52 protein-coding genes and 5 pseudogenes (1 of these 57 only partly in view) are annotated in these 56,310 nt (G+C 68.7%); 31 read left to right on the forward strand and 26 right to left on the reverse strand.

Going from position 1 to position 56,310, the window contains the following annotated elements; translation table 11 throughout:
- Window positions 1-32: 32 nt before the first annotated feature.
- Both ACFYSH_RS28210 and ACFYSH_RS28215 read right to left on the reverse strand, forming a co-directional pair.
- Window positions 33-1,451: an MFS transporter gene (locus ACFYSH_RS28210; protein WP_388756201.1), complete on the reverse strand. Its 1,419-nt coding sequence runs from the start codon at window positions 1,449-1,451 to the stop codon at window positions 33-35.
- A 42-nt stretch (window positions 1,452-1,493) separates the two neighbouring features.
- Complete coding sequence (locus ACFYSH_RS28215; RefSeq protein WP_359469011.1) at window positions 1,494-2,270, reverse strand: IclR family transcriptional regulator; 777 nt, start codon at window positions 2,268-2,270, stop codon at window positions 1,494-1,496.
- Between the two features lie 123 nt (window positions 2,271-2,393).
- Between ACFYSH_RS28215 and ACFYSH_RS28220 the strand changes: the two genes are divergently transcribed.
- The 6 genes and pseudogenes from ACFYSH_RS28220 to ACFYSH_RS28245 all read left to right on the forward strand — a co-directional run bounded on the left by ACFYSH_RS28220 (window position 2,394) and on the right by ACFYSH_RS28245 (window position 7,749).
- Window positions 2,394-3,563: a cupin domain-containing protein gene (locus ACFYSH_RS28220; protein ID WP_359469008.1), complete on the forward strand. Its 1,170-nt coding sequence runs from the start codon at window positions 2,394-2,396 to the stop codon at window positions 3,561-3,563.
- Entirely contained in the window at window positions 3,560-4,399 is an 840-nt protein-coding gene (locus ACFYSH_RS28225; protein WP_388756204.1) for a fumarylacetoacetate hydrolase family protein, read from the forward strand. Before ACFYSH_RS28220 ends, ACFYSH_RS28225 begins: the two co-directional genes overlap by 4 nt.
- Window positions 4,399-5,106, forward strand: a complete 708-nt coding sequence (locus tag ACFYSH_RS28230; RefSeq protein WP_359469002.1) for a maleylpyruvate isomerase family mycothiol-dependent enzyme — start codon at window positions 4,399-4,401, stop codon at window positions 5,104-5,106. Before ACFYSH_RS28225 ends, ACFYSH_RS28230 begins: the two co-directional genes overlap by 1 nt.
- A 143-nt stretch (window positions 5,107-5,249) precedes the next feature.
- Window positions 5,250-6,596 (forward strand): FAD-dependent oxidoreductase, encoded by a 1,347-nt coding sequence (locus ACFYSH_RS28235; protein WP_359468999.1) that lies wholly within the window; start codon window positions 5,250-5,252, stop codon window positions 6,594-6,596.
- Window positions 6,593-6,861 (forward strand): annotated as a pseudogene (locus tag ACFYSH_RS28240) (3-oxoadipyl-CoA thiolase); the annotation flags it as partial. The gene ACFYSH_RS28235 and the pseudogene ACFYSH_RS28240, both read left to right, overlap by 4 nt.
- Before the next feature lie 279 nt (window positions 6,862-7,140).
- Window positions 7,141-7,749: a TetR/AcrR family transcriptional regulator gene (locus ACFYSH_RS28245; protein ID WP_359468996.1), complete on the forward strand. Its 609-nt coding sequence runs from the start codon at window positions 7,141-7,143 to the stop codon at window positions 7,747-7,749.
- A gap of 24 nt (window positions 7,750-7,773) precedes the next feature.
- Here the strand turns inward: ACFYSH_RS28245 and ACFYSH_RS28250 are convergent, their stop codons facing one another.
- From ACFYSH_RS28250 to ACFYSH_RS28265, 4 genes are read right to left on the reverse strand one after another with little or no spacing between them, the layout of a single operon-like run.
- Window positions 7,774-8,697 carry a LysR family transcriptional regulator gene (locus tag ACFYSH_RS28250; RefSeq protein ID WP_359468994.1) on the reverse strand — a complete coding sequence of 308 codons (924 nt, stop codon included), beginning with the start codon at window positions 8,695-8,697 and terminating at the stop codon, window positions 7,774-7,776.
- Window positions 8,698-8,707: 10 nt separating this feature from the next.
- A complete protein-coding gene (locus ACFYSH_RS28255; protein WP_388756208.1) occupies window positions 8,708-9,850 on the reverse strand; it encodes an NAD(P)/FAD-dependent oxidoreductase in 1,143 nt (380 codons plus the stop codon).
- Window positions 9,847-10,035 (reverse strand): ferredoxin, encoded by a 189-nt coding sequence (locus ACFYSH_RS28260; RefSeq protein ID WP_359468987.1) that lies wholly within the window; start codon window positions 10,033-10,035, stop codon window positions 9,847-9,849. Before ACFYSH_RS28260 ends, ACFYSH_RS28255 begins: the two co-directional genes overlap by 4 nt.
- Complete coding sequence (locus ACFYSH_RS28265) at window positions 10,032-11,204, reverse strand: cytochrome P450 (protein WP_388756211.1); 1,173 nt, start codon at window positions 11,202-11,204, stop codon at window positions 10,032-10,034. Before ACFYSH_RS28265 ends, ACFYSH_RS28260 begins: the two co-directional genes overlap by 4 nt.
- 261 nt (window positions 11,205-11,465) lie before the next feature.
- Here ACFYSH_RS28265 and ACFYSH_RS28270 point away from each other — a divergent pair, with 261 nt between their 5' ends.
- From ACFYSH_RS28270 to ACFYSH_RS28295, 6 genes are read left to right on the forward strand one after another with little or no spacing between them, the layout of a single operon-like run.
- Window positions 11,466-12,440, forward strand: a complete 975-nt coding sequence (locus ACFYSH_RS28270) for a phosphotriesterase (protein ID WP_359468982.1) — start codon at window positions 11,466-11,468, stop codon at window positions 12,438-12,440.
- A gap of 50 nt (window positions 12,441-12,490) precedes the next feature.
- Complete coding sequence (locus ACFYSH_RS28275) at window positions 12,491-13,447, forward strand: phosphotriesterase (protein WP_359468979.1); 957 nt, start codon at window positions 12,491-12,493, stop codon at window positions 13,445-13,447.
- Window positions 13,448-13,458: 11 nt separating this feature from the next.
- On the forward strand, window positions 13,459-14,574 hold the full coding sequence (locus tag ACFYSH_RS28280; RefSeq protein ID WP_359468976.1) for an NAD(P)/FAD-dependent oxidoreductase: 1,116 nt from the start codon (window positions 13,459-13,461) through the stop codon (window positions 14,572-14,574).
- 5 nt (window positions 14,575-14,579) lie between these two features.
- The gene (locus ACFYSH_RS28285) at window positions 14,580-15,506 is read left to right on the forward strand and encodes an alpha/beta hydrolase (RefSeq protein ID WP_388756214.1); all 927 of its coding nucleotides are present in this window, start codon (window positions 14,580-14,582) and stop codon (window positions 15,504-15,506) included.
- A 3-nt stretch (window positions 15,507-15,509) separates the two neighbouring features.
- Window positions 15,510-16,451, forward strand: a complete 942-nt coding sequence (locus tag ACFYSH_RS28290; RefSeq protein ID WP_388756217.1) for an MBL fold metallo-hydrolase — start codon at window positions 15,510-15,512, stop codon at window positions 16,449-16,451.
- Between the two features lie 18 nt (window positions 16,452-16,469).
- Window positions 16,470-18,206: a CocE/NonD family hydrolase gene (locus ACFYSH_RS28295; RefSeq protein WP_359468967.1), complete on the forward strand. Its 1,737-nt coding sequence runs from the start codon at window positions 16,470-16,472 to the stop codon at window positions 18,204-18,206.
- A gap of 323 nt (window positions 18,207-18,529) precedes the next feature.
- Here ACFYSH_RS28295 and ACFYSH_RS28300 read toward each other — a convergent pair whose 3' ends face one another.
- The 4 genes from ACFYSH_RS28300 to ACFYSH_RS28315 all read right to left on the reverse strand — a co-directional run bounded on the left by ACFYSH_RS28300 (window position 18,530) and on the right by ACFYSH_RS28315 (window position 21,082).
- Window positions 18,530-19,279 carry a transposase family protein gene (locus ACFYSH_RS28300; RefSeq protein ID WP_388756220.1) on the reverse strand — a complete coding sequence of 250 codons (750 nt, stop codon included), beginning with the start codon at window positions 19,277-19,279 and terminating at the stop codon, window positions 18,530-18,532.
- 334 nt (window positions 19,280-19,613) lie between these two features.
- A complete protein-coding gene (locus ACFYSH_RS28305) occupies window positions 19,614-20,051 on the reverse strand; it encodes a nitroreductase family deazaflavin-dependent oxidoreductase (protein ID WP_359468955.1) in 438 nt (145 codons plus the stop codon).
- A 34-nt stretch (window positions 20,052-20,085) separates the two neighbouring features.
- Window positions 20,086-20,394, reverse strand: a complete 309-nt coding sequence (locus tag ACFYSH_RS28310; RefSeq protein WP_359468952.1) for a hypothetical protein — start codon at window positions 20,392-20,394, stop codon at window positions 20,086-20,088.
- A 112-nt stretch (window positions 20,395-20,506) separates the two neighbouring features.
- Window positions 20,507-21,082: a hypothetical protein gene (locus ACFYSH_RS28315; RefSeq protein WP_388756223.1), complete on the reverse strand. Its 576-nt coding sequence runs from the start codon at window positions 21,080-21,082 to the stop codon at window positions 20,507-20,509.
- 110 nt (window positions 21,083-21,192) lie between these two features.
- On the opposite strand from ACFYSH_RS28315, the gene ACFYSH_RS28320 reads away from it, so the two are divergent.
- Both ACFYSH_RS28320 and ACFYSH_RS28325 read left to right on the forward strand, forming a co-directional pair.
- Window positions 21,193-21,573, forward strand: coding sequence for a MerR family transcriptional regulator (locus tag ACFYSH_RS28320; RefSeq protein ID WP_359468947.1), 381 nt, complete (start codon window positions 21,193-21,195; stop codon window positions 21,571-21,573).
- A gap of 219 nt (window positions 21,574-21,792) precedes the next feature.
- Entirely contained in the window at window positions 21,793-22,044 is a 252-nt protein-coding gene (locus tag ACFYSH_RS28325) for a hypothetical protein (protein ID WP_388756226.1), read from the forward strand.
- 12 nt (window positions 22,045-22,056) lie between these two features.
- Here the strand turns inward: ACFYSH_RS28325 and ACFYSH_RS28330 are convergent, their stop codons facing one another.
- From ACFYSH_RS28330 to ACFYSH_RS28340, 3 genes and pseudogenes are all read right to left on the reverse strand, one after another.
- Window positions 22,057-23,067, reverse strand: a complete 1,011-nt coding sequence (locus ACFYSH_RS28330; RefSeq protein ID WP_359468945.1) for a ferric reductase-like transmembrane domain-containing protein — start codon at window positions 23,065-23,067, stop codon at window positions 22,057-22,059.
- Window positions 23,068-23,306: 239 nt separating this feature from the next.
- Window positions 23,307-23,456, reverse strand: coding sequence for a hypothetical protein (locus tag ACFYSH_RS28335; protein ID WP_359468943.1), 150 nt, complete (start codon window positions 23,454-23,456; stop codon window positions 23,307-23,309).
- A 232-nt stretch (window positions 23,457-23,688) separates the two neighbouring features.
- Window positions 23,689-26,084, reverse strand: a pseudogene (locus ACFYSH_RS28340) (DUF4118 domain-containing protein); the annotation flags it as partial.
- 290 nt (window positions 26,085-26,374) lie between these two features.
- On the opposite strand from ACFYSH_RS28340, the gene ACFYSH_RS28345 reads away from it, so the two are divergent.
- Window positions 26,375-26,887, forward strand: coding sequence for a universal stress protein (locus ACFYSH_RS28345; protein ID WP_359468940.1), 513 nt, complete (start codon window positions 26,375-26,377; stop codon window positions 26,885-26,887).
- A gap of 139 nt (window positions 26,888-27,026) precedes the next feature.
- A pseudogene (locus tag ACFYSH_RS28350) lies at window positions 27,027-27,782 on the forward strand (transposase); the annotation flags it as partial.
- A 451-nt stretch (window positions 27,783-28,233) separates the two neighbouring features.
- Here ACFYSH_RS28350 and ACFYSH_RS28355 read toward each other — a convergent pair.
- Window positions 28,234-29,508: a tyrosine-type recombinase/integrase gene (locus tag ACFYSH_RS28355; RefSeq protein ID WP_388756230.1), complete on the reverse strand. Its 1,275-nt coding sequence runs from the start codon at window positions 29,506-29,508 to the stop codon at window positions 28,234-28,236.
- Between the two features lie 481 nt (window positions 29,509-29,989).
- Between ACFYSH_RS28355 and ACFYSH_RS28360 the strand changes: the two genes are divergently transcribed.
- Window positions 29,990-30,160: a helix-turn-helix domain-containing protein gene (locus tag ACFYSH_RS28360; protein WP_329325169.1), complete on the forward strand. Its 171-nt coding sequence runs from the start codon at window positions 29,990-29,992 to the stop codon at window positions 30,158-30,160.
- 870 nt (window positions 30,161-31,030) lie between these two features.
- Here ACFYSH_RS28360 and ACFYSH_RS28365 read toward each other — a convergent pair.
- From ACFYSH_RS28365 to ACFYSH_RS28395, 7 genes and pseudogenes are all read right to left on the reverse strand, one after another.
- Window positions 31,031-32,092, reverse strand: a complete 1,062-nt coding sequence (locus ACFYSH_RS28365; RefSeq protein ID WP_359468932.1) for a serine/threonine-protein kinase — start codon at window positions 32,090-32,092, stop codon at window positions 31,031-31,033.
- Between the two features lie 35 nt (window positions 32,093-32,127).
- Window positions 32,128-32,616 (reverse strand): hypothetical protein, encoded by a 489-nt coding sequence (locus ACFYSH_RS28370; protein ID WP_359468930.1) that lies wholly within the window; start codon window positions 32,614-32,616, stop codon window positions 32,128-32,130.
- Between the two features lie 209 nt (window positions 32,617-32,825).
- Window positions 32,826-33,953 carry a PD-(D/E)XK nuclease family protein gene (locus ACFYSH_RS28375; protein WP_359468927.1) on the reverse strand — a complete coding sequence of 376 codons (1,128 nt, stop codon included), beginning with the start codon at window positions 33,951-33,953 and terminating at the stop codon, window positions 32,826-32,828.
- Window positions 33,950-34,723: a hypothetical protein gene (locus ACFYSH_RS28380; protein WP_359468924.1), complete on the reverse strand. Its 774-nt coding sequence runs from the start codon at window positions 34,721-34,723 to the stop codon at window positions 33,950-33,952. Before ACFYSH_RS28380 ends, ACFYSH_RS28375 begins: the two co-directional genes overlap by 4 nt.
- A 310-nt stretch (window positions 34,724-35,033) precedes the next feature.
- Window positions 35,034-36,220 (reverse strand): annotated as a pseudogene (locus tag ACFYSH_RS28385) (dihydrofolate reductase family protein).
- 29 nt (window positions 36,221-36,249) lie between these two features.
- Window positions 36,250-37,323 carry a DNA-binding protein gene (locus ACFYSH_RS28390; RefSeq protein WP_388756322.1) on the reverse strand — a complete coding sequence of 358 codons (1,074 nt, stop codon included), beginning with the start codon at window positions 37,321-37,323 and terminating at the stop codon, window positions 36,250-36,252.
- Window positions 37,324-37,458: 135 nt separating this feature from the next.
- Window positions 37,459-37,677 (reverse strand): annotated as a pseudogene (locus ACFYSH_RS28395) (helix-turn-helix domain-containing protein); the annotation flags it as partial.
- A 290-nt stretch (window positions 37,678-37,967) separates the two neighbouring features.
- Between ACFYSH_RS28395 and ACFYSH_RS28400 the strand changes: the two are divergent.
- The 10 genes from ACFYSH_RS28400 (at window position 37,968) to ACFYSH_RS28445 (ending at window position 48,790) form a co-directional block, all read left to right on the forward strand.
- Entirely contained in the window at window positions 37,968-38,576 is a 609-nt protein-coding gene (locus ACFYSH_RS28400; RefSeq protein WP_388756235.1) for a hypothetical protein, read from the forward strand.
- A 301-nt stretch (window positions 38,577-38,877) separates the two neighbouring features.
- On the forward strand, window positions 38,878-39,039 hold the full coding sequence (locus tag ACFYSH_RS28405) for a DUF6302 family protein (protein WP_388756238.1): 162 nt from the start codon (window positions 38,878-38,880) through the stop codon (window positions 39,037-39,039).
- A gap of 44 nt (window positions 39,040-39,083) precedes the next feature.
- A complete protein-coding gene (locus tag ACFYSH_RS28410; protein WP_037830893.1) occupies window positions 39,084-39,287 on the forward strand; it encodes a DUF5999 family protein in 204 nt (67 codons plus the stop codon).
- Entirely contained in the window at window positions 39,284-39,937 is a 654-nt protein-coding gene (locus tag ACFYSH_RS28415; protein ID WP_388756240.1) for a hypothetical protein, read from the forward strand. Before ACFYSH_RS28410 ends, ACFYSH_RS28415 begins: the two co-directional genes overlap by 4 nt.
- A gap of 188 nt (window positions 39,938-40,125) precedes the next feature.
- Window positions 40,126-40,305, forward strand: a complete 180-nt coding sequence (locus ACFYSH_RS28420; RefSeq protein ID WP_028444064.1) for an FxLD family lanthipeptide — start codon at window positions 40,126-40,128, stop codon at window positions 40,303-40,305.
- A 110-nt stretch (window positions 40,306-40,415) separates the two neighbouring features.
- Entirely contained in the window at window positions 40,416-43,511 is a 3,096-nt protein-coding gene (locus ACFYSH_RS28425; protein ID WP_388756243.1) for a lantibiotic dehydratase, read from the forward strand.
- Entirely contained in the window at window positions 43,508-44,773 is a 1,266-nt protein-coding gene (locus ACFYSH_RS28430; protein ID WP_388756246.1) for a lanthionine synthetase C family protein, read from the forward strand. Before ACFYSH_RS28425 ends, ACFYSH_RS28430 begins: the two co-directional genes overlap by 4 nt.
- A gap of 21 nt (window positions 44,774-44,794) precedes the next feature.
- Entirely contained in the window at window positions 44,795-46,864 is a 2,070-nt protein-coding gene (fxlM, locus tag ACFYSH_RS28435) for a methyltransferase, FxLD system (RefSeq protein WP_359468904.1), read from the forward strand.
- 90 nt (window positions 46,865-46,954) lie between these two features.
- Complete coding sequence (locus tag ACFYSH_RS28440) at window positions 46,955-48,085, forward strand: hypothetical protein (RefSeq protein WP_359468902.1); 1,131 nt, start codon at window positions 46,955-46,957, stop codon at window positions 48,083-48,085.
- Between the two features lie 195 nt (window positions 48,086-48,280).
- The gene (locus ACFYSH_RS28445; RefSeq protein ID WP_359468900.1) at window positions 48,281-48,790 is read left to right on the forward strand and encodes a topology modulation protein; all 510 of its coding nucleotides are present in this window, start codon (window positions 48,281-48,283) and stop codon (window positions 48,788-48,790) included.
- A gap of 84 nt (window positions 48,791-48,874) precedes the next feature.
- Here ACFYSH_RS28445 and ACFYSH_RS28450 read toward each other — a convergent pair whose 3' ends face one another.
- From ACFYSH_RS28450 to ACFYSH_RS28465, 4 genes are all read right to left on the reverse strand, one after another.
- Window positions 48,875-49,378, reverse strand: a complete 504-nt coding sequence (locus tag ACFYSH_RS28450; RefSeq protein ID WP_359468897.1) for a DUF6924 domain-containing protein — start codon at window positions 49,376-49,378, stop codon at window positions 48,875-48,877.
- A 67-nt stretch (window positions 49,379-49,445) separates the two neighbouring features.
- The gene (locus ACFYSH_RS28455; protein WP_359468895.1) at window positions 49,446-50,624 is read right to left on the reverse strand and encodes a cytochrome P450; all 1,179 of its coding nucleotides are present in this window, start codon (window positions 50,622-50,624) and stop codon (window positions 49,446-49,448) included.
- A gap of 19 nt (window positions 50,625-50,643) precedes the next feature.
- Complete coding sequence (locus tag ACFYSH_RS28460; protein WP_359469018.1) at window positions 50,644-51,780, reverse strand: MAB_1171c family putative transporter; 1,137 nt, start codon at window positions 51,778-51,780, stop codon at window positions 50,644-50,646.
- Between the two features lie 20 nt (window positions 51,781-51,800).
- Window positions 51,801-52,343, reverse strand: coding sequence for a regulator component (locus ACFYSH_RS28465; RefSeq protein ID WP_359468892.1), 543 nt, complete (start codon window positions 52,341-52,343; stop codon window positions 51,801-51,803).
- A 343-nt stretch (window positions 52,344-52,686) separates the two neighbouring features.
- Between ACFYSH_RS28465 and ACFYSH_RS28470 the strand changes: the two genes are divergently transcribed.
- A complete protein-coding gene (locus tag ACFYSH_RS28470) occupies window positions 52,687-53,529 on the forward strand; it encodes a helix-turn-helix domain-containing protein (RefSeq protein WP_352261346.1) in 843 nt (280 codons plus the stop codon).
- A 42-nt stretch (window positions 53,530-53,571) separates the two neighbouring features.
- Here the strand turns inward: ACFYSH_RS28470 and ACFYSH_RS28475 are convergent, their stop codons facing one another.
- Window positions 53,572-54,018: a Secondary metabolite protein gene (locus tag ACFYSH_RS28475; RefSeq protein ID WP_093798523.1), complete on the reverse strand. Its 447-nt coding sequence runs from the start codon at window positions 54,016-54,018 to the stop codon at window positions 53,572-53,574.
- A gap of 440 nt (window positions 54,019-54,458) precedes the next feature.
- Between ACFYSH_RS28475 and ACFYSH_RS28480 the strand changes: the two genes are divergently transcribed.
- The 3 genes in view from ACFYSH_RS28480 to ACFYSH_RS28490 are tightly spaced (at most 1 nt apart) and all read left to right on the forward strand, a layout consistent with a single transcriptional unit that may run on beyond the window.
- Window positions 54,459-54,785: a transcriptional regulator gene (locus ACFYSH_RS28480; protein WP_359468888.1), complete on the forward strand. Its 327-nt coding sequence runs from the start codon at window positions 54,459-54,461 to the stop codon at window positions 54,783-54,785.
- A 1-nt stretch (window position 54,786) separates the two neighbouring features.
- The gene (locus ACFYSH_RS28485) at window positions 54,787-55,806 is read left to right on the forward strand and encodes a hypothetical protein (protein ID WP_359468885.1); all 1,020 of its coding nucleotides are present in this window, start codon (window positions 54,787-54,789) and stop codon (window positions 55,804-55,806) included.
- Window positions 55,806-56,310, forward strand: the 5' portion of a protein-coding gene (locus tag ACFYSH_RS28490; protein WP_359468883.1) for an ATP-binding protein. Its footprint extends 200 nt past the window's final position; the window shows 505 of its 705 coding nt (coding positions 1-505); it begins with the start codon at window positions 55,806-55,808; the stop codon falls past the right edge of the window. Before ACFYSH_RS28485 ends, ACFYSH_RS28490 begins: the two co-directional genes overlap by 1 nt.

The raw sequence follows: 56,310 nt of genomic DNA on the forward strand, positions 1-56,310 counted from the left end.
ACCGCAGCCAACTCCTCACTCAGCACACCCGGTCAACGACACGACTGATCAAGAAGACACGCCATCACAGACCGCACATGACCAAGCCCTACTAGGTGCTCCGCGGGCAGGTCCGCGCCCGCCAGCTTGGCCGAGAAGGCGGCTCCCGCCTTGCTGAGGGCGACCGCGCCGACGACGACGGGGCCGAGCGCAAAACCGAGATCGCGGAGCATGTTGGTTGTCGCGCTCGCCATGCCCGCCTGCTGCGGGGGCACGCTGTTCAGCGCTACGGCCGTCACCGAGCTGACAGTCAGTGCGAAACCGATGCCGATCAGCAGGGCGGGTGCGACGAACGGGCCGAGGCTCGGGTCGGTGACGTCCAGCCGGGTGCACAGCAGGCAGCCGACGGCCATCAGGGCGAAGCCGGAGGTCAGCAGCCAGGCTGCGGCGACCCGGTGGAGGAGCCGCGAGACGACGGGGATGAGCAGGAAGGCGGGCCCCTGGAGGAGCAGGAAGGGAATCGCCACGTGGATCGGGTCCTGGTGCTGCAGGGGGCCCAGCCACATGCTCGTCGCGAAGCAGGCGCCGAGGAAGGCGATCATGCCGATGACCGCGACGACGGACGACACGGTGAAGGCCCGGTTGCGGAACAGCGCCAGGTCGAAGATCGGGGACGGTGCCCCCAGCTCCACCACGACGAATCCGGCGAGGAAGCACGCGCCGAGCATGAAGGCGAGCATGACCGGGAGGGTGGTCCAGCCCGACTCGGGCCCCTCGACGGCACCGTAGAGCACCAGGATGAGACCGGCGGCGAAGGTGATCTGGCCGGGGATATCGAGCTTACGGCCCGCCGGCGCCTTGGATTCGGTGGCCAGAAGCTGCGTCAGTACCGCGCTTATCAAAGCAAGTCCGACGAGCACCCAGAACGAGCCACGCCACGACCCGATCTTGGCGAACATGCCGCCGAGCAGTGGCGAGACGGCGGCGCCGACGGACAGGAAGCCGCTCCAGACGGCCACCGCGTGCGCCCGTTGCCGTGAGGTGCGGGTGACGGCGGTGATCGCGGTGAGCGAGCCGGGGAACATGGCGCCGGCGCCCAGTCCGTTGAGGGCGGCGCCGATCCACAGCACCTGCACGGTGGGCGCGAGCGCGGCCACGGTGCTGCCTGCGGCGACCAGGAGCGTGCCGCCCACCACCAGCTTCCGCCGGCCGAAGAGGTCGCCGAGGACACCGAAGGTGAACTCGAAGCAGACGACGGCGATCATGAACGCGGCTGTGATCCACGTGAGTTGGGATCCGTGGGTGCTCAGGTCCTGCTGGAGGAGCCCGTTCAGTGAGGCCGGGAGCGCGTTCGCGACCTGTGCCACGAAGACCGCGCCGCAGGCGGCGGTCAGCGTTCCCGCGTAGCCCGGTGTCCGGGTGGCCCCCACAGTTGAACCCGGGGACGTCGCCGGCCCATTGTCGTGCGTCATGGCTTGTCTCTAGGGGGTCGGTGTCGCACGATAGTGCCGGGTTCACCGCTGCTCGGCCAGGTCCTTCTCGAGGGCGTGCGCAGCGGCCGTCAGAGTGGCCACCAGCGGCTGGAGACGGTGCGGGTTGTAGCGCACGCTGGGCATGGACACGGACAGACCGGCCAGCGCGGTGCCGTCCTGGTCGCGCACCGGTACCCCGACGGCGACGAGGCCGCGCTCGGACCGCTCCCGGTTGACGGCGAACCCGTTGCGGCGCAGACGCCGCAACTCGGTCCGCAACCTGGAGAGGTCGGGGCGGTCGCCGGGGCGGTCGCGGTGCCGCTCGGGAGCGTAGACCTCGTCCAGTTCCTCGTCGGGGAGGTCGGCGAGCAGTAGCAGTCCCGCCGTCGTGCGATGGGCCGGGAAGACCATGCCCTCCCGGGAGCCGACCCGCAGCGTCTGCCGGCACTCGACACTGGCGATGAAGCGCGCCGTGTCCCCTGTGCGCACGGTGAGGTTCGCGGTCTCGTCCAGAAGATCGACGACTCGGTGCAGATGGGGCAGGGCCGCCGCACGCAGCCGCGACACGAGGGACTGGGAGTGCGCGGCGAGTTCCAGCACGGGCCCCGCGCGGTAGACGCGGTCCTCACCCTGTACGGCGAAGTCCCGGTAGACGAGCATCGCCAGAAGCCGGTGGGCGGTGGACCGGGCGACCCCCAGGCGTTCGGCGATCTGCGACACGGTGGCCTCGCCCTCCATCTGCAGCATCGCCGCCGCCCGGAGCGCGTGGTCCACGCTGGCGACGGGGTACGGCGGTGGCGTCTTGAGCGGCTTGTCCACGAGAGTCTCCCGGTACGGCCCGCGGTCCGGAGCCCGGTCCGTCACCGTCCCGGACCGACCGGCGGTTATTCTGCTGTGCAGAATCTACATGTTCTGCACAGGGACGCGGCGCACGCTGAGTCCGTGACTCAGACGTCCTCCACCCAAGCCATAGCCACAGGCTCGCCCGTCCGGCTGCAGGCCGTTGCCGGAGCAGGCCGGCCCGAGGTCACCCCGGCGCTCGAAGAGCTGTACCGGGGCTTCGAGCAGGCACTTCTCGTCCCGCTGTGGACTGAGATCGGTGATCTGATGCCCACGCACCCGCGCTCTCGTGCGGTCTCGCACGTGTGGCGCTGGGAACAGCTGCGAGCGCTCGCCGCGCAGGCCGGCGAACTCGTCCCCGTCGGCCGCGGCGGTGAACGCCGCGCCATCGCGCTGGCCAATCCCTCGCTCGGCGGCCGGCCGTTCGCCACGCCCACCCTGTGGGCCGCCATCCAGTACCTCATGCCGGGGGAGGACGCCCCTGAGCACCGGCACACCCAGCACGCGTTCCGGTTCGTCGTCGAGGGCGAGGGCGTGTGGACGATCGTCGGCAAAGACCCGGTCGCCATGCGCCGCGGAGACTTCCTCCCGCAGGCGGGCTGGAACCTGCACGCGCACCACAACGCCACCGCCGAGCCGATGGCCTGGATCGACGGTCTCGACATTCCGTTCCAGTACGCGGGCGAGACGCAGTTCTTCGAGTTCGGCCGCGACGAGATCAGCGACGCCGAGCGCATCACGCCCAGCCGCTCGCGCGCCGAGCGGCTGTGGGGACATCCCGGCCTGCGCCCGGTGTCGGCAGGCGTGACCGCCCCCGGCTCGCCCCTGCTGGCGTACCGCTGGGAGCACACCGAACGTGCCCTGGCCGACCAGCTCGCCCTCGAGGCGGAGGGGTACAGCGGCACCGTCGAGCCCGGCCACGCAGCCGTCCGGTTCAGCGACCCGTCGACCGGCGCCGACGTCCTGCCGACCATCCGGGCCGAGATGCACCGTGTCGCACGCGGTGCCGAGACGGCGCCGGTCCGCGAGACCGGCTCGTCGGTCTACCAGGTCTTCGACGGTTCCGGCACCGTCACCGTGGGGGAGAAGTCCTGGTCCGTGACGCGCGGCGACCTGTTCGTCGTCCCGTCCTGGCAGCCGCTGTCCATGCGGTCCGAGGCCGGCACCACCGACTCCGACTCCGGCGCCCTGGACCTGTTCCGCTTCAGCGACTCCCCGATCTTCGAGGCCCTCCGGCTCGACCGCACCCACGTGGAAGGAACCACCCCATGAAGCTCGCCACCCTCCGCACCGGCGGCACCACCCGGGCCGTCCGGCTCGACGGTGACGTCCTGGTCGATCTCGGGGCACCGGACGTCGGCGCCCTGCTCGGCCGGGACGACTGGGCCGAGCGCGCCGCCGCGGCCGGCGGACAGACGTACGCCGTGGACGGCGCCGACTTCGCGCCGGTGGTCCCGCAGCCCTCGAAGGTGGTGTGCGTCGGGCTCAACTACCGTAACCACATCCAGGAGATGGGCCGGGACCTGCCCAAGCACCCGACCCTGTTCGCGAAGTTCGCCGACGCCCTGATCGGCGCCGGCGACGACATCGTCCGGCCGGAGGAGACCGAGCAGTTCGACTGGGAGGTCGAGCTCGCGGTGGTCGTCGGCAAGCGGGTGCGCCGCGCCCGGGGCGAGGAGGCCGAGCAGGCGATCGCCGGCTTCACCGTGCTGAACGACGTCACCTGCCGCGACTGGCAGTTCCGCACCCGTGAATGGCTCCAGGGCAAGATATGGGATTCCAGCACCCCGGTCGGCCCCTACCTGGTCACCCCGGACGAGCTGCCCGGCGGCGTACGCCCCGCCCTCGACGTCCGGCTCACCGTCGACGGCGAGGTCATGCAGTCCGACACCACCGCCGACCTGCTCTTTGACCCGGTCGCCCTCGTCGAGTACGTCTCGACGATCGTGCGTCTGAACCCCGGCGACATCATCGCCACCGGCACCCCTGGAGGCGTCGGGCACGCCCGCAAGCCAGGGCGCTACCTGCTGGGCGGCGAAACGGTCGTCGCCGAGATCGACCGCATCGGCTGCCTGGAGAACCGGGTCGCGAAGGAGAGGTCGCTCTGATGTCCCGCACGTTCGACGACGCGTGCCGCTGGGCGCAGCTCGCCACCGACCATTTCGTCCGGGCGGCGGACCTCGACGACGCCGGACTCGACGCGCCGAGCACGCTGCCCGGCTGGACCCGTAAGCACCTGGTCGCCCACGTCGCCGCCAACGCCGACGCGCTGGGCAACCTCGTCCACTGGGCCGCCACCGGCGAGCGCACACCGATGTACTCCTCGCCCGAGGAGCGTGCCGCCGGTATCGAACGGGGCGCCGGGATGCCGGCCGCCGAGCTGACCGGGTGGCTGCGCCGCTCCGCCGAAAAGCTCGCCGCGTCGACGGCCGCCCTCGGCGAAGCGCAGTGGCAGTCCCCGGTCGTGACGGCGCAGGGCCGTACCGTGCCCGCCACCGAACTGCCCTGGATGCGCTCCCGCGAGGTGGGCGTCCACGCCGTCGACCTGGGCACCGGTCCGACCTTCGCCGACCTGCCGGGCGACTTCCTCACCGCCCTCTGCGACGACGTGGTCGGCAAGCGCGCCAAGGAGACCGGCTCCGCGCTGCTCCTGGAGGCCACCGACACGGGTGCGTCCTGGCAGCTGCCCGGGGAGGACGAGCCGAACCTGGTCGTCGGCCCGCTTCGAGAGATCACCGCGTACCTCACCGGGCGTGAACACGCCCTCACGGCTCCCGGCGGCCGGTCCGTGCCCGCCCTGGCTCGCTGGCTCTGACCGCTGGGACCGAACCGGGACCGGCTGCTTGGGCTCCGTCGGCCGGTCCAGGTGTTGCGAGGCGGACCAGAGGGCTGTCCGGCCCCGAACCGGCGCGCAGGCCCCACCACTCGACGACCTTTCCGGCTTATGAGGAAGAGAAGATGAACGCTGTGACCCCGCCCACCGGCGACAAGCCTGACGTGATCATCGTCGGAGGAGGCATCGGCGGTCTCAGTACCGCGTTCGCCCTCGCCCGGGAGGGGCTGCGCGTGCGCGTCCTCGAACGGGCCCCGGAGTTCGGCGAGGTCGGCGCCGGTATCCAGATCGCGCCCAACTGCACCCGCATCCTCGACGAATACGGCCTGCTCGACGAGGCCAAGGAACTGGGTGTGCTCCCGGAGAACATGGTGATGCGCGACGCCCTCGACTCCCGTGAGCTGACCCGGCTCGATCTGCGGGACCTCGAGCGGCGCTACGGCTTCCCGTACATGGTGATCCACCGCAGCGACCTGCACGGCCTCTTCCTGCGGGCGTGCGAGCGGGCCGGTGTGGAACTGGTGACCGACCGGGCGGTCGTCGACTACGAGCACACCGACGGCGGCGCCCGCATCCGCCTGGCGGACGGCCGGACCGAGGAGGCGCCGGTGATCATCGCCGCCGACGGCCTGCACTCGGTGGCCCGCCGCAAGCTGGTGGGCGACGACGTGGTCTCCTCCGACTACGTCGCCTACCGCGCGGCCGTCCCGATGGAGACGGTCCAGGGCAACGACGTCGCGGAGAAGGACGTCACCGTCCACGTCGGCCCCCGCTGCCACTTCGTGCAGTACGCGCTGCGCGGCGGCGACATGTTCAACCAGGTTGCCGTCTTCGAGTCGCCGAAGGCTCTGGCAGGGAAGGGTAACTGGGGCACGCCGGACGAGCTGGACGCGGCCTTCGCCGCCACCTGCGACACCGTCCGCAAGGGCATTCCGCTGATGTGGCGGGACCGCTGGTGGCAGATGCTCGACCGGGACCCGATCGAGACGTGGGTACACGGCCGGATCGCCCTGCTGGGCGACGCCGCCCACCCCCCGCTGCAGTACATGGCGCAGGGAGCGATCATGGCGATCGAGGACGGCTGGGTCCTCGCCCGGCACGCCGCCCGCCAGTTCGACCGGAGCACAGGGACACCGGACTGGGACGCCGTACTCGCCTCCTACGAGGCCGTCCGCGTCGAGCACTGCCGCCGGGTGCAGTCCACCGCCCGTGCGTGGGGCAAGCTGTGGCACCTGGACGGAGAGCAGCGGCTGCGGCGCAACGCGATCATGCGCGCACTGGACCCTTCCGGCTATGCCTTCACCGACTGGGTGTACGGCCCCACGGCGCTGACCCCGGACGAGGAATCGGCGATGTTCACGCCGATCCCGCTGGCCTCGGCACGGCTGGAGGACACAGCCGCCGAAGCCGTGCTCGCACCGGCCCCAGAAGGCGCGGACGCCACCGCGCTCGAGGAAGGCGTGGCCCGGTGAGTGAGGCCTTCCTGTACGCGGCGGCCAGGACACCGTTCGGCCGTTTCAACGGTGCGCTGGCCGGCGCCCGCCCGACGACCTGGCGGCCGCCGCGCTGACGGGCGTCCTGGCCAAGGCTCCGGGGCTCGACCCGTCCGCGATCCGTGACGTGGTGTGGGGCAACGCCAACGGCGCCGGCGAGGACAACCGGAACGTCGGCCGGATGGCGGTGCTGCTGGCCGGACTCCCGGTGAGCGTGCCCGCCACCACCGTGAACCGGCTTTGCCCGGGACGGAGCCCCCAAGCTCGTCCCCGCGTGCACGTACCCGCTCACCGGCCCGGCCTGCGTCAGCCTCGTCTGCAGCGACCACGGCGTCTTCGCCCCCGGCCCGGAGGGGGTCCGCGTTCTGGAGACGTACGGCGTCACGGTCGCCGGTCTGCGGGAACGGCTCTCCATGGACCTGCTCCTCTAAGTCTTTACGCTCCGTTAGGGCTATATCTGATGCGTTAGCTGAAGAGTCGGCGTGTGCGTTCCGTATGCAGAGGCCGCGCTAGGATCTCGCGCATGGCGAATCTTCGTGAGGCGCAGAAGCAGATGACGCGCCGTCTGCTGCTCGAAAGCGGACTCGAGCTGTTCAAGACGAAGGGATACGCCGCCACCACGGTCGACGACATCGCGACCGCGGCGGGCACCACCCGCGTGACCTTCTACGCGTACTTCCCGTCCCGCAGCGAACTGATGAAGGCGCTCATCGACGAGCAGCTCAACGAAGCGCTGCAGCGCGTCCGCTCGCCCGAACACGGTTCCACGGCGCAGGACCTCGTGGCCACCGTCACCGAGGGGACGCCCGAGGCGATCACGGCGTGGCTGCGGCGGACCGCCGACATCTGGCCGGCCATCCGGCCGATCATCCGCATCGGCCGCGATGCCTCGGTCGTCGATCCGGAACTCCCCGACCTGGTCGAGCGATGGCTGGAGGAAGCCGTCGGCGATGTCGAGGACGGACTGACGGCGGCCGGACGCCTCGAGCCCCACCAGCGTCACTTCCGGGGCGTTCTCGCGATCGCCGAGCTCGACTACGTCGCCCAGCACTGGCACCGTGCCGACTGGAAGCTGGACCGTGACCAGATGCTCGACGAGCTCGCCGCCAGCTGGGTACGGCTCCTCAACTGACCGCGTCCGTGACCGGATTCGGTATCAGAGCGGTGTCGCGGCGTCGAAGAGCAGCGTCCGAAGCCATGCGACGAAGTCCTGATCACCCAGCCGGGGATTGAAGACCACGTCGATCCCGAGCCCCGGAAGCGAGAACGGGAACTCCTCGATCCGCAGGTCGGTCAGGGTCCGCATGGCGGCGGCGACCCGGTGGCGCAGGAGGGCGACGCCGCCCGCGCGCGCGACCAGGTAGGGCACCAGCAGGAAGTCGGAGCTCAACTGGCCGACGCGGTAGGGGATGCCCTTCTCCTCCAGTACCCCGTAGGGAAAGACCCGGCGGTCGGAGTCGACGACGACGTGAGGCTGCGTGGTCAGGAGGTCGAGCGCGCTCGCCTCCGGTGGCGTGTCCGGGGAGGCCGCCACCACACAGCGGTCGTCGTACAGCCGCTCGCGCGGATGCGGCGAGAAGTGTCCCTCGGAGACCAGCACGACGTCGACGCCCTGGTCGGTGTAGGTGGCCTCGGTCGGCACCGTGATCGTCCGCAGACGAAGCGTGGTGTGAGGGGCGCGCTCGGCCGTGAGCCGCGCCAGTCGGGGGCCGATGACGAACGCCGTGCTGGTCGTCATGGCGACCGTGACGACCCGCTGATCGGTGGCCGGGTCGAAGCCGGGCAGGTCCACGACGCGTGCCGTCTGCCGAAGGGCGCTGCGCAGCGGCGCGATCAGCTGCAGGGCCCGTGGGGTCAGCGTGACACCCGTCCCCTGCCGCACGACAAGTTCGTCACCGAGCAGACGCCGCATCCTCGTGAGGGCGTGGCTCATCGCCGGCTGCGACAGGCCGACCCGTTCCGCGGCCCTGGTCACCGAGCCCTCCTCGAGGAGCGCGAGGAGGGGCACCAGCAGGTTGAGGTTGACCGATGCCAGCCGGTCCAACCCCGAACCCGTGGTGCCCTCTTTCGCTGCCCTCATGCGGCGAACCCTACGCGGCCGCCCGGGTCATACGACGCAGCAGGGGGACCGGGATCCGGTAGTTGAGCGCCACGGCGTCGCCGGTGCCGTCCTCGCGCGACCAGCGCATCAACGCCGGCCCGCCGCCCGCCACTCCGTCGACGTACGCCGGTTCCCCTTCCAGGGGAAGGTTGCCCACGGCCTTGAGGCTCAGCCCGAACTGCTCTGTCCAGAAGTACGGCTGATACCGGAGCGGGGGCGCCTCGTCACCGCGGATCAGTGCCCACGCGGCGACCTTCGCCTGTTCGATGGCGCTGCTCCACAGGGGAACGCGCCGCAGGCCGTGCGGCGTCGGGAAGGCCGCGAGGTCACCGACGGCCGCCACGTCGGGACGCACCAGCCCGCGGGTGTCGACCGGGACGGCGCCTTTCGAGGCGAGGCCGGTGTCCGCGAGCCATTCGGTGTTGGGCACGTCGCCGGCGGCGGTCAGGATCACGTCCGCCTCCAGAACCGCGCCCTCGTCGAGAACGACCCGGGCATGTCCGTCGCGTCCTAGCAGCCGTGCCGCCGCAGTCTCGACGACGGTGAGGCCCCGGTCCAGCGCGGCCTTGACGAAGACGTCCGCGAGGTAGGGACCGAGCTGGACGATCAGCGGCACACCCTGGGAGACCACGGTGACCCGGCAGCCGGCGGCCAGGCACCCGGAGGCGATCTCCATGCCGAGCGGGCCACCGCCCACGATGACGACCGACGGCCTGGACGCCAGCCGGCTGCGCAGGGCGAGCGCGTCGTCGAGCCCGCGCAGGGTGAACTCCTCGGGCAGGTCCGACAACCGCCGGGCACGGGAGCCGGTCGCCAGCACGACGCGGTCGTACGGCAGAGCCGTACCGTCGTCGAGCGTGACGCGTCGGCGGTCCAGGTCGAGCCCGGTCGCATGCACACCGAGCAGTTCCCTCGCCGCGTGGCCGGCCGGCGGCAGCTCGTGCGACGACATGCCGTCGCCCTCGAGCAGCAGCGCCTTGGACAGGGCCGGGCGGCTGTAGGCCGGGTGCGTCTCGTTGCCGACGATGGTCAGTTCACCGTCGAAGCCTGCCTGGCGGAGCGTGTCGGCGGCGGTGAGCCCGGCGATGCCGTTGCCGACGACGACGACGCGGTCCAGGGCCCCGGTGCTCATTCGACCCTCAGCGCGGCGACCGGGCACACGCGGGCGGCGGCGTTCGCGAGGGCGGCGCCGGCCTCGTCGACCTCCTCGCGGTCCAGGATCAGCTCGCCTTCGGCGTCGAGGTGCATGAGCTGCGGGGCGGCCTCCTCGCACAGGCCGTGGCCCTCGCAGCGGGGACGGTCGAGAACGATCTTCATACGGGGGCCACCTCCAGGACGGGGAGCTCTTCGATGCTCCGGGTGATGTTGCTGGGGACGCGGACCTCCGGCCCGGCGACGAGGCGCTTGACGCGCCGGGCGAGCGCCTCGATCACGGCGTGCGCCTCCAGGCGGGCGAGCCCTTGGCCCGCGCAGCCGTGCGGGCCGTAGCCGAACGACAGGTGGTCGACCGGGTTGCGCTCGACGAGGAAGGCGTCGGGGTTGTCGTAGTGCCGGGGGTCGCGGTTGCCGGAGCCGAGCAGGACGGCGACCTGCGCGCCCGCCGGAATGAGGGTCCCGTCGACGGTGATGTCCTTGGTGGCGCGCCTGCCCCACGCGTTGATGGGCGGCCAGAAGCGCAGTACCTCGTTGAAGGCTGCCGGTACCAGTGACGGGTTCGCGCGGACCAGGTCGAGCTGGTCGGGGTGCCGGGCGAAGAGGGCGACGATGTTGCCCATCGCCGCGATGGTGGTGTCGAGCCCGGCGCCGAGGTACTGGTGGATGATGTGGCCGGCCGCGCCGGACGGAATGGCCCCGCGTGCCTCGGCGTCGAAGATTCCCCGGCCCACGGACCCTTCGGCCAGGTCGTCGGCCCCCACCTGGGAGCACCAGGCGTAGAGCTCTCCGGCCACGGGAAAGTTCTCGGCCGTGCGCTGGTTCATCGGGCCAATGACCTGCATGGCGGCCTGCCCCCAGCGGAGCATGTTGTCGCGCACATGGCCAGTGAAGCCGATCAGGTCGGCGACGACCTGCAGGGGGAAGGCGCGGGCGAGGGCGTCGATGGCCTCGAAGGAGCCCTTCTTGACGAGTTCGGCGACGAGGGCGTCCGCCTTGGTCTCGATGCCGTCCCTGAGGCCGCGCAGGGCGCGCGGTGAGAGGTTCTCGGTGAGCGCGGCGCGCAGCGCAGTGTGCGCCGGTGGGTCGGACGCGAGCGAGGTGCCGGTGAGTGCCTCGTTCGCCGCCGTATTGAAGGCGATCGAGGTCGAGGAGAACGACTCCCAGTCGGCGAGGGCGTCACGGATGACGTCGTACCGGGTCAGGGCGTACACGTCGTTCTTCCGGAGGTGGACTACGGGGCCCTGCTCCCGCAGATCCGCGTAGACGGGGCAGGGGTCGAGCACGACCTCGTCGGCGAAGAGGTCGACGTCGGAGATGGGCGGCGTGGTCATGCCCTCAGTCAAATGGGCGGCTTCATATCCAACAAGTGAATGATTTACATGAAGTGACATCAGCGTGATGCATGAAGTCGCCCTGGGTCTGACTGTGGCTGCCCTGGGTCTCCCGGCCGTGTCACGGCCGCGCCAGTTACGCAACTCTGCGTCGATAATCTTTTCGTAGCGTTCGTTTTCTTGACGTCATGTAAACCCAATGGTTAACGTGACGGCAGCCACAGGGTGTTTGCGCACCCACACCGGACACGTGAGGCAGCCATGAGCGTGAAGAACACCACCGTGAACACCGTCCTGGGCCCGGTGGCGGCCGATGAGCTGGGCGTCGTCTCGGTCCACGAGGCGCTGCTCTCGGTCGTTCCCGGTGCCGAACACGCCTTCGACATCCGCATCGACCGCGCCGAGATCTTCGAGATCCTCGCCGCGAAGCTGAAGGACTTCCGCGCCCACGGTGGCGGCACGATCGTCGACTGCACCGGCACATTCCACGGCCGGGACGTCCCGCTGTACGAGACCCTCTCCCGCGCGACCGGCGTGCACATCGTCGCCTCGACAGGGCAGGGCCCGGAGGAACTGCTCGGCGGCTACTTCCTCACGCCGCAGACCAACCCGCCGACGCCGTGGCCTGCCGACAAGTTCGCCGACCTCTTCGCCAAGGAGGTCACCGGGGGCATGGTCGTCCCACGTGTGGAGCGCCGCGGCGCCGCCGGACTGGTCGCCGTCACGGCCACCCCCGAGGGCATGACGGCGACCGACGAGAGCCTGTTCCGGGGCGCGGCCCGGGCCGCCGCGAGCACCGGCGTCGCGGTGTCGCTCCGCTACGGGAACGACGCCGCCGGTGACCTCGGCGTCGTCCTGGACGAGAAGCTGGCGGCCGACCGCGTCGCCGTCGGCGGACTCGACCGGCGCGAGGCCGTCGCCGTCGGCGCTCCCCTCGAGACCGTCCGCCGCGGGGCCTACGCCGCGCTCGACCACGTCGGCACGCAGGACGACGCCCACATCACGGACGCCGAGCGTGCCGCCCTGGTCGCCGACCTCGTCCGGGCCGGCTTCGGCGACCGGATCCTGCTCTCCAGCAGCGCCACCGGCGTGGCGAAGGGCCACCCCGCGGCCGACGTGCCGTACAGCTACGTGCTGACCACCTTCGTCCCCCTCCTGAAGGCCCAGGGGCTCAGCGACGAGGAGACGCGGCGGATTCTCGTGGAGAACCCGCGCGACCTACTGTCGGTGCGCTGAGCGCTCCGACGCGAACCCCCATCACGTCCCATACCTCGAAGGTGAGTGCAGTGTCGCGAGTCAACACCGTCCGGGGGCCCGTCCCCGCCGAGGAGCTGGGTCTCGTGGCCGTCCACGAGCACATCGGCTACGGCATGCCCGGCTCCGAGCTGGACACCAAGTGGTGGAAGACGCCCGAGCAGCGGTACGAGGAGACCGTCCCGAAGCTGCGCGCCTTCCACGAGTACGGCGGCGGCACCTTCGTCGACGCCACCGGCATCTGCAACGGCCGCGACGTCGACTACTACAAGTCGCTTTCCGCCAAGACCGGCGTCCACATCGTCGCCTGCACCGGCTTCGTCGGCGGCGACACCGCCCTGCCGCACTTCGCCCGCGCCGACGTGGACTACCTGATGCGGCAGTTCGTCCACGAGATCACCGTCGGCATCGGCGACACCGGCGCTCTCGCCGGAGTCATCAAGGTCGGCGTGAGCCGCGGCGGCCGGATGACGGACCTGGACAAGCGCATCTACCGCGCCGCCGCCCGGGCATCGCTCACCACCGGTGTGCCGATCCTGACCCACCTCGCGATCGACGCCGAGAACGCGCTCGCGATCTTCGACGAAGAGGGCCTTCCCCTGGGCCGCGTCCTGTTCGGGCACGTCGACGACGGTGTGAACGCCGACAGGACGCGCGACGTCTGGATCGCGGAACAAGGCGGCCGCATCGGCTTCGACACCTTCGGCTACGAGACCGAGCTGCCGGACCCGCCCTTCTGGGCCCGCCCCCGCCAGGAGCGCCTCGACCACTTCCTGAGGTTCATCGACGGGGGCCGCCGGCTGAAGCAGGTCCTCGCCTCCGCCGACGCGAACTGCAGCCCGCTGGGCTGGCCCGGTGTGAAGGGCCACACCGTCAACTACCTCTTCGAGGACCTCATCCCGGACCTCCGCGACGCCGGCCTCGACGAGGTCGCGATCAAGACGATTTTCGTCGACAACCCGGCCGACTTCCTCACCATCCAGAAGTAGAGAGAACCACCATGCAACTCTCAGACCTCAAGAACCTCAAAGTCGCCGTCGTCGGGGCGGGATACGGCGGCGCGGCCGCGGCCAAGGCCCTGAGCATGCTCGGCGCGGACGTCAACGTCTACGAGCAGGCCAACCAGATCCGGGAGGTCGGCGCCGGCATCGGTCTGCGTCCTGCCACCATGAACCGGTTCCGCGAGTGGGGGGTCTTCGACGCGATAGCGACGGTCAGCTCGCCGAGCGAGTACTTCGAGATCCTCGACGCCCACGGCGAACCGATCATGAAGGAGTCGTGGCCCGCCGCCGGTGAGCAGACCGCAACCCACCTGATCCACCGCGGAGACTTCATCGAAGCCCTCCTCGGCGTGCTCCCCGAAGGGATGGTGCACCTCGGACACAGGCTGGAGAGCATCCAGGACAAGGGCGACAGCGCCGCACTCGGCTTCGCGAACGGCAGGACCGTCGAGGCCGACCTCGTCGTCGGCGCCGACGGCATCAAGTCGGTGGTGCGCAACCAGCTGTTCGGCGAGCAGAGCCCGGTGTTCGCCGGTGAGCACGCCTACCGCGCGGTCATCTCCGTCGACGCCGCGCACGGCATGGTCACCGACGACAACCTGCGGATGTACATCGGCCGGGGCACGAAGGTCTACCTGCTGCCGCTGCGCCACCGGAACCAGGTGTCGTTCGACATCACCGCCCTGTGCCCGGACGGCGCCTGGACGCCGCAGGTCACCAAGGACGACATGCTGGCGACGGTCGCCGGCTTCGACGAGCGCCTCGTGAGCATCACACGCGACCTCGACATGGAGACCGTCAACATCCGCGCCGTCTACGACATCGACCCGGTCGACACCTGGCACTCGGACTCCGCCGTCCTCGTCGGCGACGCTGCCCACTCGATGCTGCACCACCAGGGCCAGGGCGCCAACTCGGCCATCGAGGACGGCGGCGCGCTCGCCGACGCCCTGCGCCGGGCGGACTCACTGAAAGAAGCGCTGGCCCTGTACCAGGCCACCCGCAAGCCGGTCACCGACGAGCTGCAGCGCATCTCCCGCCAGGGCTGGACCGAGGACGAGATCAACGACGTGTTCCCCGGCCAGAAGCCCGCCGCCACTGCCCCGCAGGAGTGAAGGTCATGCCACTGCATCCCGAGATCGCCCGGTTCCTCACCGGCCTGCCGACCCCGCCCGGGGGCCCACTCGACCCGGTCGCCATGCGCGCCGCGGACGAGGCGCACGTCGCTCCCCTCGACGAGCGCCTGCCGCTCCACGCGGTCCAGGACACGACGGCGAAGACGCCCGCCGGCGACGTACCGGTGCGGATCTACACCCCGGCCGAGGCCGACGGCTACGGCGTGCTGGTCTACTTCCACGGCGGCGCGTTCTTCCTCGGCAGCATGGAGACCCACGACCATGTCGCTCGCTCGCTCGCCAAGGAGACCGGGCTCAAGGTCGTCTCCGTCGGCTATCGACTCGCGCCCGAGGCCGCCTTTCCGGCCGGTCTCGACGACTGCCACGCGGTCGTGCGGTGGGTCGCCGAGCAGGGCGAGAGCCTGGCCTGGGACGGTACGACCCTCGCCGTCGCGGGCGACAGCTCCGGCGGCGCCTTCGCCGCCGCCGTCGCGGCCCGGGCACACGACGAGGGCTTCGACCGGATCACCCACCAGATCCTCTACTACCCCTCGCTGGACCTGGACTTCGACGCCGACCGCTACGCCTCGCTGCGGGAGAACGCCGAGGGTTACGGCCTGGAGACGGCGGGGCTGAAGCCCTTCAACGCCTTCTACCTCGACAGTGGCGCCGACCCGGCAGACCCGCTGGTCTCGCCGCTCAAGCGGGCCGACCTCACCGGGCTGCCGCCCGCCCTCGTCGTCACCGCCCAGTACGACCCGCTGCGTGACGAGGGCGAGTTCTACGGCCTGCGGCTGGCGGAAGCCGGTGTGGAGGCGAAGGTGAGCCGGTACGAGGGAGCCGGGCACGGATTCGTCCAGCACTTCTCCTGGCTCCCGGAGTACCGGCGGGTCTTCGCGGAGACGCGCGACTTCCTCACCCGAGGGAAGTAGTCCATGACGCACCCCATCGCCGTCCATCCCATGGTCTCGCCGTGGGGCCGGTTCGGCCTGTACAGCTTCTTCATCGACGCACCCGAGCCGGCGATCGTCGACACCGGGATCGCCTCCTCGCCCGCCGAGGGGATGGCTCCGGCGCTCGAGGCGATCGGGCGGCGCATCGAGGACGTGCGCTGGATCCTGCTGACCCACGGTCACATCGACCACGTCGGCGGGGCGCACGCCCTGTGGGAACTCACCGGTCGGCGTGCGCAGGTGGTCATCCACGAGGCCGACGCGCCGATGCTCCGCTCGCGGCGTGCCCACGTGGAGGACTACCTCGCGGGACGAGGGCGTTACCTGGGCGATGTCGAGGGCGAGGCGAAGGCGACGGCGGCCGCGAATGCCGTCATATCCAGCGAGATGGAGCCCACCCTGCTGGTCAGGGGAGGTGAGACCCTCTCCCTCGGCGGCGACGTCACCGTCTCGGTGCACGCGATACCTGGCCATACACCTGGATCGGTTGCCTACGTCGTCGAGGGACAGCGCTCGGTGTTCACCGGCGACGCCGTGCAGGTCCACGGGGCCGCCAACGGCTTCCCCGGCTACACGGACCCGGGCTCCTACCGAGACAGCCTGGCGTACCTGCGCGACGAGGTCCGCCCGCGCCACCTGTACCTCGGGCACCCGTACCGCCGCGCCGACGGCACACCGTACGGCGTCGAACTCGACGAGGCGCAGGCGCAGGAGGCCATCTCTCAGAGTCTCGCGGTCGAGGACCGCGTCGCCGCGGCGGCCTGCGGCTGCCTGGAGGCGGGCCTGAAGGAGTCTCACTCGCCGTACTCGCCGTTCGCCCGTGCCGCCGAGGAGCTCGGCTACACCGGCGATCCCACGCTCGAGCCGTCGCCGTTCTTCACCTCGATGCACGGCTACCACACGCAGCACGACCAGACTTCGTAGTACAGGAGCCCCGCACCAATGACCGACTCCCACACCGTCCAGGCGGGTCAGCAGAAGATCACCGTCCACAAGGATCTCCGCGTGCCCATGCGCGACGGCGTCACCCTCGCCGCCGACACCTACAGCGGCACGGACGACACGCCCCGGCCCGCGCTGGTGGCCTTGAGCCCGTATGGCAAGGAGCTCCAGGCCCTTGCCCTGACGACCCCGCCGCAGCGCCGGCCCAGCCCGATGTGGGACGGCTGCATCGAGGCGGGCGACATCGCGCGCGTCGTGGAGGAGGGATACGTCCACGTCATCGGCGACCTGCGCGGCTCCGGCGCATCCGAGGGCGAACACATCGGCAACTACAACGCCGGCGGCGTCTCCCTCGGCCAGGATGCGTACGACTTCATCGAGTGGGTCGCGGCGCAGCCGTGGTGCGACGGCAACGTCGGCATGATCGGCATCTCCTACTTCGGCTCGATGCAGGTGCTGGCGGCGGCCGAGCGGCCGCCGAGCCTCAAGGCGATCTTCGTCAGCGGTGGCCATTACGACTTCTACGAGACCACCTACCACGGCGGCGTCATGTGGTTCATGCCGCGTGCCGCCCGTGAGGGCCGCGGCGGCGACTCCGGTTGGGCGTTCACCGACGGCGTCAAGTCCCGCATGCTTCAGACGTTCTCCCCCGAGGAGGTCAAGAAGCGCGTTGCCGAGCGCCTGAAGGATCCCGACGTGGCGGCCTGGCCGAACCTGGTCCACGTCCTGAACTACCCGAAGAACCACGAGGCGTGGTTCGACATCGTGATGAACGAGGTCGACGGCGACTGGTACGAGGAGCGCAACCCGATCACCCTCGCCCCGAACATCGACATCCCGGTCCGGCTCCAGATCGACCAGGGCCGCGGCTGGACGATGGACGGCACCATCGAACTCTTCGACTCTCTGAAGGGCCCGAAAAAGCTGGACATCGGCCCCTACCCGCCCATGCAGTCGCGCCCCTTCATCGAAGAGCACGACAAGATGTTCCGCTGGTACGAGTACTGGCTCAAGGGCATCGACAACGGTGTGATGGACGAGCCGGTCGTCAGCGTCCACGTCGAGGGCTCGCGCGAAACCGTCACCGGCGCACAGTGGCCGCCGAAGGACGTCGAGTACCGGTCGCTGCACCTCCGCCCGCGCGGCAAGCTCTCCTCCGAGCCCGAGCCCATGGCCGTCGAGTACGCCGCCCCCGACGGCTTCTACCAGGCGCCGCTGACGGTCACCGACAAGGTGGAGATCCTCAGCTGGTCCACCGCCCCGTTCACCGAGCCCACCGAGATGATCGGCCAGGGCGCGGCGCACCTTTTCGTGGAGATCGACCAGCCCGACACCAACTTCATCCTGCGCATGTGGGACGAGGCCCCGGGCGGCAAGCGTCAGCTCATCACCACCGCCTACCTCAAGGCATCGCACCGCGAACTCGACGAGGAGCGCACCACCGAGGGCGACCCGCACCACCCGCACACCCGCGCGGTGCCGGTCGAACCGGAGACGATCGAGGAGTACGTTTTGCGGATCTACCCCTTCGCGGCGACGTTCCTGCAGGGACACAAACTGGTCGCGGAGCTCTCCAACGCCGAGCCGCTGTCCGACGAGCACAACGCGTTGCTGCCGCCGGACGCCTTCCACCTGCCGGTGGGCCGCCCCGTCACCCACAAGATCTACCGCGACGCGGCACACCCCTCGCGCCTGGTGCTGCCGTTCACGACAACGGCACGGGACGCGAGTCGATAGAGCGTGCGGCACGCAGCAGGGAGGCGGCCGGTGCGGAACCCCTCATGCGGTCACCCCGGCAGGCAGCTTCCTCACGGCGTCCGCGAGCGAAGCCGCACACAGGGCCGCGAACGGTTGCCAGCGAGTGTCCATGGGGCTCGACCGTGAAGCTGTGACCGCTGAATGCCCGGGTCCCGGGTTGAGGTAGCGGGGCAGGTCGTCGTACAGGCCCTCGTGCAGGACGGTGCGGTACAGGCCCATGCGCTGGCGTGGCTTGACTCATGTCGTACGAGGTCGTTCCGGAAGGGCTCACCACATCCCGCAGTAAAGCGTAGGGAGCGTTTTCAGCGTTGCCTCTCCAGGGTGAGAACCGCAGCGGCGATGTCCGTCATGCGGTTCGGGCTGCAGCGGCTGCGGCGGAAGATTCGCCAGGACTTCAGGCGGGCGACGCCTCGTTCGACAGGAGCGCGGGCCTGGGCGAGTGCCCGGTTCAGCGTCCGTTCGGTCGGGGACAGGTCGCCCTTGGGCGGGCGGCGCATGGCGGTGGTGACCCAGGAGCCGGCACCGATGTAGGCGCGGTCGGCGACGATCGGGACGCCCTGGCGTTCGCAGATTCGGATGATGCGGTGAGTGCGTGCGGCAGTCAGATTCGTGAGCGCGGCCCGGCAAGGCCGACGAGATCCACAGAAGCTGACCATCGGATCGGTAACGACCTGCACGTTCAAACCGTGACGCCGGTGTTTGTGGGAGTAATCGGCGCGTCCATCGCCCAGGCGGTCGCACTCGCTGAGGGTGCCGTCCAGGAGCACGTAGTCCGGCTTGTGATCGCGCAGGGTCTTGAGCAGGCCCGGGGCCCGGTCGGCGAGGAGCCTCACGACGGCGGTGGTGTAGGCGTGGGCGGTGCCTACGGATATACCGAACCCGGCGGCGATCTGGGTGAGAGTGTCATGCTTGCGTAGGTAGGTAAGAGCGACGAGGGCGCGCTTGTGCGGCGGGAGCTTGCAGCGGCGGTCACCCTCGCGGATGACGATAAGCATCGTGACCCACTCGACCAGTGCATGAGGCACGAGGAGTGCGGCAGGATAGGTAACCAACAGAACTCCTGGACCGGCAGGTTGAGACTTCGAACACCTCACCCAACGGCACGGGAGCCCTGTTCGTTACGGGCACCGAGGTCATGAGCCGATGCTCAGTAGCTGTCATCGGCGGGACCGGCTGAGCTGGCGTTCGGGGCGGGCGAAGCAGCCTGGTCGTCACACACGAGGAATCCGACCTTTCACAGGCTCTCATTCGGCAGCTTTCCGTCACCGGAGAAGATCGTGAGCTTGACGGGACTCCAGCACGGAGTCGAGAGCCCGTGTTGAACGCTCCGTATGTCTGTTGCCGTAAGTGTGTGGCCGGGCGGTGCCCGCCTTGCTCGGCCGATGGTTACAGGGGGTCAAGTACGAACAGCGGAAGCGTGCGCTCCGTCCAGGCTTGCATTGCGCCGTAGTCCGGGTAGGCCGCCATGGCCCGCTGCCACCACTCGGCCCGCTCGGCGCCGTCGGCCTCGTGTGCGAGGAACTTCCTGGCGGCAGTTCCGTCCTGCAGCGAGACCTCGGGGTGCGCCTTGAGGTTGTAGTACCAGGCGGGGTGCCCGGTCGAGGCGCCGTTCGAGCCGACGACGGCGTAGCTTCCCTGGTGTTCGACGCGCATGACGGGCTTGTAGCGCAGTTGGCCGCTGCGGGCGCCGCGCATTGTCAGCAGTACGATCGGCCGGCCCTTGCCCGTGATGCCCTCGGTCGTTCCCTTCTCCAGGATCATCTCTACCTGCTGCCGGGAGAATTCGGCGATGCCGAGCTTGGCGGGGTCGGGTTCCGAGTTCACGCTGTGTCTCCTTGGTGTCGCTTGTGTGCTCGGCTCAGGGGTGCTGCAGCCGCGCGGTCAGCGTGCGAAGGGCGGGCATCTGGACGCCTTCCGCTTCTCCGCGGCCGAGGGCTTCGCGGAGGATTTCGTGGTCCTGGCCGTTGACCTTGCCGCCGTGGTGGTAGGCGTTGAAGGCAGCCAGGTCGAGTGGCAGGGCGTCCTTCTCCATCTGCCGGAAGAATTCCAGTACGCCCTCAGCGGTGGTCTGTTCGCTGGCGGCGCGGCCCGCCGGGCGGTGCGGCCGCACCAGGAAGGTGACGGAGGCGCCGGACAGGCTCAGGTGGTAGCCGGTGACGACGCCCATCGAGCCGGCGGCCGATGATGCAGACGGACGGAGTGACTGATGCAGTCATAGGATGGCTCTTCTTCCGGTGGCGGGGCGCGGCCGCGGAGCCGGTACGGCCTCAGTCGGACGCTCAGTCGAGCAGGGTGACGTTCTCCACGCCCCAGTACGCCATCTGGTCGCAGATCTTCCCGGATGCGTCGAACGTCATGACTTCGATGATGTCGATGCTGATGTTGCGGCCGTCCACCTCCGCCCAGAGCTTGAACGCCATGGCCGCCTGGTTCCCGAGTGAGAAGCTGATCGGAGCGGTCAGCTCGGCCCTCTTGGGAATGAAAGGCACGTCGAGGAGCTGCTTCATCTCCTCCAGCTGGTCCTGCCCGCTGCCGCGGATGGTCATGGGCTTCGTCCCCACAGGGTCCTCGCCCGTGCGCGGCACGGCCAGGTAGGTGGCCGCGTAGTCCGCATCAGGGTTGGTGATGTTGTCGATGTAGCCCTGCACGGCCTTGCGCATGTGCTCTTCGGAGGGCAAGGTCTCAGACCGGCTCAGCGCCGCGCCCGAGGTCAGGTGCTGCATCAGCTTGCCGAAGCTGAATTCCGTGGCCATGTTCTGGGTTCCCTTCGTGATTCGGACGGCGTCGTCGTCCTCGTGGTCGACGGCAGTGACCATCGGACAGCGCCGCTGCTCGGTGTGTCGGTCAGCAGGCACGGGTCCCAATGTGCAACCTTCACACCGTGTCGAGGTCAAGTCGGCTCGCGCGTCAGGCCCCGCCGGGCTCGAGCTAACCTTGACAACATGAGAATGTCGGTGATGCATCCATGAAGATCGGCGAGCTGGCCCAGAGAACAGGCATCTCTGCGCGCATGCTGCGCTACTACGAGGAGCAGGGCCTCATCACACCCCAGCGCGGCGACAACGGCTACCGCGACTACGACGTGGCCCTCGTCGAGCGAGCGGAGAAGATCCGCTGCTTCCTCGACGCAGGTGTCCCGACGCGAGCCATCGCACCCATGCTCCACTGCGTCGAGCACCCGCGTGAGGTGACCTGCGGCACCTCCCCTGAGCTGCGGGCGATGCTCGTGCGCGAGCGCGACCGGATGACCGAGCGCATCAACTCACTCGCACGAAACCGGGCCGCCCTGACCGACCTGATCCACACCATGGACGGTGACGAAGCACAGACGGCGACACGAGCTTGAGAGCTGTTCGGCACCGCTGTTGCGAGTACCGACCGTCAGCCGACATCACCGAGAGGGACCACGACCAGGTCGCGCGGGGCGCGGCACATGCTTTGGACCGGCCACACCGCGGCGGCAGCAGAGAACGGTGCCCCTCTCCATCGGCGGCAACGCCGCCGGTGACAGCCAGCCTGCCTATGTGACAACTACCGTGCATGGGCTCAGGCCATCACCCGATCGGTGGCCACGCTGAAAAGGCTCATGATCAACCTCGGCCTCACCCACACCAACGGCACCTGGCACCTCGCCTCAGCCCGTGCACGACCGCAGGGGCGGCCCGGCGGCCTCGCGGCCGGACCACCCCGCCCCAAGATGCTGAAAACCCTCGGAGCCGACAACATCGCCAAGACCACCCGGGCGATCCGCGACGGACCCAGGCGGGCACTCCCCATCCTGGGCATCACCACCGATCCGGAGACCTACGGAACTTGACCGAGCCCTGCCTCAGACCCGGTCAGCCGCGTCGGTCGCGCGCTCCTCCACGGTGGTCGCGGGCTTTGCCGTGCCGGCGGCTCGGGGCCGGAGCCTGAGAACCACGGCGACGACGGCCAGAGTGAACAGCAATAGGCCCGTCCAGATCACCCACTTGTGGGGCCACGGAACGAGAGCGCCGTCCTTGGGTGACCGGCCGCCGTCCACGCCGGTGACGATGACCGCGACGAGTCCCAGGATCGTGGTCACCACCACGATCCTGCCGAGCAGCCGAGCGCTGATCGGCAGGGCGACGTCGCGACGCCGGGGGCCGCGCAGCCGCAGGCGTTCGCCCGGGCGGGCCGGTGCCATCAGACGGACCAGGAGCAGGACGGCGATCGGGATCTGCAAGGCCCACACCATGGTGCGGAAGGGGCCGTCGAACCACGCCTGGCTGCTGTAGAGCAGGGTGTGCCATGCGCTGAGGATGTAGACGACGATGACGAAGCGGTGCAGGGCCAGCCACGTGCGCGAGCCGGTCCGGTGCCGCAGGTAGAAGGCGAGGCCCAGCGGGACGGCCAGATACATCGCCAGCAGGCCCACCAGAATGGCGACGCGGCCGGTGCCGGTGGCGTATCCACCAGGTACGAAGACATCGACGAACGCGGTCCAGACACTGCGTCCGAGCGACCACTGGTCCTGGTTGGTCCGGATCTGGTCGGTGAAGAAGAAGAACGCGTGCATGAACATCAAGCCGATGGTGGTCAGGCTCGTGGTGCGGTGCCATTTCTCCAGCCGCGCGGCTGGCAGCCAGCCCCAGCGGGGTCTCGGCCCTGAACGCAACAGCCCGAATATCACGGTCCCGTAGGCCCACAACATCGCCGACCAGCCGAACGCCTGGCACATCCAGTACATCCAGAACTCGCCGGCGTTCGCCATGTCCGGCATGAGCTTGACGGTCGCCGACGTCCCGTTCTCCGCGCGGACGTAGAGCAGCCAATAGATGAGCAGGGTGACCATCAGGGCCAGCGAGGCGTCGGGCACCGCTCCTCGCAGATCGGTGCGTAGAGCAGACCAGTCGAAACGAGCACGTTCTCTCGCCTGACGCGACGAAGGCGGCACCGATACCGAGGACTTCGCCATCACTCAACTCCGGTTTCCGTACGGCTTGCCACGGGACACCGATGGTGAACAACCTGCGGCAACGTTGGTCTGTACCACTCTCCCCGCGATGAGAGTAACGACGATTTTCCCGCCACGGAAGAGAGCGATCCCAGGCCTGATCAAGTTCCGTAGGTGTCCGGACCGTTGGTGATGCCCAGGATGGGGAGTGCCCGCCTGGGTCCGTCGCGGATCGCCCGGATGGTCTTGGCGATGTTGTCGGCTCCGAGGGTTTTCAGCACGCCGATGGCGAGGTTGCGGAGGGTCGCCACGGCCCGTGGGCCCCGAAACCCACTACTCCGTGGGCACTGACACCGACACCGACGTCGACCCAGAGGTCAACTGAGCCGCTTGGCCGGGGTCGCCGGTGTGCGGCGGCCCATTCCGCGCGGGCATGGGCAAACCGTCCCGGCCAGTGGCGCCATCCCCTGATGCCGGCCACAAAGGGCAACGGTGATGGCGGGTGATGTGCCTGACCGGTGTCGACTACTTCTCCACCCTTGGCTACCAGCCTGGTATCCGCGGAGGGGTGCCCCGGATGGCGGGATCAAGCAGTAGGCCGGTGGGGGCGGTGGGAAGCGAAAGGACCATCGTGAGTCCGCCGCCGGGAGTGTCCTCGGCGCTGAGCGTGGCGTGGATCGCTTCGGTGAAGCCGCGTGCGACCGCGAGGCCGAGGCCGACTCCGGCACCTCGGGGGGCATCACCGAGACGCTGGAAGGGTTCGAATATCTGCCCCTTCGCGGCATCCGGGACGCCCGGACCACGGTCGACGACGCGTAGTTCCACCCGGTCGCGCAGACCGCTGGCCGAGACGAGGACGGGCCTGCCCTGGGGGCTGTACTTGACCGCATTCTCGACGATGTTGGCCACAACGCGTTCCAACAGGCCGCGATCCACGGCGACCATCGGCAAGGTCTCCGGAATGTCCAGTTCGACGCTGCCCTCAGGAACACCGCCCAGTGCCGTCGGGACGACTTCGTCCAGATCCGTTTCCCGGATCAAAGATACGACGGTGCCCGTGTTGAGGCGGGACATGTCCAGCAGGTTGCCTATCAGCGCGGCCAGCCGGTCGGCGCCTTCCTCGATGCCTTCGAGCAGGAACTCACGGTCGGTCTCGGACCAGTCGACGTCGTCGGCGCGCAGGGAGGGGGGACGGACGCCTTGATGCCGGCCAGTGGGGTCCGGAGGTCGTGGCTGACGGCGGCGAGCAGCGCGGTGCGGAAGCGGTCGCTCTCGGCGAGCTTGCGCGCCTCCTCGGCCTGGCTGACCAGACGTTGCCGGTCCAGTGCCACGACCGCCTGGGCGGCGAAGGCGCCGAGGACCCGGCGGTCCCCGGCGGGCAGTGCCCGGCCGGCAAGGACGAGGGCCAGATTCTCCCCCACAGGTATGTCGACGTCGGCATCTTCAGGGCGGCCGACCGGGTGGACACCGACAGACGCCGCACAGGACCAGGGATCGACGTCGCTCGCCCGCTCCAGGAGCGCGACGGACTCCATGACGAAGGTCTCACGGAGCCGTTCCAACAGTGCGTCCAGGGAATTCTCGCCCCGCAGGATACTGCCGGCCAGGAAGGAGAGGATCTCCGACTCCGCGCGCAGCCGCGCCGCCTGGTGGGTGCGGCGAGCCGCCAGGTCGACGACCGAGGCGACGGATACGGCCACCCCGATGAAGATCACGATGGCGACGATGTTCTTGGGGTCGGAGATCGTCAGCTGGTGCAACGGCGGTGTGAAGAAGTAGTTCAGCAGCAGCGAGCCGAACGCCGCTGACGCGAGGGCCGGCAGCATGCCGCCCAGCAGGGCAGCGGCGACGGTGGCGGTGAGGAACAGCAGCATGTCGTTGGCGAGCCCGAGGTCGGGAACGACGCTGCTGAGCAGCAGGGTGAGGAGGGCGGGCCCTGCGACGCCGGCCAGCCATCCCCAGATGATCCGGGCCCGCCCCAGCCGCGCGCTGCGGGCGATCGGCAGGCCACGTCCCTTGGCTGCCGCGTCGTGGGTGACGATGTGGACGTCCAGGTCCGGACCGGATTCCCGGGCGACGGTGCCGCTGACGCCGGGCCCGAGTACGTACTGCCAGGCTTTGCGGCGGCTGAAGCCGAGGACGATCTGGGTGGCGTTGATCCCACGGGCGAGTTCGAGGAGGGCCGAGGGTACGTCGTCGCCGATGACGTGGTGGAAGGTGCCGCCGAGATCCTCGACCAGGGCGCGCTGTACGGCCAGCTCCTTGGGCGACACGGTCTTGAGCCCGTCGCTCGCGGCGATGTAGACGGCCAAGACCTCACCGCCGGCACCTTTCTCGGCGAGACGGGCGGCACGGCGGATGAGAGTGCGTCCTTCGGGCCCGCCGGTCAATCCCACGACGATGCGCTCGCGGGCCTGCCAGGTAGTGCGTATGTCGTGCTCGCCCCGGTACTGCTGAAGGTATTCGTCGACCCGGTCCGCCACCCAGAGCAGGGCCAACTCGCGCAGGGCGGTGAGATTGCCGGGGCGGAAGTAGTTGGACAGGGCGGCATCCATCTTGTCCGGCTTGTAGATGTTGCCGTGCGCCATCCGTCGGCGCAGCGCCTGGGGCGACATGTCGACCAGCTCGATCTGGTCGGCCCGGCGCACCACTTCGTCGGGGACGGTTTCGCGCTGGCGGACGCCGGTGATGGACTCCACGACGTCGCCCAGCGACTCCAGGTGCTGGATGTTGACCGTCGATACGACGTCGATTCCTGCCTTGAGGAGCTCCTCGACGTCCTGCCAGCGCTTTGCGTTGCGGGAGCCGGGCACATTGGTGTGGGCCAGTTCGTCCACCAGGGCCACCGCCGGGGCACGCGCCAGCACGGCGTCGACGTCCATCTCGGTGAACACCGAGCCCCGGTGTTCCACTTCCCTGCGTGCCACGAGCTCCAGCCCGGCCCCGCTGCTCCAGGCCGGACGGGTACGTGGAGCAGCCCGGCCGGGGCCTGTTCTTCGGGGTCGGGGTCGGCGTCGTACTGGAAGAGGCACATAGGTTCCTCCGAAGGATCCGCGGGTAGCTGTTGCCGACGCGTGACGTCGAAGCTATGCCCGCCCCCGGTTTCAGTGCTTGCTCACCTGACGCGACCTTGACGCCTGTCGTCCGGTTCATACGGATCACTGACGCCCGGAGTTCTCGGACCGCCATTCAATGGAAGTCCGGGAAAGGGCGACCAGGAGGACGTGCGGTGCAGCGGAGAATTGTGGTCGGTGTGAGCGGTTCCCTGGGGAGCCTCACGGCCCTCCACCGGGCCACCGCCGAAGCCCAGGAGCGGAACGCGGAACTGCATGCGGTCCTGGCCTGGCAGCTGCCCGGCGGAGGGCTGGGCAGCCGTATCACGAACGGCACCGCCGTGCTGAGGGAGTACAGGGAAGCGGCGGTGGAAGACCTGCGCACGGTTTTGGACACGGCGTTCGCCGCCGGAAGGCCGGGAGTCACACTGGTCGGGCGCACCGTGCGTGGCGACCCCGGGGCGGTTCTCGTCGATGCTGTTCGCTCGTCCGACGACCTCTTGGTCGTCGGCACAGGCACGCGCGGCAGGTGGCTCCCCGGACTACGGGCGCCGGTGGCCAGGCATTGCCTGGCATACGCACCGTGCCCCGTGCTCGCCGTTCCCCCGAACCCGCTCGAAGCCGAACTCGCCGCAGTACGGCGCAGGACGTGGTCCGTGCCGTACATGACGAGGGAACCAGGGCGATGAGGGGCCCACGATGGCTCGCGTGCGTGGGCCAGGAGCAGGGCCCTTTGCAAGATCATGATCTGTCCGGGTTCATCCGGTGAGGCCGAGGGCGGTCAGGGGCCGGTGGCAGTTGCGGGCGGCGTGACGTAGGGCGGCGGCGATATCTGCCGCTCAGCCGTCGTGGCGGAAGCCGCGGGCCGTCCACGATCCTGGCAAGACCCTCCTGGACGGCGCCCTGGCGGTCGCACTCGGCGGAGACTGCCTCGCGGACGTCGCGATGCTGCGGGCCGAGCCCGCCGTCTTCGGCCCGGTCGCCTCCAACCCGACCGCCTCCCACCTGATCGACACCCTCGCCGCCTCCGGCGAGAAGGCCCTGCGGGCCATCCGGTCCGCACGGTCCGAAATCCGCAGCGTCGTCTGGTCGTTGGCCGGCGAGAACGCCCCGGAAACCAAGGGACAGGTCACGGTTGACCTCGACGGCGTCCTCGTGTCGCGCACTCCGACAAGGAGGACGCGGCCGCGAACTGGAAGAAGACCTACGGCCATCCCCCGCTGACGGCCTTCGTCGACCGGACCGGGCGGTACCGGAGAGCCCGTCGCCGCCCTCCTACGGGCCAGGAAACGCGGGCTCCAACACCGCAGCCGACCACATCGGCACCGCCCAACTCGTCCTGGCCCAACTGCCCCAGCGCTACAGGCGGGGGCGCCAGACCCTGATCCGCACCGACTCTGCGGGTGGCATCCACGACTTCGTGTCCTGGCTCGCGCGGCGAGGACGATGGCTGTCCAACTCGGTCGGCATGACGGTCATCGAAGCGATCCATGAGCGCGTGCTGAGGGTTCCCGCCTCGGCCTGAACCCCGGCGTCGAGGCCAACGGTGAGACCCGGGACGGGGCCTGGGTCGCCGAACTCACCGGCAACCGATTCGCCGTCCCTTCGACAGCACCCCAACGTGGCGGCGATGTCAGCAGGAGGGACGGGCTGTTGGTCACGACGCTCATTTGACGCTCTGGGCGCCCGAAGCCGGCACTGAAGCCGATAATCCGGCCCTGACCTGGGCCTTTCTGTGCCTCGCCCAGGCCGACATCTTTTCGATAACCCATCACGTGTAGTGCCGGGCAATCCGTCCCTCAGTCCCTGAGACCGACAGTCTCCCGGCACGGCCCAAAAGTCCCAGAGAAGTCCCACAGGCGAAGCCGAATCCCGTCCTGGCTCGCATACGTGCAGGTCAGGACGGGTGTAGCGGCTTCAATCTTGACGGCTTTCAGATGTCCCGGAACTCATAGACAAAGCTTCTGACCTGCGCAAATGACCCCTTTTGAAGATCATCTTGCACGGTTGTTGCACAAGCCGCACGGAGCAGGAGTCACGCGGCCCTGGTGTAGGCGCTCCGGACCGCGATGCGGACCTTGGAACCGGCTCCCACGACCCGGTGCACGTATTTACGCAGGGTGAACGCGGGATCGGCGTGTCCGAGTCGGTCCGCGAGCGTGTACACGTCTACACCGCCGCTGATCATCATCGACGCGTACAAGTGTCGGAGCGCGTGCATCATCACGTCGCGGGACTTCTCCCAGCGTCGTCCCTTCGCGTCGGGCTCAAGGGGCTTGATGAGGCCGGCCGATGCCAGGGCGGGCTTCCAGCGGTAGGAGTTGAACCAATTCGACTGAATGGCGGTCTTCTCTCGGGTGTAGAAGATCAGCCGCACCGTGACCGGGTCGCCGCCTTTGCTGCCCCAAGGTCGGGTCACCTCGACCGGCGGGTACTTCTGCATGTGCTCGCGCAGGGGGATGGCCACGTCGTCGGTCAGCTCGACCCACCGGTCCTTCGGGTCCTCGTCGTCTCCGCCCTTGGGGAGGGCGTATACGAGGAACGAGCCGTCGTGGACTACTTGCCGTTGCACGTGCACCATGGCGCCGTCCGGATGCGCCCAGTCGATATCTTCTGGTGACAGGCCGAATATCTCTCCTTGCCGAAGACCCAGGCCGCGACCGCAGTCGACGAGTGCTTTATAGCGGTCAGGAAGTTCGACACGGATCTTCTCGGTGTCCTCCCATGTCAGGGTCAGCTCTGCCCGGCCGCCACCTCCTCGCTTCGGCTTGGCGTCCTGCACCGATTTGGCGAGGCACGGATTTTTGTGTATCAGGCTGTCGTCCACGGCCAGGTCAAAGACAGCCCGAAGGTTGTCGAAGACCAGGCGCAGCGTGGAATTTTCGAGCAGCCTGCGACGGTCGTGCAGCCAGTCCAGCAAAGATGAGGCGTTCACGTCCTTTACGCGCATCTTCCCAACTGCGGTAGGAACGACGTGCAGGAGAATCCGCTCCTTGTGGCGTCGGTAAGTCCGTGGATTCTTGTGTTCGTGCCCCTTTAGCCATGTAAGGGCGAGTTCGCCGACCCTGACCTCACCGGCACGAGGGTTGATGTACGAGCCGTCGTCCACTCCGGACCGCATCTTGGTCTCGTGCCTGCGGGCTTCGACCTCTGTGCGGAACAGCTCCGTCTGCTGGACGTCTTCCCGGTTGCGCCATCGGGCCTGCCACCGCTTCCCCGTCCCGTGATCCCGCGTTGGGACTTTGCAGTGTTCCTTGCAGGTTGACTCCCCGTCTTTCGGGCGCGACTTGTGCCAGCGGTCGTACGGCATCGACTCAACTCCTAGTTTCCAACGGCCCTTTGAGTCTATTTGTGGACTCTCTTCAATCAGGGCCATCGTCGACTGCGAGACCGTGTGTTCGTTCATCGCGCCCTGAGTGAATTGGATGTTGATCCAGGTAAGCCTGAGATGTCAAACGTATTCCTGGGATCTTCGCGACAAAGGGTGCAGATTGGTAGGGAAGATTTCACCTAGACGAACGGTCGCTGAGGGCTCGACGAGGGCTCGCCGAACCCTCGGCGAAGATTCTTTTTTGCTCTTCGAGAGTTCGCGAGAGTCGTAGGCATTTCGTTGAAACGCTCTCTGTTTGGTCCGGCCGGAATTTAATGAGAATGTTCCGTGCATCACCGCAGCGGAATGCCGCTCACATTGTTCTTTCCTGCCCGCTTCGAACCGTTCTGGAGTACCTATGCGTCGAACCACTGCCCGTGCGGAAGAAGCCGCTGGTGGCGCGGGGGGCCGTTGTCCCTTGATGAGCGCGGAGGAGCTGGCCGACTTCCTGGGCGTACCTCTGAACACGGTCTACGTATGGAATCACCGACAGCAGGGGCCACGAGCCCACAAGGTTGGCCGCTATTTGCGCTACCGCTGGCCGGAGGTAGAGGCGTGGCTGGAAGCTCGGGCGGTGGATCGCGCGACCTGATCGGCCAAGATGAGCTGGTGCCCTTGTCCTTGGTCGGGCGACAGAACCCGGCGTACACGCCGACCCCGCTGCGGCACTGACAAGCCGGGCTAGGTGTTCTGTCGGCAGAGGGCGGGTGACGCTCGATCCCGCTCCGCGACCCTGGCGGCCGGCTCCAGCTCTACCTTCAAGGAAGACGCATGTGCGGCTGAAACGGGGAAGCGGCCCGCAATGACCCGAAGGTCCTCGACGACGACGGAGTCTCGAGATGCTCCTGCGTGAGGTCAGCGAGACGTTGCGCTGCAGTACGGCCCACTTCTGCTGGTTGCGCGACCCACCCAAAGCCGGGATGGCAAGCTCGCCGGCACCCCGACACTAACGGTGATCCCTGGGCGCCTTCGCGACTCAAAATTAGATCTGGCGTTCGATTCAAGGTCTGAGCACCCTTGCACGCCTTCCCAGGGTCGGGCACGCTGGGATCCTAGGAGACTGCAGAGACCTCACCTGCAGGGGCGTGATTTGAGGAGGTGCCATGGAGACGATGAGCCCGCAGGGGGCATTGCTGACTCTGTGCATCTCCCGCCTACCGGGAAAGTCACTGCCCAGGCATGCTTGGGCAGCGGAAGTACTCGTCGAACAACTTTGGGCCTGCTCCGTTCAGGCCGGCCTCGAGGAATGGCGACCGCTACTGGCTCCAATGATCGCTCGCGGAACTGCCGATGCACGTCGAGTGCGCAGCGAGGTGTGGGAGCTCGCTCGCTGTGGGGCCCTCGAAGCAGCCGGGACCGGCCGCATGGCACGGTTCACCGCTATGCCGCGGGCGGTCGAAGAATCCAAATCGGTGGTCCCGATCAGCTGCTCCGATTCCGACGTCGTGACTTGCGCAGTCGATCAGTTGACCGCCCGGTTGTTCGCTTGGTCAAAGTAGCTAAGCGCCTTGCCGTCCTGAAGTGAGACAACCACCTCAGAGTCACCGACGCGTCGCCATGGAGCCTTTCTACGACGCCAGAGAGTCAGTTGGAGCCCACCCGCACGGGCGGGAGCCGCAGTAACCCTCCAGGTCTCGTCCTTCTGCAGGTGAGGCGTCTGCCAGACGTTGGGTTCAGCTTCCTGCCAATCGGCTACCTTGATCGCGGCCAGTGCCGTACTCATGTCGCGAGCTGTCGTGAATCGCCGAGCCGGATCCGGGTGGGTGGCCTTGGCCACCAGCTGGCGTAGGCGCCGACAGGCCCAGACGGGCAGGTTGCGGTCCTCGGCCCGCAGCGGCGGGCGGCCTTCCTGGAGCGCATCGACGACGACGGTGCTGCTGTAGGCGGCGTAGTCGAACTGTCCAGCCAGTAGCTCTACCAGCACCACGCCGAGGGAGTAGAGGTCCGACGCAGGGGTGACCCGCGGTCCGATCATGAGCTCCGGCGGTGCGTACAGGTGGGCAACCTTTACAGGTGGCGTGGATCTGGCGGCGTCCATTCGTCCCGCCACTCCGAGATCACCGATCTTGACAAGATCGGCGTCGCCGGTCAGGAACAGGTTGGGGCTCTTGATGTCGCGGTGCAGGATCCCGTGCTGCTCGTGCATCTCCCGCAGCCCGTGGAGCGCAGCTTGGATGATCTTGAGGGACTTCCTGGGCGTGAAGGTTTTGCCAGCCTCCAGCGCGTCAGTGATGCTTCCCGCCTCGTAGTACGGCATGAGGATCTCGACCACGCGCATTGGACGCGGGAAGCCGGGAACTGAGGCCACTGCCCGCACCGGGACAATGTTGTTGTGTTTGATCCTCTCCATAAGCTGCGGCTCGATCAGGTCCTCGTCATCCTGGAACTCGGTGAGGTCAACGCACTTACCGACAAGCCAGTTCTGCAGGTTGCCGTCCCACCAGACGTGCACCTCGTGGACACCGGTCGGCATGCTATGCAGGCACTCATAGTCCAGATTCAGGCGTCGCTTCTGCTCGGTCATTGGTGCGCTCTCCGTCGGTCGGGATGGTTCCCGGGTTACCGGTCGGTCTGTGCCGTTGACTCATACAGTGCCGCCAGAGCTGCGGCGAAGGCGTCGCCTCGGCCCTGGGTCCAGTACACCGGCCGAGTGGTGAGGCCCAGTTGTTCCAGCTCGAAACTGTCGATCGCCTTGGGCGGCACATCGAGGAGCTTGCCGATCTTGTCGGTCTTCCACTCCTCGCACCGGATACCTTCCTCGTGGCAGGCGAGGTGGACCAAGGTTTCCAGGGACGCACGGTCGGCGGCCGGCCGGTAGGGCCACTGCGCGTGCTTGCGGGTGGCCACAAGGATCACCAGGCTGGGCGACATTCCGTGCATGTCCTGCTTGATGCGGCGGTAGGTGTCCGCGACAAGGTCGGTGCCCGTCAGCCCGTTTGCCTTGACGAGGCGCTCGGGGGCACCGGGGATCAGGGACGTGGTGGGGCCGTACTGGAGAGCGCCGTACTGGAGAGCGCCGGCGGCGATGGCTATGCCGAGGACTTTCACGTACCACTACTTTCTGACGGGACAGGGAGGTCGCGGGGAAGGTGCGGCATTGCGGCAGGAACTGGTAGTTCAGCCGCGTACAAGGCGGAGTCCGGGCCTGGCAAGCGGTGAGCTCCGGCCCCCGCCGTCAATTCCGACGGGAACAAGCCCGAACACCTATCCGTCCACCCCTGCATCGCCGCTGTCAGATTCTCCGTCGATCAATGCGATCACAGTCTCCCTTGCGGCTGAGTCGCGTGCTGTGCCATCCGGGACCCGATCACAGCCACCCTTCTGAACACCTCGGTGGCTTCCTTGAGTGTGGTTGAGGGCGGCAGCACGAAGCGGGCGCCGAACTCGACTTCACCGCTGAGCTTGGCCTGCTTCTCGCCGTAGCCAGCGCCGAGGAACGCTGGAGCTCCGAGCGCCTTGAGTCGAGCCACGCCATCCTTCTCCCACTGCAACGTCTTGCGCGGCGGATGGGGTCTCCACGGAATCCAGTCCTCTTGGGTGAGGTACTCCTGCCAGAGCAGCGCCAGGTGATCCCAGTCGTAGGCCTTGGAGGAGGTGACCTGCTGCTGCACGAGGAAGAAGCGGAAGTCGACCCCACGAAGCCCGCTGCTGTCGACGAGCTTGCCAACCTCCTGAGTCGGCGAACTCTCGGTGGCGTCCCAACGGACGGTGTAACCGCTACCCGGAATCGGGGCGTCCACGATCGCGACGTACAGGCCACCGGAGCCGATCTCCCGGATGGACTTCGATGAGCCGCCAGGCAAGGCGACGTTGTCGTACATATAGGAAGCACGAAGCCGGAGGGCAAGGTACAGGTCGATACCGTCGATCTGATTCCAGACGGTGTCGCCATCCACCTCCGGCACCTGGGACTCGATGTGGCTCGTCCAGGCTGTGGCGGTCGTCGCGACCCATGGCACCGAGGACGAGGCGAAGGGAGCGATGAGCTTCTCCCAAGTGAGGTTCTGCCAGTCCTGGGCATGGGCTGTGTTGAGGCGGATGCGCTGAAGCGAGACCGCCACGAACCGGCAGTCGTCTCGGTCCTCCTCGGCGACGTATCTGTAGTACCGCTCCAACTGTTCAATTCCGAGGCCGGCAAGCAGGTTCACTTCGACGACAGCGACAACCTGACCGTCCGCCTCCACCACCAGGTCGGGGCGATCCGATGCCTTCCGGCCTCGCGACTTCGAGACCTCCCGACGGATCTGGAGCGGGCCAACAGCGTCGATGCCGAGGACGAAGCGGGTGATCGCCTGGTCGGCATTCATGAGGGTGGCGAGCAGATCGCTCCACGCGTTCTCGCTGTTGATCGAGAGCAGGAAGCGAAGGTCCGGAAGGCTGCTCACTCGCTGGCCTCTCCCAGCTCCGCGTCGATGTTGAGCACGCGGATCCCGGACTGCGACTGCGCGAGGAGCACCGCAGCGTTCTCGGCAAGGCGACGGGCGGACTTGAGCCGCAGGTCCAGCTCGACATCGTCACCCCAGCGGACTGACGTCGCGATGGCGAATGCAATCGAACCACCGGACTCCAAGTGACCGACGATCTCCTTCTGGATGCGGCGGCTGGTGCGCTGACTAGAGCGATCCGTCTTGGCGTTGCGGTAGTTGCTGGCTCGCCTGGCCAGCTCCACGGACTCCCCGATGTAGAGCACGCGGATGCCGTCATCGTCCACACCGAAATCGTAGCGGTAGAGCCCTGGCGCTCGCGGGAGTCCAGGAAACCTGGGCAGGCCGGCTTCGTCCAGAGCGATCGGGCCGGCGCTCAGCCACGAGAACGCAACGCGGACGTCGAGCGCCTCCAGTTCCTTGAGCTGGGACTCGTCAAAAGCCCCACGACGCGATGCTCCGGTCAGCCGCGGGACTGAGCCGCTCTCGGTAGCCAAGGATCCGGCACTGATCAAGAACCCGAGATTCTGCAGCCACCGCCGAGAGGCCTGCGACTGAAACCTGCTGCGCTTGGCACCTGTCGCAAGGAAGATGACCTGCTTGACCGGCCAACGCACACCATCTACTTCGACCCAGTACTCGCGGATCTCCTCGGGTACGTGACCAGCGAGACGCCTACGAACAAGCGTGGGCGTCAGCTCGAAGGATTCGCCATCGAGGATGAACTGCATGGAACGGAGGTTAGCCTCAATCGTTCATGAGTTCCCATCAGTTCGCTGACGGGGACGCTGTGCGTGTGGGGTGCGGCTTTTGCCCATCAGGCGTGGATGCTGCCGCCGGAGTCGGTGCGGATCAGTTAGCGAGTGCTTCTTCCTCGCAGCTGACAGGACCCTCGGCAAGTCCTATCGTTGCAGTTCAGCGGCACTCTCCACTTATTTGATCAAGGCCCGTACAGGCCCACTTGCGAAAGCGCGAGGTCAGGCGACGAAAAGCGCCTCCGGCAGGACCGAAGTTTCTGAGAAGTACCTGAGAGACCGAGGTTCAGAGCAGGTGCAGGTTGGGTGCCTGCGCGGCGTTCGCGTACTCAGGCAGGGCGACGACAGTGACGCCGGCGTCCTTGAGGGTTTCGGTGCCATCGGCGCCGACGACGAACGTATCGGGTTCGCTCCACGCGGTGACAACGCGGCGGAGGCCCATGTCGCGGATGAGTTGGGCGCAGGGGCGAGGTCGGGATGCCCGTCTGGCGCAGGGCTCCAGGGAGCTGTAGATCGTGGCGGTGGCGAGCCGGGCATCCTCGGCGGGGAGCTTGGCGAGGGCCCCTTCCTCGGCATGGTCGTGGGGATCGTTCTCGCGGGAGTAGCCGCGGGCGAGTTCGGTCCCGTCGGCCGCGACGACGACGGCCCCCACGCTGAAGGCGGTTTCCGAAGGCGGGCAGAGGGCGGCCAGCTCACAGGCGAGGGTGAGCCAGTTCCGGTCTGCGGTGTTGGGCTCGCGGCCGGTGCCGGGGGCGCCGGCTGAAGAGGTGTTGCTCATCGAGGCTCCGTGGAGGTGTCCTTGGGGGCGTACCTCAGGAGTACCACGTCACCGATCTGGCGGATCTCCAGGAGCCGGAGGCGGGCGGCCGGGCCGCCAGGGTAGCTCGCGGGGCCGAGCATCCTTACCGCATCGAACTGGCCGACCAGGAGAGGGGCGATGACGAGTTGGAGTTCGTCGGCAAGAGCGGCTTCGAGGAGCTGTGTGTGAACTGTGCCGCCCCCTTCGACCATGAGCCGCTTGACGGCGTACTCGTCGCCGAGGATGTCGAGCGCGGCCGGCCATACGGCCTCCTCGGGGACGCTTTGGACGGTAGCCAGGTCACCGAGGTTGGCGCGGGCTTTCGTGGTGGCCTCGTGGCCCACGGCGAGGACGAGCTTGTCTCCGCCGTGGTGCCAGAACTTCCAGCTGGGGTCGAGGTCGCCCGTTCCTGTGATGGTGACCTTCAGCGGGTACTCGGGCTCACCGGCGGCGACTCGGGACGCCCTGCGTTCCGCCGAGTTGACGAGGAGGCGGGGGTTGTCGGCGCGGAGTGTGCCGGCGCCGACAAGGATCGCGTCGACACTGGCTCGTACGGAGTCGACGCGTTCGAAGTCCTCCTTGTTGGAGAGCAGGAGCCGGTCCTCGCCCGGGCGGGTGTCGAGGTGACCGTCGATCGATACAGCTGCGGACAACAGGACGTACGGGCGGGGCACGGTATCTCCAGGCGGTGTGCGCGGGTGGGTCAGGCAGGATGCAGAACGATTCGGTCGAGTGAGGCTCGGAACTCGGCGACGCCGTCCTCGCCGGTTGCGGGGGCCAGTGCCTGGTCGAGCCGGTCGAGCTGTCCGAAGATGCGCGCGGATCCGGTCTCGGCGGCGATCCCGACGGCCTGCCCGCCGATTCGGGCAGCGAGGGTTACGTTGCCTGTGCCCGCGTGGGCACGTGCAGCGCGAGCGAGGTAGACACCGCGGTCCCGGCGATATGCGGGCGGGAGCACTGTGAGGGCGCTGTCGAAGCCTGCTGCGGCCTGCTCATACTCGCCGAGCGCGGCGAGGGAGCGGGCCCGGGCGGTGCTGATGTACGCCGTATCGAGCCAGGAGCCCCAGACACCGTCGGAGCCCGCGCGAACGAGAAGAGCGAGCGCGGTGTCGTACGCCCTGTGGGCCTCACCGCCTTCACCGAGTACGGCATGCGCGTGGGCCTCGTGCAGAACGGCGATGACTTCGAGGCGGCTCCCGGGCCGGGCGGTGCGTCGGGCGGCTGCGGCGAGGCCGAGAGCGTCGGCAGGATGACCGGTGTCGACAGCCAGCTGTGCCTTACGGCCGAGGATGTACGCGGTGAGATCGGTGTCGCCGGTGATGTGAGAAGCGTCCAGTGCTTTCGCGGTGTGGCCGTGGGCGGTGCGCTCGTCGCCGATGTCCTGGGCGAACCAGCCTGCCAGCTCTTCGTATCGCGTCTCCAAGGCGAGAAGCTTGGTGGCGTCGGTGCCACGAGCGGATCGACGTCTTGTGGCAAGGGAGACGAGGTGTTGCTGCAGGGCGGGCAACATGTGCCGGGGGCCGATGAGGTTGTCGGTCTGGATCATGACCCGGCGGAGTTGCGCGAAGTGCTCGAAGGGAGACCCCATGTCGGCGAGTTCGGTGGCAGCCGCCGGCGTCGCGGCCGACATGGCTGTCGCAGCCAGGCCGGCGATCCCTGATGCGAGAACAACGCGGCGGGGCACGGGCACGAAGAGGATCCTTCCGTGGATGCGGGCGGGGACGACGACCGTGTCCGTGTCGTCTCCAAGCGAGCCTGCCCGCACGACCGCGTTCATGGCCAGGGTCTCCGGGTCGCTGGCCCCATGACCCCGTGTACTGGCCCCATGAGTCGCTGTCCCGGCTCTGGACACCGGGACAGAGTAATCCTGGGGGGCCTCGCGCTCCGCGCTGTCCCAGCCACGAACCAATGCACCGGCGGCATCGAGGATGTCGTCGAGAGTGATGGCCGCATGTTTCGGGACGGGACGTTCAGCGCGCTCGAAGCGCCCGAGATGTGAACGGTCGATCAACGCCCTGCGAGCCAGAGCCTGCTGCGACAGGAGACGGGCCTCGCGGAACTGGCGTAGCTCGTAACCCCAGCGGTGCCATGGGCCGGCGTCCGGAGTCAGCTCGTTCGGCTGCTGCCCCACGCTTCCTCCTCCACCGTGGACTTTCGTTCACCCGCGGTCGATGTCAACGACAGAGGCGGCTCTCCATGGGGCCTGCGGAGCCAGCGTGTGAGGCTCCATCCAGGGCCTGCCCACCGGGGTTCCGTACCGCTTTCATCGTCGGTACGAGCTGATCACACGGTATCCGAACGGCGCCTGGCACGGACCTGATTCACGTCAGTAGCGAACGTAGTGGTCGGTCGGACCGAACGCATCGCGCAACCGTCGGATGAGCCCTGCGCGGGCTGAGCGCGATCTAGGGGAAGGCGACCATGAAGACACGTAGAAGCCTGGACGACATGATCGCCGTCTCCAGTCCACGGATCAGCCTGATGGGATCCCGGGACCGAACGGACACCGACACTGCTCGAACCCAGGAGTGGCACCGCAAACCCGCCCCGCTGGAGCGTCCGGCGCGCAGCGGCGAGCTCGTCCGGCTCCGTCAGCAGTTCCGTCGTGAGGCGACTGAAAGGTGCGACCGCCGCTCCGGTGATCGCCGTCTCCGGGTGTTGGCGTACAGCTTGGTGCTTAGCAGGAGTGCCAGGCCTGATGAGGACTGGAACACCCTCCAGACCGAGGCTGAGCAGAGTGGCTACGCAATGGGAGCGAGGTTTCACGACGTAGCCGTTCCCGTGACCACGACGTGCCTCCCCGGCTCGGGTGCCGGCTGTGGCGTCTACACGCCGCCCTGGAAGCGCCCTGGCTGGGGGGAGGTCGAGCGACTGATCCGAGGCGGCTTCGCGGACGGCGTGATCGTCCTCGACCGGCACAACATCAGCTCCGATGACGACGAGTATCGCGCTGTGATCAAGGAGCTGGGTGAGCGGTACCAGGCATTCATTCACCTCGTGATCCCCGAGGAGCTGTCCGGTCCGACTTGAAGGCGGCCGTTGCGGTGGATGGATGCGAAGGGCTGGGGCTGGAGACAGGCCAGCGCTCAGGTTCTCCTCGTCGTCACCGTGTTCGCAGTGCTCGTCACCGTCTACCAATCCGCCTGATCGGAGGGCCGTTTTGACGTTCGAGGGATACACCAACAAGGCAACACAATTCCTGCCGCTCCGTGAGGTGGGACTCGACCTTTGCATCGTGCCTGCAGGTGACCCGCAGGGCGCGGCATGACCGCGATTAAAGAGACCTGCGCGTGCAGTGGTCGTCTTACCCGGGTCCCTGCTTCGTTGTCGAGTGGGCGGAGAGAGACCACTCACGCTCGAGGGCGACCGCACTGCCACCTCCCTGGGGCGCTTCTACGGCTACAGCGAAGCAGCCATAGCGGCCTTCATGGGGCGGTGCCACAAGTCCCCCTCTTCGGCCGTGCCCGAACCGTGTTCCCCCACGGCACCGTAGCTGGCCGAAGAGGGCCCAACTTTCCACCCGAGAGGACGAGCACCATGTGTGCGCACAACCCGCCGTGCCCCACGGCCATGGCTCCCGACAGGGAGGCCGCGCGACCCGTCGCGCACCGCCCTGAGCAGGGCTGGAGCCTGCTGTGCAACGGAGTGCTTGTCTTCGAGGACACCGGAGAACTCCTCCCCGACGGCCGTATCGTCGCCCCCCACCGGCCGCTCGCGCTCACGGTCGGAAGCGCGGCATGACGATCACCGCAGCCGACCTGGTCGTTCCGTACATCACCGCCCGTGAAGGCGAAGAGGCGGACTCCCTCCTCAATCTGAACGTACGCATCGGTCCTGACCGGCGCCCGCGGCTCGGGTATAAGGACGAGGCAGGGCCTGACCGAGATCTCCGCGGCGTGCTGTGGGCCCGGTACTCCATGTCACTCGGCTTCGCGGGACAGCCCACCGGGAACCCGAGGTGGCGGCTGGTGCACCCGCTCCGCCAGCGCATCACGATGGCGCTCCTGCGCTGCCAGGTGTGCACGGTCCCGCTGAAGCGTAGCGACGGCATCCTCTTCGTAGAGACGGCCGACGACGGCGACGACTACGCCGGGCCGGTGAAGACCGCGCAGCCGCCGGTGTGTCTGGAGCACGCACGGATGGCGGCCCGGCGGTGCCCCCGACTCAGGAGCCAGGGCCACGTCGCCCTGCTGGCCACGCGGTTCCCGCTCTACGGCGTCATCGGCACCCCGTACCAGTACACCGCCGACGGCATCCAGCCCCTCGCCGCCTCGGACGCTCCCCTGCCCTACGACCACCCCCAGATCGGCTGGTTCCTCGCCTCTCAGCTCGTACGCGAACTGCGGGACTACGAGGTCGTCAGCCTGGACGATCTTGTGCCCGCCGCATAGACGGCTGCTCGACGGTCCTGGGCAAAGGACCGGACCGTCGAGCGGCACCCCAGAGCTTCCCGGCCCGACCATCGGACCGGGATGGCCAGAACCTGAACCCATGGCGTAGCCCCGTCGCTACGCCACGGTCCTCAGTGCGCTGGCAAGCACCACCTGTCCTACACACCAACGAATCACCTGGAGTTGTTATGACGCGAATCGTCACCAAGAGCACCACCCAGGTCCAGGAGCCGACGGCTGGCGGCCAGTCGGACGGGTTCGACCTGAACGTCTCCCTCCTGGAGGTGTCCGACGCGGCCGGGCTGACCGTTCTGACCGACGACGGGTGCGGCAGCTCCTGCGGTGCCTGCGTCACCTTCACCGACTGACCCTGACCGTCTGAACCCGGTCATCAGGTCATGAACCGCGGTCGGTGCTGTCGCGCTACTTGGCGCGTCGGCTCCGACCGCCCCTCCAGACGCACGAAGGGACACGTCACGTGGCTATACCCCCAGCGTTCAAGGCGGGCACGACCGCCCTGGTGCGCGCAGCCGCTCGACCGTCGGTGACCCAGCTTCCCCTACCGGACTTCGACGACCGGTCCTTCCGAGCCGAGGAGTTGGAGGAGGTCATCACCGGACGCCTCGCCTGGATTCGCAGCATCTGGCACGACCCGGGCATCGCACAGGCCCTCCGCCATGCCAGCCCGGTTCTCGCCGCCGAAGTCGAGGTCCTGGAGAGTGCTAACTCCCCTTCTACCCGCGAAGTCCGCCGCGTTGGAGTGTCAGTGGCGCGCTACCTCCTGCGCGCGCTGCACCGGCCCACACCGTTCGGACTGTTCGCCGGAGTCACCACGGCCACCTTCGACGCCGAGCCCCACTCCCGCTGGGGCCAGAACCACGTGGTCGTGGCCCGCGCCGGTGCGGAGTGGGTGGGGAGGCTGATCGAGCAGTTAGAAAGGAGCGGAGAGCTGCTGCCGCTCCTGTCGGTCGTCGTCAATAACACCACCTTCGAGCGCGATGGCGGTCTCGTCGTCCCCTACCAGGACGACGGGCCGACTGGTCAGCGGCGAGCGGTCGAGGCGTCCGTCGAGCTGTCGGCGCCGGTCCGGCTTATCCTCCGCGCGACTGACGCGCCGATCCGGATTGGGGAACTCGCCGAGAAGCTGATGGCCGAGTTCCCGGCCGTGGCCCCGGAGCGCGTCAAGCGGCTCCTCGCGGGCCTGGTGCGGCGGCGCGTGCTGATCACCAACCTCCACGCGCCGGCGACCGAGACCGACGCGCTCGGTTACCTCGTCACCCAGCTCGACGCGGTCCGTGCCGAGGACATTCGTCTCCTGGCACCCGTCGTCCAAGAGCTGCGCGCCGTCCACGCCGGGCTGGAGCAGTGCGGCACCACAGAGGGCCGGGACGCCGTAGCGACCCGGATGCGCGATCTGGTGCCGGGCCTCCGCCGTCACCCGCTCGCCCTGGACCTGTGCCTGGACGCCACCGTGGTGCTCCCCGATCTGGTCGCCCGCGAGGTCGAGCGCGCCGCCACTATCCTCACCCGTCTCTGCGCCCGCCCATACGGTACCGAGCCGTGGAACGAGTACCACCAGCGGTTCTATGAGCGGTTCGGCGTCGGCACCATGGTGCCGCTTATGGATGTTGTCGCAGACAGCGGCGTCGGCTACCCGGACGGGTACCCGGGCAGGCCGACCGGCGAAGGCCGCCGGCGCCTGTCGCCGCGGGACGACGTGCTGCTCCGCCTCGCCCAGGCCGCGGCGCTCGACGGCCGCGGCGAGGTCGTGCTGACCGACGAGATCGTGGCCGCCCTGGACCGAGGCCCGCAGGAGCTGCGGATACCGTGCCACCTGGAGGTGGGCGTGCGGCTGCACGCGGCCACCCTCGCCGAAGTCCGCCGTGGGCGGTTCACTGTGGAGTTGACCAGCGTGTCACGCGGAGCCGGGGTTACCGCCGGACGCTTCCTCAGCGTCCTCCCGGCCACACAACGCGAGTGCCTGCGCGCGGAGTTGGCTGGCCTACCCACGGCTGACGAGGGCACGGTGGCGGCGCAGCTTTCCTTCCCCGCACTGCTGCCCGACACCGCCCACGTCACCCGAACCCCGCGCGTGCTGCCGTTGGTGATCAGCCTGCAAGAGCACCGCGCCCCCGACGCCACAGTGCTCTCGCCGGCGGATCTGGCGGTGGCGTGCGACGGGCGCCGGATGTACCTGGCGGCTCCGGGCCGCGGGCTGCGCGTCGAGGCCGTCGGCATGCATGCACTGAACCTTGCCGAGCACACCCCGCCCCTGGCGCGGTTGATCACCGAGGTGTCCCGGGCGCAGAACGCCCAGGTCACCCGGTTCGACTGGGGCGCCGCCGCAGCAATGCCGTTCCTCCCCCGCCTGCGGTACGGCCGCATCGTGCTGGTCGCGGCCCGCTGGAGGCTGGAGGCCGGCGACCTCCCCGACCGCCACTGCCCCGGCGCGGACTGGGACGCGGCGCTGTCCGGCTGGCGGGAGCGCCGGCGCCTGCCACAGCACGTGCACCTCGTCCAGGACGACCGGCGCCTGCCGCTCGACCTCGATGAGCCCGGCCACCGGAGCCTGCTGCGCCAGCACCTCGACCGCACCGGTACGGCGCTGCTGACGGAAGCCGCTCCTCCCGGGGCGGACGGCTGGAGCGGGGGCCGGGCCCACGAGATCGTGGTACCCCTCAAAGCGGTCCGTCCTCTGGCCTGGCCTGCGCTGCCTACGCCGACCACCGCCCGCACGCTCTCCCCAGCCCAGATCCAGACCCCGGCCACCTCCCCGGTGCTCCTCGTAGCCCTGTACGGCGACCCGCGGCGTCAAGACGCCCTGCTGACTCGGCACGTGCCCGACCTGATGCGGCGCCTCGGCTCTCCTCCCTGGTGGTACGTCCGCTTCCGCGACCCCCAGCAGCACCTTCGCCTGCGGATCGCACTGCCGGACCCGGAGGACTTCGCCGACACCACCCACACGGTCAGCGCCTGGGCCGACGAGCTGCGGACCGCTGGGCTGTTGGCGGACCTGCGTTACCCCACCTCCTACCGCGAGACGGGCCGGTGGGGCTCCGGACCGGCATGGGACGCGGCCGAGGCCGTGTTCCGCGCGGACTCCCTGGCCACGGTGGCGCAGCTCGCCCAGCCTGTCCGGCCCGCGCAGCGCACGCTCGTGGCCGCGCACTTCTTCGCCATTGCCTCCGCCCTCCTCGGCGGCCCGGACGCCGGCGCGCGCTGGCTGATCGACCACATCGAGCCGGCCGCGCCGAACCCGGTACCCCGCTCGCAGTTCACCGACGCCGTGCGGCTGGCAGACCCGCGCGGTGACTGGGCGGCCCTGCGGTCAGCGCCCGGCGGCGCCGCGATCGTGGACGCCTGGGCCGAGCGCACCGCTGCGCTCGCCGCGTACGGGCCGCACCTGTCCGGCCCGCACGCCGACGGCATCGCCGTGGACGGCGTGCTGACCTCCCTGCTGCACGTCCACTTCGTGCGGCATGTCGCGGTGGACTTCCCCGAGGAAGAGGTCTGCCTGTATCTGGCCCGCGCCGCCGCCCTGGCCTTCACCGCCCGCGCCGGGAGGCGACCGTGACCCACACAGCAGCCGCGGTGGCCGCCGCCATCGCCGACCGGCTCGCCCACCCCGACCAGGCGCCGACGGCGGCCACTGACGACGCCAACCGGCAGCACCTCGCCTACGGCCCGACAGGCATCGCCCTGTTGCACATCGAACGCGCCGCGACCGGGCTTGCCCCCTGGCAGCGCGCCCACGACTGGCTGGCCGCCTCGACCCGCGAGTCCTTCACCAGCGGCCCGGACAGCCACCCCTTCTACGGCGCCCCGGCGCTCGCCCATGCCGTGGCGTGCGCCGCCGACGAGCTTCCGGACTCCTACCGGCGCGGCCTCGATGTGCTGGACCGGCAGGTGACGGCAGACGCCCGGCGGCGCCTTGACGCCGCGAACCGCCGGATCGAAGCCGGGCAGCTTCCGGCACTCGCCGAGTTCGACGCCATCCGGGGCTTGAGCGGGTACGGCGCCTACCTGCTGCGCCGCGACCCTGCGGGCCCGGTGACCCGGGCCGTTCTCGACTACTGCGTGCGCCTGACCGACCCGGTCACCGACAGCGGCGAACGCCTGCCGGGCTGGTGGGTACCGACCGGGCCGTCCGGCCGACCGGACGACCGCTTCCCCGGCGGGCACGCCAACCACGGCATGGCGCACGGCGTCGGCGCGGTCCTCGCGCTGCTGGCGCTTGCCGCCCGCCGCGGCACCACCGTCACCGGCCACCCTCAGGCGATGCGCACCATCCTTGCCTGGCTGGAGCAGTGGAAGGCGCCCACCGGGCGCGGCACAGCTTGGCCGTACTGGATCAGCCGCGAGGAACTGCGCAGCGGCCGGCCCGCGGCCGCGGCACCACGGCGGCCGAGCTGGTGCTACGGCACCGCGGGCTTGGCCCGTGCCCAGCAGCTCGCCGCGCTCGCTCTCGGCGACAGCGACCTCCAGGTTGAGGCCGAGGCCGCCCTGCTGGACGCACTGAGCGACCGCGTGCAGCTTCGCGTCACCACGGACAGCGGCCTGTGCCACGGCTTCGCCGGACTCGTCCACATTGCGGCGCGTGCCGCCGCCGACGCCGACCGGGCCACTGCCGGCCAGCTTCGCGCCATCATCCCCGCCCTTCTCACCATGCTGGCCCCGCCTGGCACCGACCCGGACGACGCCGCTGCCCTGCTGCTGAAGGACGCGGCGGGCGCCGGGCTCCTCGACGGTGCCGCCGGAACCGCGCTGGGACTGACCACCGCAGACAGCGCGGAGCCACCCCGCACCGCCTGGGACGCCTGCCTGCTCACCGCCTGAACCCGACCGAAGGACTTCTCGATGTGCCCCGACCGCTGGCAGCAGCACAACATCACCTTCCCCGACCGGGACACCGGGCGACGGGCCATCACACAACGCCTAGCCCCCGTGCTGCTCGCCGCCGAGGCCGACGGGCAGCTCAGCGGCTGGTGGTTCATGAACAAGCAGCCCTGGCGCCTGCGATACGTCGCCGACCAGCCGTCACCGACCGTGCTGACTCTGCTGGACGAGTGGGTGGCCGACGGCACGGCGCAGTCCTGCACGACCGGGATCTACGAGCTGGAGACCGAGGCGTTCGGTGGGGCGGACGCCATGACGGCCGCGCACGCCCTCTTCCACGAGGACAGCCGCCACCTCCTCACCTACCCCGTCCACAACGAGCACGTAGGGCGACACGAGACCGCCATCCTGCTGATGAGCAGCATGATGCGCGCCGCGAACCTCGACTGGTTCGAGCAGGGCGACGTGTGGGCGAAGGTCTCCGCACTGCGCCCTGGTACCGGTACGCCCGGGTCCCCGCGCCTGACCTCGGCAATGCGGACCCTGATGACCACCGAAGCCCGCAGCCTGTGCCGCGAGCACGGGCCGCTGGACGGCCACGCCGACTGGGTCGCCGCCTTCGAGCGCGTCGGCACCACGCTCGCCTACCTCGCCGCCCAAGGCGACCTGACCCGCGGACTGCGCGCCGTCATCGCGCACCACGCCATCTTCCACGCCAACCGTGCCGGTCTGCCGTCCGCCGACCAGCACACCCTGTTCAACATCGCACGAGAGGCAATCATGGGTTCGAGTGAAAACACCGCGTCAGCAACAGAATCAGGCTCCGCGGCCCATAGCGTCAGCACGGTGAACACCGACACACTCACCGCTCCTGAGGCCGACGCCGAACAGCTCCGCCACGCCTTGGTGGACCAGATCAAGGCCGACGGCCACGCCCGCACCCCAGAGGTCGAAGCCGCCCTGCGCGCGGTGCCCCGGCACCTGTTCGTCCCCGACACCCCGCTGGCCGACGCCTACGCCAACCACCCGGTCAACGTGAAGTACGACCCTGAGGGCACCTCGATCTCCTGCGCCTCCCAGCCGGCCGTCGTCGCCCTCATGCTGGACCAACTCGAAGCCCAGCCGGGCGAGCGCATCCTCGAACTCGGCGCCGGCACCGGCTACAACGCCGCCTTGATCGGCCACCTCATCGGCCCGAGCGGACACGTCACCACCATCGACGTCGATGACGACCTGGTCGAAGGCGCCCGAGCCCACCTCGCCGCCGCCGGCGCCACCAACGTCGAGGCACTGACGCGCGACGGCGCCCTCGGCCACGCCGAAGGTGCCCCGTACGACCGGATCATCGCCACCGTCGGCGCGCACGGCATCCCCCACGCCTGGCTCGACCAGCTCGCCGAAGGCGGCCGACTCATCACCCCGCAGCGGCTCACGGGCAGCGTCTCGCGCTCCATCATCTACGTGAAGCGCGACGGCCGGTGGCAGTCGGTCGGCTCGGAGATGAACACCTTCATGCCGCTGCGCCGGGGCATCGCCGACGACGACCGCCGCGCCGTGCCGCTCAGCACGGACGGCGCCGTGCGCCTCCAGGCCTCGGCCGGACTGGCGCTTGACGCCGATGCTCTTGCCGGTGTTCTTGACCAGCCGCGCGTCGAGGAGTGGACGGGGATGACGGTCCGCGCCGGGGAGTCCCCGGAGTGGATGGAGCTGTTCGTCTCCTGCGTCATGCCGTCCGGGCTGCTCCGGATGCTCTTCCCCCAGACCGCCAAGGGCACGGTGCTTACCGAGGACCCCTACCCCTCGGCCACGGCCGCCGTCGAGAAGGGCGCCCTCTCCTACCTCGCGCGGCGTCCCTCGGAGCAGAAGACCCCCGAGGGCGACAAGCTCTGGGAGTTCGGCGTCATTGGCCACGGCCCCGGGAGCGATGAGCTGGCCGCGAAGGTTGCCGACGCGGTCCGCACCTGGGACCGCGGGTACCGCGGCCGGGATGCCGCCTTCGAGATCCTGCCGCTCGACGCGCCCGCGGACGAGCAGCCCGGTGTCTTCGTCCTCGACACCCCGCTGAACCGCGTCCGCGTCACCTGGCAGTAGCTGATCCGCCTGCGTGGTGCCCGCCGACCGGCCGGCGGGCACCACGCGGCCCTTCCCCGCTCCTCGTCGTCTTCACCCCCGGGGGACCTCATGGACCTGAACGGACCCATAGCCCAGCGCTTTCCGCTGATCTACCGATTCCGACCCGCGTGCCTGCCCCTGCCCCGGCGCGTGCACGGCTTGGCCGAACTCGCCGACGCCGCAGCCGCAAAGGCTGACCAGGGCCTCGCCTCGGCCGTCTACAACCAGGCCGCCCTCATCGCCTCCGACCTCGGGCTGCCCGCCCTCGCGCGGAAGATGTGCCACCAGCACGCCGCCGCCTACCTCCACGCCGCCCCCCTGCCCGGCATGAGCGCGATCCGCGCCCTCGAACCCGTGGTGAACCTCGCCCGCCTCCAGATCCGCGCGGGCGCCGCCGACGACGGGCGTCACCGTCTGCTGCACCTCTTTGATGCCGTCACCAACGGCGCCAGGGCTCAGTTCGAGGGGGTCCACGTCCCGGCCGACCTCACCCTCACCGACAGCGACCGTCACGAGGTGCGCACCTGGCTGTGGAAGGTAGTCCTGGCCGACGGCACCCGCACCCTGACCACGGCCAGCCGCTGGGCGGAGGCGCTGGCCCACATCGAGGAACACCGGGGCATCGGGCAGCGCATGCTGGACGGCCGCCAGGTCGCCGTCCTGGCCGCACTCAGCCACACCCCCACCGACGCCGCAGCGCTCATCACCATGACCTCACCCGGAGAACGCTGGGAGAACGCCGTCACCGGCTGCCTCGACGTGATGTGCAGAAAGGCCCTTCGCGGCCCGGCCGTACCCCTCCTCGACACGCTGGTCGAGGACTACGTCGAGCACCAACCCGACCAGGGCATGACCGTCTTCGACACGCGCCTCGGCCTGACGATCCTGGACCTGCTGGAGCCGCACCAGGAAGATGCAGCGCACCGGATGATTGCGGAGCTCCACCGCCGGGCCGCCGCGGCGACCGACGGCTACGCCGCCCGTGAATGTCTGGCTGACCACCGGTTCACCAGTCTCGCCGAGCCGCGCCAGGTCGGGGCGGCCCAACGGCTTGTCCGTGCATGCGCGCTGGGGAGCGGCAGCCTCCCCGAGCCCTGGCTCGCAAGGATGGCAGAGGCGCTGCGGGGCAGCGACGAGGTGATCCGCGCCAGCGTCGGACACTCCCACCCTCAGCAGGAAGGGACTGGCGCACAGGGTTGAGGTGTAACGCTTGGGCAGCCAGAGCAGCCCACCCTGCACGGCGTCGAGCACCAGGGGAGCCAGGGCGCGTGGCGACGCCTATCGTCGGTAGAGGGCTCTCTGAGCACCCAACTGAACAGGTAGGCGAGAGGCCAGACACAGCACGGCCCGGGAGTTGGCTCGCCGATCACCTCAACCTTTCTACGCTGGAGCACCATGAGGAAGGTCGCCATCGTCGGCTGCGGAGGCAGTGGCAAGTCCCACGTGGCCCGCGAGCTGGGCAGGATCCTCGACGCCCCGGTGACGCACCTGGACGCCGCGTTCTACGACGACGAGTGGAACGCGTTGCCCAGGGACAAGTTCACCGACGTGCAGCGCGAGCTGGTCTCGCAGCCGCGGTGGGTGATTGACGGCAACTACAACTCGACGCTGCAGGTACGGCTCGAAGCCTGCGACACGGTGGTCCTGATGGACGTGTCGACCGTGGCTGCCCTGTACGGGATCTTCTCCCGGCAGCTCCGGCACGGGGCCGGGCACAAGGGCCACGGAGTGCACAACCGCATCCACTGGGGCGTGATCAAGTACGTCGCCACGTACCGGCGCAAGATGCGACCCCGCGTGATGGCGAAGATCGAGGAGTTCGGCGCCGGCGCCGACGTGGTACTGCTGGCCAACCGGCGCCAGACGCTCCGCTGGCTTCGGAAGGTGGCCGCCGAGCAGTCCTGACCGGCTTGCGCCCCGGTCAGGGGGTGCGGGATGAACGAGCTCAATCCGTTCCTCTGTCGAGGAAGCGGCCGACCGCTGTTGCGGTCAGATGGGCCGCAGCACCTGATCAGGCTCTGCGGAAGCAGCCGCAGCGTACTCTGCGAAGTCCACGTTGCCGAGCGCCAGGTCCGCCTGGACGCCGTGTACCGCGGCGGGCACGGCTCGAAACTCACGGGGCTCAGGCGACTCGATGAGTTCCTGGTAATAGACGGGGTCGAGGCCACTCACGTCCTCCCAGAGTGTCGACAGAGCCAGCAACGCCCGCGCCGGCGACTTCATCGTGTCGCGGTCAGCGAGGAAGACGACAATCAGGTCCCCATCCACCACGGCGGCAAGAACCTCGTCGGGCGTTGCTCCTGACCAAGCGGGCGCTTCGACCAACTGCACTGTTGCGGCAATCCCACCGCCTGGCCCCCACGGGCGGCGCAACTCCCCAACCACCGCATTCCACGACTCGTCGTCGCTGAAGTCGGTCCTGATGACGAGAGCGTCGAACAAGTCTCGTCCAATCTCAGGCAGCACTCGCGCAGGGCCCTCCGGCATCGTCATGCCCAGCACTCTCACACGCCGCACTGACACCCAGCCCCTGCGGGAGTGATCCAGAGAAACGTCCTAGCTAGTTCAGGACGGGAAGCGAGGTCAGACCGCGTACAAGACGGGCGTGCCGCCACTGAAGCTGGTCGGGCGGTACGGCGAGCCGGAGGCCCGGGAACCGTGTCAGTACCGCGCGCAGCGCGATTTCGGCCTCGGCCTTGGCCAGGGGAGCGCCGACGCAGCGGTGGATGCCGTGCCCGAAGGCAAGGTGGCCGGCAGCGTCCCGGTTCGCATCGAGTTGGTCCGGTGAGGGGAACCGTTCTGGGTCGCGGTTGGCGGCTCCGAGGGCGACCAGGACCGGTGCGCCTGTCGGGATGTCGGTGCCGCCGAGCGTGATGGCCTCCGTGGTGTACCGGAAGGTGGCCGTGCTGACGGGGGAGTCGAATCGAAGCAACTCGTCCAGCACCGTAGGGATGTCGTCCGGGTTTTGGCGGAGGCGGTCGAGTTCGGCCGGGTGCTGGAGCAGGGAGAGGGTCGCGTTGCCGAGGAAGTTGGTGGTGGTCTCGTGGCCGGCCACGAGTAGGAGCACCGCGAGGGAGACCAGTTCCTCCTCACTGAGCCGGTCGTGGCCGTCGCGGGCCGAGATCAGGCGGTCGAGGAGCGATTTGCCGGGGCGTCGGCGCTTGGCGGCGATGAGGTCTGTCATGTAGTCGGCCAGGGAGTGCGAGGCCGCGTCGATGACCTCTGGCTGTCCGGCCGCGAACAGTTCGCCGGACCAGCGCTGGATGTCGGGCTGGTCTTCGTCCGGTACTCCGAGCAGTTCGCAGATCACGATGACGGGTAGCGGGACGGCCAAGCCTGTCACGAAGTCGAAGGGCTCACCGACAGGCCACTGGTCCAGCAGGTCGTCGGTGACCCTGGCGATGAACGGGCGCAGTTCCGCGACCGCCCCGGTCGTGAACGCCTTGGTGACCAGCTTGCGCAGCCGGGTGTGTTCGGGCGGGTCGCTCGACAGCATGTTGTGCGCCACTGCGGGGTGGAGGCGCCGCTTTGATTCCTTGCCCGCGAAGAACGCGGAGGTGTCCTTCGAGAGCCGGGCGTCGGCGAGCGCTTCCCTGGCTTCGGCGTATCCGGTGACCAGGTAGCTGAGGCGCCCGCCGGACCCGCTGGGGACGGCCTGTACGGGGCATGCCGAGCGCATGGCCGCGTAAGTGGGGTAGGGGTTCTGGAGGAAGCCGGGGTCCTGAGTTGGGTCGGTCATTTCTTCAGGTTCCAATCACTCATGGCCGGCCGTCGTCGCCGACACGCTCGACGTAGGCGTCAGCCACCAGGAGGAGCCACTGTGTGTCGGCACGTAGATCCTCGCGGGCGGCGGCGTCTACCGACGGAGGTGCGACTTCGTCCGCGTACCGGCCAGCCTTCGAGTCTGCCAGTGCAGCTCGAACCACAGCCGCCTCCACAGCGGCGGCGCCCTGCTCGGTAGCGGTGTGGAAGTTCGACGCCGCGCTCTCCTGCACCCTGCGCGACCGGTACGGCCGGAGGGCGAGGATGCCGTCGCTGATCTCGATGACGCGCCGCTGCAGACGGAAGTCGGAGTCGTCGGAAATGCCTTCGACGTCCTCGGCCGACGATAGGACGATCTGCGGCATCGCGGCTGACAGGTCTTGCCAGAGGGGGCGGAGCGACTCGAAGGACCGGGTTTCCCAGCGGCGACGGCGGGCTTGGTTGATCGGGTAGAGGACAGCGGGCCACGTGAGGCCGAGGCAGATCAGCAGGACGGCGAGTGCCGGGGAGGTGACGCTGAAGGCGCACGTCGAGGTCACGAGCGATGAGCACTGCGCGTGCGTTTCGTCGCCCAGTCCCAGACCGAGGCCGACGATGCGTGTCAGCTTGTAGACGACGTAGACGAGAGCGAACACGCAGCCTGCTGCGGCTACCCGCAACCCGCCCCGGATGCTGTCGCGCCGAGTCGCCTTCGACTGGCGTACGGCCTGCATCAGGAAGTCGACCACGGAGAACCCGAGGAACGAAATGTAGGGGAGTAGATAGAGCGCGTAGACCTGCGGAGAACGAGCTGTCAGCTGCTCGTAGGCGAACAGCGCGGTCATGGTGACGACCGACGCGGTGAGCAGGGCGAGACGGACCTTGATGCGCCGCCGCGCCTCGGAGGGTTCGAGGTTGAGCTGGAAGGAAACGGCCAGAACCGCTGTGGCGGCACCCAGAGAAGCGCAGTTACTCAGCAGCCGACCGACGTGCGGCACGATCGACTCCGCGACGTTTCTGAACAGCGGCGCATAGGAGGCGAAGGCCATGGCGAAGGAGCCGAGAAGCGCGCCCATGGCCCAGGTACCGGTCGGACGGGGCGTTCCGCGTCCGAGCACCCAGTAGCCAGCTATCGACGCGAGCAACAACGCCATCCCGAGGAAGACAGCATTCGTCATGCGCGGAAGCGGCCTCTCCTGATGGGTTGGGCGAAGAGAGCTTCCCAGCTGTCCGGGCCCCTCTCGGGGCGGTGCGAAGGGGCCTCGCGTTCGCGGTAGATGCGTTGGCGGACGACCGTCGCCATCATCTCCGCCTCGCGTTCGTCAGCAGTCGAGTAACTCGTCCGCCCGGACATACGCATCACCAGCGTCGGGTTGACCCCCAGGGAGCGGGCCGTGTCCGCGTTGACCTCCACGCTTCCCGGATGGTCGCAGTACACATGGCACAGCTCGTGCGTGAGGATGTGCCGCTGGTGGTGGGCGGACGTGCCCTCCTCGTAGAAGAGGAGATCGGCGTCCGGGGTCTCGATTCTCATTCCGCACGGCGCTTCGACCGCGCCGAGCGTGCTCAGCGGCTGCAGGACGATGGGCTTCCCGCGAAGCTCGGCTATGGCCTCGCTCAACTGGCGGGTGGTGAATCGGTGCGGCAGACGTAGGAGGTCGATCTGCTCTTCGCACGATGCGCGCAGTCGACGCGTGTCGACTTCTGGCAAGGACACGGTGCTCCCCTTCGGCCTCGGCGGTGCGTCAACTTGTGGGTGGACGGAAGCCCCGAGGATGCCAAGAGAAGGCAGGAACTCACTCTTCCTGGAAGTGGCAGTTCCGATTACGGATGGTCACTGACGCAGGGGCGAACCTTCCCGGTCGCCAACTCCTCGCCGTTGGCCGAAAACGTAGGAGGCCGGTGATTCGGGCGCGGGGCGGTTCGCACTCTGAGTAGTTGATTACTTGATTATCCGTTATGTCTGACTACGCTGAATGACTGAACCATGATCGACCGGATGGGAGTTTGGGCGCCCTATGGCACATGTCACCCAGTGAGCGCATCCTAGGCTCGCCCTTATGGACGTGCGGGGCGGGCGGGTCGCGGGTGGCGAAGGTGGCGGCGAGTCGCTGCCTGAGCTGCTGCAATCGTGGCGGCGGCGGGTGAATCCTGATGAGATCCCCGGGCTGACCTCTCCGGGCCGTAGGGCAAAGGGCCTGACGCAGCGTGACGTGGCTCGACTGACCGGGGTGAGTGAACGCTGGTACGGGGCGCTGGAGCGGGGCATGGAGGCCAAGTACTCCGCTGACTTTCTCGATCGACTCTCGTCGGTGCTGGGGCTGAGTCGCGCTGAGCGCGATGCCCTGTACCTGATGGCGGTGGGCCATCCGCCGGTGGTCGCCGCGGTTCCGGAGGCCGGTGCGGCGGCGGAAATGGACGAGGTGCTGCAGCGGTTTCTGGACGGCCAGGCCCCCGATCCCGCCTTCGTGACGGACCTCGCCTGGAACGTGATCGGCTACAACGAACCGCTGCTGGACTGGTTTCCGTGGGCGGCTCACCAGGCGAATCAGATGCGGTGGGCGTTCCTGAGTCCGGAGGCCCGCGAGCAGCTCGTGAACTGGGAGCAGGACTGGGCCCGCTCCTACCTAGGGCAGATCCGCTACGAGCGCGCCCGCCATCCGGACCACGAAGCGCTGCAACAGCTGGAGCGCGACATCCTCACGAGTTCCCCGGCCGCACGGCAGATGTGGGACCGCCGCGAGGTGGTCGAACACGCCGACGGAGACCTGCGCAAGCTTCGACTTCCCCACCATCGGGGTCGAGAAGTCGGCGTGCGGATCATGGCCCTGCGGCCCATGCGCAGCGACCTCCTCCGGGTGATCGTGCTGATGGAAACCGACTCTGAACCTGCCGAGACGTGATCGACGGGAGCGGCACGCGCTGCTCTGTGTGCGGCCAAGCCCTTACTTGTCGTCGAGCAGTCCCGACGCTTCCGACTCGTCGGGCATTCCTTCCAGTCTTCGGGCCTGGTCGATCACGGTGTTCACCATGTTCAGGCTCGAAGCGCTGAGACCGTTCGCGCGCAGAGCGACCCGACGCACCCCCTGGTCGCGCATGGCGGCGACCAACTGGATCTCGGCACGCTGGCGCTCCGCCTCCTCCTCGTCGAAGAAATAGCCCGGGTTCACGCCGAAGAAGCCGGCCAAGGCACGGATGGTCTGCATCTTCGGGTTCGAGTTGGTGCCGGTGCGAAGCTGCTGGATGGCGCTCGCGGAGATGGTGACGCCGGAGGTGTCACGGATGCCCTGCGAGACCTCCGCGTAGGTGTAAGGGCCGCGTCCCTTCGGGTGCACCTCTCGGAACAGGTAGTCGAGCAACTCCGAGAAGGTGCGCTCGCGCGATTCGGTCATCTCCAGATCTCCGTCATGGCGGTCATCATATCCACCTCAGTGGTGATCATGGTCGGTCAGGTTCAGCGTCTCGCCATTGCAGTTGACGGAATGGCGTAACTGCAATGTACGTTGTGCATGGAAAGCGTCCATTGCAGTGTTCCGCTGCTGGTGAGGGCTGGTCTGTAGAGGCTGGACTTAGGCCGAGGGTCGCCATATGGTCCTGGTGCCCACAGGCGGAGATCACTGGCTGACGTAACAGTCAGGAGGGGAGGGAGATGAGTGCGCGCGGGTCATGACGACCGCAGGGTGCACAGGGGTGGATGAGACCGGCGCCCGGGAGCTACCAACTCCCGAGCACCGGGCCGACACCCCGAGGGGTACCGATCCACATCTCGCGGGCGGCGGGGCTTTTGCACGAGAACCGCCGCACCGCGTTCCTACGAACAACGGAGTATCACATGCTCGCCACGCCGAGCGTCAACCCGGCCTGCCCGGATACCGAACGACAGCACCGTCTCGCTGCTCAGCTCGCAGAGATGATCCCGGGCGCGGCCACGATTCGAGTCAGCCTCACCGACCCGAGCCGGGCGTGGCCCCACCCGCGTGCCGCTATCCGGGACGAGGGTGGGAAGGCCCTGGAGGTGAGCCGGACGACGGCGACGGTCGCCGCCCGTTGGATCCTGCGGGTCTGGCCGGAGGCGGACTGGACCCGGCCACACACCTTCGACATCCAGCGCGCCGCCCTCACCTGCAGCGACCTGGTCGCCGCCGGTCGGAGCCGCTGACATGGCCCGGATACGCACCATCAAGCCGGAGGCGTTCTTCTCCGAGTCGCTCGCCGAAGTGAGCGTCGAGGCCGAGCGGACCTTCTTCGGCCTCCTCACGCAGGCCGACGACCACGGACGGCACCGCGACAACGCCGCGATCATCGCTGGGCTCCTGTGGCCCCTGCGCGCCGAGCACACCTCGGTCCACGTCGAGGACGGTCTCCACCAGCTCGCGAGCGCAGGCCTGATCTGCCGGTACACCGGCTGCGACGGCCGCCGCTACCTCCACATCGTGACCTGGTCCGAGCACCAGAAGATCGACAAGCCGAGCCAGTCCCGCCTCCCCTCCTGCCCGCAGCACCAGGCTGCCGACCGGTGCGGCCCCTGCAAGGGCAACTGCACCAAGCAGACTGCGGGCTCGCCCACCACTCCCGGAGGACTCGCCGAGACCTCGCCGAACCCTCCCCGACCCCTCGATCTGCCCGCCCAGGCCACCTCGACGTCTCCCGGGCACGCCATAGTGTCCCCGGGAGACCGGCAGGCAGCCACCGATCACCCGGTCGACGTCCCTGGCCGCTCCGGATCGGAAACCCCAGCTCAGCAGGCATTCTCCGAGGGCTCTCCGATCCTTCCCCGAAGCCTGCCCGAAGGCTCGGCGCCTGGATCTAGGATCTTGGATCCTGGATCTTCTCTCCCTACGGGGCGCACAGCGCCCGTAGCCGGCGTCTCTGCCAAGGACCTCGTCGGTGAGTACGTCGCCGGGTGCGACGAGCGCCCCCCGAGCGACGTGGTCGGGCACCTGGGGCGGATCACTAAGAAGCTCTTGGGCGAGGGCATCGCCCCGGATCACATCCGAGCCGGGCTGGCGAACTTCGCGGCCAACCCGAAGCACCCGAGCGTGCTGACCAGCATGGTCAACGAGGCGATGAACGCCCGCACCGGCGGCGACGCGCGGCCGGGAATCCGGCCTAACGTGCCCGCCCACCAGGCGTGGACCAACCCGGCCAACGCTTCCGCCGCCTACGCCGAGGAGCTGTGATGCACACCCGTCACCGCGAACCGCAGCTCCTCGGCAACGAAGCCACCCTGGAGCGCATGGCCCGGATTCTGGCCGCCCGCAACATCGACCCGGCTGACGCCGCGCTGACCGACGACGCCGAGCCGTTCTCCCCGCTGGATGCCCTGCTGGCCGGGATGCCCCCGCGCTACCAGGCGGCTGTCGCCGACCACCCCAAGGTCCTGGAGTGGGTCCGGAAGGTCACCGAGGCGGCCGTCGCACCCAGCCGGGGAGCGCGGCGGCAGGTCGCCACCGGGCCCAGCCTGCTGATGGCCGGGGTCGTCGGCGCGGGTAAGACGCACCAGGCGTACGGCGCGGTGCGAGGGCTGGTGCAGAGCGGGGTCGGTGTTCGCTGGCGCGCGACCACCGCTGCCGACCTCTACGCCGATCTCCGTCCCCGGCCCGGGGTCGACAGCGAGCGGGAGCTGGCGGCGGTCAGTCGCTGCTCGCTGCTGATCATCGACGACCTCGGCGCGGCCAAGGCGA

The organism is Streptomyces sp. NPDC005791, from assembly GCF_042871485.1.
Lineage (GTDB): Bacteria > Actinomycetota > Actinomycetes > Streptomycetales > Streptomycetaceae > Streptomyces.

Excerpts from the sequence above, each read along its gene's own strand:
- ACFYSH_RS28210 (WP_388756201.1), bottom strand. The coding sequence starts at position 1,451 with ATGACGCACGACAATGGGCCGGCGACGTCCCCGGGTTCAACTGTGGGG.
- ACFYSH_RS28225 (WP_388756204.1), top strand. The coding sequence starts at position 3,560 with ATGAAGCTCGCCACCCTCCGCACCGGCGGCACCACCCGGGCCGTCCGG.
- ACFYSH_RS28230 (WP_359469002.1), top strand. The coding sequence starts at position 4,399 with ATGTCCCGCACGTTCGACGACGCGTGCCGCTGGGCGCAGCTCGCCACC.
- ACFYSH_RS28235 (WP_359468999.1), top strand. The coding sequence starts at position 5,250 with ATGAACGCTGTGACCCCGCCCACCGGCGACAAGCCTGACGTGATCATC.
- ACFYSH_RS28245 (WP_359468996.1), top strand. The coding sequence starts at position 7,141 with ATGGCGAATCTTCGTGAGGCGCAGAAGCAGATGACGCGCCGTCTGCTG.
- ACFYSH_RS28250 (WP_359468994.1), bottom strand. The coding sequence starts at position 8,697 with ATGAGGGCAGCGAAAGAGGGCACCACGGGTTCGGGGTTGGACCGGCTG.
- ACFYSH_RS28255 (WP_388756208.1), bottom strand. The coding sequence starts at position 9,850 with ATGAGCACCGGGGCCCTGGACCGCGTCGTCGTCGTCGGCAACGGCATC.
- ACFYSH_RS28260 (WP_359468987.1), bottom strand. The coding sequence starts at position 10,035 with ATGAAGATCGTTCTCGACCGTCCCCGCTGCGAGGGCCACGGCCTGTGC.
- ACFYSH_RS28265 (WP_388756211.1), bottom strand. The coding sequence starts at position 11,204 with ATGACCACGCCGCCCATCTCCGACGTCGACCTCTTCGCCGACGAGGTC.
- ACFYSH_RS28270 (WP_359468982.1), top strand. The coding sequence starts at position 11,466 with ATGAGCGTGAAGAACACCACCGTGAACACCGTCCTGGGCCCGGTGGCG.
- ACFYSH_RS28280 (WP_359468976.1), top strand. The coding sequence starts at position 13,459 with ATGCAACTCTCAGACCTCAAGAACCTCAAAGTCGCCGTCGTCGGGGCG.
- ACFYSH_RS28285 (WP_388756214.1), top strand. The coding sequence starts at position 14,580 with ATGCCACTGCATCCCGAGATCGCCCGGTTCCTCACCGGCCTGCCGACC.
- ACFYSH_RS28290 (WP_388756217.1), top strand. The coding sequence starts at position 15,510 with ATGACGCACCCCATCGCCGTCCATCCCATGGTCTCGCCGTGGGGCCGG.
- ACFYSH_RS28295 (WP_359468967.1), top strand. The coding sequence starts at position 16,470 with ATGACCGACTCCCACACCGTCCAGGCGGGTCAGCAGAAGATCACCGTC.
- ACFYSH_RS28310 (WP_359468952.1), bottom strand. The coding sequence starts at position 20,394 with ATGGGCGTCGTCACCGGCTACCACCTGAGCCTGTCCGGCGCCTCCGTC.
- ACFYSH_RS28320 (WP_359468947.1), top strand. The coding sequence starts at position 21,193 with ATGAAGATCGGCGAGCTGGCCCAGAGAACAGGCATCTCTGCGCGCATG.
- ACFYSH_RS28355 (WP_388756230.1), bottom strand. The coding sequence starts at position 29,508 with ATGCCGTACGACCGCTGGCACAAGTCGCGCCCGAAAGACGGGGAGTCA.
- ACFYSH_RS28360 (WP_329325169.1), top strand. The coding sequence starts at position 29,990 with ATGAGCGCGGAGGAGCTGGCCGACTTCCTGGGCGTACCTCTGAACACG.
- ACFYSH_RS28365 (WP_359468932.1), bottom strand. The coding sequence starts at position 32,092 with ATGACCGAGCAGAAGCGACGCCTGAATCTGGACTATGAGTGCCTGCAT.
- ACFYSH_RS28380 (WP_359468924.1), bottom strand. The coding sequence starts at position 34,723 with ATGCAGTTCATCCTCGATGGCGAATCCTTCGAGCTGACGCCCACGCTT.
- ACFYSH_RS28390 (WP_388756322.1), bottom strand. The coding sequence starts at position 37,323 with ATGAACGCGGTCGTGCGGGCAGGCTCGCTTGGAGACGACACGGACACG.
- ACFYSH_RS28400 (WP_388756235.1), top strand. The coding sequence starts at position 37,968 with ATGAAGACACGTAGAAGCCTGGACGACATGATCGCCGTCTCCAGTCCA.
- ACFYSH_RS28410 (WP_037830893.1), top strand. The coding sequence starts at position 39,084 with ATGTGTGCGCACAACCCGCCGTGCCCCACGGCCATGGCTCCCGACAGG.
- ACFYSH_RS28415 (WP_388756240.1), top strand. The coding sequence starts at position 39,284 with ATGACGATCACCGCAGCCGACCTGGTCGTTCCGTACATCACCGCCCGT.
- ACFYSH_RS28420 (WP_028444064.1), top strand. The coding sequence starts at position 40,126 with ATGACGCGAATCGTCACCAAGAGCACCACCCAGGTCCAGGAGCCGACG.
- fxlM (WP_359468904.1), top strand. The coding sequence starts at position 44,795 with ATGTGCCCCGACCGCTGGCAGCAGCACAACATCACCTTCCCCGACCGG.
- ACFYSH_RS28440 (WP_359468902.1), top strand. The coding sequence starts at position 46,955 with ATGGACCTGAACGGACCCATAGCCCAGCGCTTTCCGCTGATCTACCGA.
- ACFYSH_RS28445 (WP_359468900.1), top strand. The coding sequence starts at position 48,281 with ATGAGGAAGGTCGCCATCGTCGGCTGCGGAGGCAGTGGCAAGTCCCAC.
- ACFYSH_RS28450 (WP_359468897.1), bottom strand. The coding sequence starts at position 49,378 with ATGACGATGCCGGAGGGCCCTGCGCGAGTGCTGCCTGAGATTGGACGA.
- ACFYSH_RS28455 (WP_359468895.1), bottom strand. The coding sequence starts at position 50,624 with ATGACCGACCCAACTCAGGACCCCGGCTTCCTCCAGAACCCCTACCCC.
- ACFYSH_RS28460 (WP_359469018.1), bottom strand. The coding sequence starts at position 51,780 with ATGGCGTTGTTGCTCGCGTCGATAGCTGGCTACTGGGTGCTCGGACGC.
- ACFYSH_RS28470 (WP_352261346.1), top strand. The coding sequence starts at position 52,687 with ATGGACGTGCGGGGCGGGCGGGTCGCGGGTGGCGAAGGTGGCGGCGAG.
- ACFYSH_RS28475 (WP_093798523.1), bottom strand. The coding sequence starts at position 54,018 with ATGACCGAATCGCGCGAGCGCACCTTCTCGGAGTTGCTCGACTACCTG.
- ACFYSH_RS28480 (WP_359468888.1), top strand. The coding sequence starts at position 54,459 with ATGCTCGCCACGCCGAGCGTCAACCCGGCCTGCCCGGATACCGAACGA.
- ACFYSH_RS28485 (WP_359468885.1), top strand. The coding sequence starts at position 54,787 with ATGGCCCGGATACGCACCATCAAGCCGGAGGCGTTCTTCTCCGAGTCG.